Genomic DNA, 49,520 nt, shown 5'->3' with positions numbered 1-49,520 from the left:
GGCGAGATTGGGCTTGGGCTCCTCGACCCTGTAGGCAAGCCCGTTGCGCTCGGCGTAGGCGATCGCCTCCTCCTTGGTCGCAAATTTAAGCCTGACCTGCTGGCGCATGTCGCCGGAGCTCGTCCAGCCCATCAGCGGCTCGATGCTGCGCGGCAGCTCCGGCTCGAAATCCAGCCGCCACAGGTCTGACCCGGGACCGGATTGGGTGGCGCTCGGCGCCGGAAGATAGATGCGTGCGGTCATATGGCCTCATCATTGACGCTGCGCTCGAAGCGCTCGGCGAGAAAACGACGCTCGGCGGGCTGTGCGCTGGTCGGGGCAGCAGGATTCGAACCTGCGACCTGAAGTACCCAAAACTTCCGCGCTACCAGGCTGCGCCATACCCCGCCGGACGCACAGCGCCAATCCGGCGCCAGCTCGCTGGAATTTCGCTATCACGCAAGCCGGCTCCTCACAAGGGAATGCGCCTATCGCCTAAATATGCGGTGCCGCACCTGATCTCCGGGCGCCAGCGAGATGCGCCGGGCGGCGCCGGCGTTCAGTTCGAGAACCGCGGCGGCCGCCTCGGGCGAAGCAATGATCCGCTCCGAGAAAGGCTCCGTATCCGCGGCGACGCCCACGACCCGACCGTCGCGCGCGATGAAGACCATGTCGAGCGGGATATACGTGTTCTTCATCCACATCGAGACCGGGCCCTCGGCCTTGAATTCAAACAGCATGCCGTGATCGTCCGGCATCGATTTTCGATACATCAAGCCGCGGGCGCGCGCCTTGGGCGTGTTGACGACTTCGACTCTGAAGTCGTGCTCTCCCGTCGCGGTCAGGATGCGGACGGTTTCCACAGCGGGCTCGGCTCGCGCGGCGGCCGGCGCGAGCGCCAGCAGCACAGACAGTACCAGTAAGCGGAAGGAATGCGCAGCTCTCATCAGGAAGCGCTCCAAAGAGCCTCGCGCAGCACGGATGGGTCAGTGCGACGGCGCGCTCTTGGCCTCGAGCGGCCGCACCTCGGTCGCCATGAGGCCCTTGGGGCCGCCCCCGTAGCGCACAAGGACGCTTTCGCCGGGCTTGAGTTCGGTCATGCCGTAGCGGCGCACCGTCTCCATGTGCAGAAAAATGTCTTCGGTGCCTTCGCCGCGCGTGAGGAATCCGAATCCCTTCACGCGATTGAACCATTTGACGATCGCGATCTCATAGCCGCTCGTCGGAACGACCTGGACATGCGTGCGTCCGGCGGCCGACTGCGACGGGTGGACCGCCGTCGACTCGTCCATGGCGATGACGCGAAACACCTGCATGCCTTTCGAGCGCTTCTGCGCCTCGCAGACGACGCGCGCGCCCTCAAACGCGGTCTGCAGGCCGCTGCGGCGGAGAATGGTCACATGCAGGAGTATGTCGGCTGAGCCGTCGTCCGGCACCACAAAGCCATAGCCCTTGGCGACATCGAACCATTTAATCTGTCCCGCGACTTCGACCAACTCAAGACCGGACTCATCGGACTCTGTCGCGTTCGCTGTCAAATCATCCTGAAAAGTCACTTTGGCGCTCACCGACCAACTCCCCATGCTGATCCAGAGCATTCGACTGGCGCGCGCTGGCGATTTCTCCGAAGGCGCGAATCACCCCGCGTCGCTCATGAATCACTTCAAACAGGATAACATCCGCCGCGCGTCATCCAACCGCCAATTTTTATCGCTGGGCGGAATGTCTGTGGATACGCGCCGCGCGCCCGGTAAAATTCGCGAAGCCATTGTCGTTCATGCTGAAACCTGCATGCGTGCATTTCCTTGTGCGCACGATATTGCGCGACAAATGGCTCCCTCGACGCGAATGACATCGCCGAACGCGCAAAAATCTCGGGATCTGTGGCTCATGCGCCACATCGGCGGCGATTTGACAAACGCGCCCCGTGCGCGCAATCGGAAACCGGCGAGCGTCGCGCGCCCTGTCGCCTGGCCCGCCATTCCTCGGTTGGAGCGCCGCCAATGACCGACTCGACCATCGCGCCAACGAGCGCACCCGCCGCGTTCGCTCCGGAAAGCGCCTCCGCGCGGATCGATCCGCGCTACGACCTCGCCAAGCTCGTGACGGCCCGCGAGAATGAGCGCTTCTCGCTGCATTCGAAGCGCCTCAACGAAATGTGGGTGCGCGTACTTAAGACGATCGGCTACGACGTCGCGTTCGTGCGCGGTCTCGGCCCCTATCTGTGGGACCGCCAGGGCGACCGCTATCTCGACCTTCTCAGCGGCTGGGGCGTGTTCGCGCTCGGGCGCAACCATCCTGCCGTGCGCGACGCGCTCGTGAGCGTGCTCGACGGCGAACTCGCCAACCTTGTGCAACTGGACGTTTCGGTCCTCGCCGGCGTTCTCGCGGAAAAATTGCTCGCCTACGCGCCCTGGCTGGACAAGGCGTTTTTCGCCAACTCGGGCGCCGAGTCGGTTGAGGCTGCGATCAAATTCGCGCGCGCCGCGACGGGTCGCCCCGGCATCCTGCACTGCGCGCATTCGTTTCACGGCCTGACCTATGGTTCGTTGTCCATGAATGGCGACGAAATCTTCAAGAGGGGTTTTGGACCGCTGTTGCCAAACGCGAGCGAAGTCCCGTTCGACGATCTCGAAGCTCTCGAACGCGCTTTGGCGACGCGCGACGTAGCGGCCTTCTTCGTTGAGCCGATCCAGGGCAAAGGCGTCAACATTCCGCAAGAGGGCTACCTGCTCGGCGCTCAGACGCTCTGCCGCAAATACGGGACGCTGTTCGTCGCGGACGAAATTCAAACGGGTCTGGGACGGACGGGACGGTTTTTCGCGATCGATCACTACCCTGGCGTCGAACCCGACATGGTCGTCGTCGCAAAGGCGCTGTCCGGCGGACAGGTGCCGGTCGGCGCGGTGCTGGCGCGCAAGTGGATTTTCGACAAGGTCTTCGACCGCATGGATCGCGCCGTGGTGCATGGCTCGACCTTCAGCAAGAACGATCTCGCCATGGCCGCGGGAATCGCGACGCTGGACGCACTCAAGAATGAGCGGGTGATCGAGAACGCCGCCGAGAAAGGCGACCGCCTTCTCGCGTCATTCCAGAAAATGGCGGAAGGCTACGAGCTTGTCGCCGACGTGCGCGGCAAGGGCCTGATGATCGGAATCGAATTCGGGCCTCCGAAGTCCCTCAAGCTGAAGGCCGCCTGGAATCTTCTGGAGACGGTCAATTCGGGCCTGTTCTGCCAGCTCATCTCGATCCCGCTGTTTCGCGATCACAAGGTGCTGACGCAAGTGGCCGGGCACGGAAATCACACGATCAAGCTGCTGCCGCCGCTGACCATTTCCAACGAGGATTGCGACTGGATCGAGCAATCCTTCGACGCGGTGATCGCAGATGCGCACAAAGCGCCTTCCGCCGTCTGGTCGCTCGGCAAGACTTTGGCGGAACATGCGATCAAGGCGCGGATGAGCGGCTGATCGCCGATCGGGTTCGACGCCGCGTCGTCTCGGCGCGCAGCGTCGCCCTCAGACCGCCGGCGACGGCTGCTTCTCGACCTCGCGCGAATAGTCTTCGATCAACGCCCGCGACAGCTCGCCGGGCGTGAAGCGATAGTCGCCGACTTCAGAGACCGGCGTCACTTCGGCGCCGGTGCCGCAAATGAAGCATTCCGAAAACGACGCCATTTCCTCGGGCATGATTCGGCGCTCGACGACGTCAACGCCGCGTCTTTTCGCCAGGTCGATCACGGTGCGTCTGGTGATGCCGTCGAGGAAACAGTCCGCGATCGGCGTATGCAGCGCGCCATCCTGAACAAAAAAGACATTGGCGCCGGTGCATTCGGCGACCCGTCCCAGCCAGTCGTACATCAGCGCGTCGGCAAAGCCGCGCCGCTCGGCGCGATGCTTCGAAATGGTGCAGATCATGTAGAGGCCGGCGGCCTTCGCCATCGACGGAGCGGTCATCGGATCCGGCCGCCGATATTCGGCGATGTCGAGCTTGACGCCCTTCATCTTTGTCTCGACGTCAAACATGCTCGGCCAGTCCCAGACGGCGATCGCGACGTTGATCGTCGAATTCTGCGCCGCCACGGCCATCATTTCGCTGCCGCGCCAGGCGACCGGGCGCACGTAGCAATTCGACAGGCCGTTCGCCTTGACGGTTTCATGTTTTGCGGCGTCGAGCTCTTCGACGCTGTAGGGAATCTCGAAGTCGAGAATCCGCGCCGAGTTCTGGAATCGCTCGGAATGTTCGCGAGACTTGAAAATCGCCCCCCCGTAGGCGCGCTCCCCTTCGAAGACGCAAGACGCATAGTGCAGCCCGTGCGACAGCACGTGCAGCTTCGCCTCGCGCCATGGAACGAGCGCGCCGTTATACCAAATGAATCCGTCGCGCTGATCGAAGGGCGGAAGCGACATAGCGAACTCCGGGAAGACGCGATCGAGAGGCCAAACAAGGCGCTGCGACGCTTGGTCAGCACTAGCCATCGGTCAGATTTATGTCAATATAGTTGACGTAAATAGCTCGCGCCAAACGTCAGGCAAGAACCAGCGTGAATGAGCTCTTACCGGGAAAAATAACCGCGCCGGGGTCCGCAGTCGCGTGGCCGGACGCCACGACGCCCGCGGCGCCGACCAAGAGCGACGAAGACGCTCTCGAACTCGTGGAGCTGTTCTTCTTCGCCTACCGCGATTTCGTGGGCGACGCCGATCGACTGCTCGAAAACTACGGTTTCGGACGGGCGCACCACCGCGTTCTCCATTTCGTCAGCCGGCGTCCCGGCCTCACCATCGCGGCGCTTCTGGATATATTGAAGATCACCAAGCAGAGCCTCAACCGCGTGTTGAAGCAGCTTCTCGAGGCGGGCTTCGTCGAGGCGCGCGCCGGCGTCGTCGACCGGCGCCAGCGTCTTCTCTATCCGACGCCGAAAGGCGCCCAGCTGGCGCGCGATCTTGCTGCGCTGCAATCGGCGCGTCTTTTAAAGGTCATGGACCAACTGCCGCCTGCGGCGCGCGGCGCGGCCTCGAAATTCCTGTTCGCGATGATCGATTGCGACGAGCGCGAGCGCGTTCGCGCGCATCTTGCCGCCGCGAAATCGGCTGGCGGCGCGACATGACCGTCTCTTCGCAACGCGCCGCCGCGCCGAAGGCGAAAGCGGCCCATATTCTCGTCGTCGACGACGATCACCGTATCCGCACGCTGCTGTCCCGCTATTTGATGAACGAAGGCTATCTGGTCAGCGCCGCGGCCGACGCGAAGGAGGCGAACGCCAGACTCCGCGACTTCACATTCGATCTCATCGTTCTGGATGTGATGATGCCGGGGGAAAACGGCACCGCCTTCGCGGCGCGGCTGCGCAACAGTCCCGAACCCCTGCGGTCCGCGCCCATCCTGATGCTGACCGCGCTGACCGAGACGGCGAACCGCGTCGAAGGACTGGAAGCCGGCGTGGACGATTATCTCGCGAAACCTTTCGACCCGCGCGAATTGTCGCTGCGCATCGCCAGCATCTTGCGCCGGGCGCGACGCCCGGAGATTCCGGGACCGAAACGCTTCGGCGATTTCGTCTTCGATCCGTCGCGCGGCGAATTGCTGCGCGCCGGCGCGCCCATTCGGTTGACGACGCGCGAGCGCGATCTCTTGCGGGCGCTTGCCGAAAGCGACGGGGCCATCGTGTCGCGCCAGACTCTGGCGCAACGCGACGCCGAACGAAACGCGAGCGAGCGCAGCGTCGACGTCGAGATCGCCAGATTGAGACGTAAGATCGAAGCCGATCCGAATACGCCGCGCTATCTTCAAACCGTTCGCGGCCACGGCTATCGCCTGCTCGTCCAGCCGCTGCACGCCAACCGCCAAAGTGATATAGAGTGGTCACGATGACAGTTGTCCTGCCGGAAGTTCTCGCCGCGCCCCGTAATCTGTGGCGCCGCTTCGCCAATTGGCTGCATGATCGCATGCCCAAGGGGCTGTACGCCCGCGCGCTGCTGATCGTGATTCTGCCGGTCGTGCTGCTCCAGTCCGCCGTCGCCTATGTCTTCATGGAGCGGCACTGGGAAGTCGTGACCTATAGTCTGTCGGCGGGAATGGCCCGGCAGGTCGCGACGCTCGTCGATATCTACCAGACCTTCCCGGAAGACCCGGAGCACGCGCAACTTCGACGCATCGCCGCCTTCGATCTCAACATGGAGATCTCGGTTCTGCCTAAGGCGGATCTGCCCGCGCCTGCGCCAAAGTCGTCTCTGTTCTCGCTGCTCGACAAGGCGCTGACCAAAGCGCTCTCGCGCCGGTTGAAGGAGCCGTTCTGGATCAACACCGCCCTTCCCGGCAGTCTGATCGAAATTCGCGTCGCGCTCGACGACGCGACGCTTAGAATGTTCGCCACGCGCACACACGCCTACGCCACCAATTCTTATATTTTCTTCATGTGGATGGCGATCGCTTCGGTGATCATCCTCGCCATCGCGACGTCCTTCTTGCGAAACCAGATCCGGCCGATTTTGCGTCTCGCCCGCGCCGCCGAGGAGTTTGGCAAGGGCCGCAACGTCGAGTTCAGCCCGCGCGGCGCCCGGGAAGTGCGTCAGGCCGGCGCCGCCTTCCTCGGCATGAAGCGTCGCTTCGAACGCGCGATCGAACAGCGCACGACGATGCTCAATGGCGTTTCGCACGATTTGCGGACAATCATCACGCGTTTCAAACTTTCGCTCGCGCTCATGGGCGACTCCAACGAAGCCGTCGAGATGCGCAAGGATGTCGACGAGATGGAGCGAATGGTCGAGGCCTATCTCGCCTTTGCGCGCGGCGACGGCGACGGCACGTCGTCGCCGACGGACATTTCCGACATCCTCGCCGAACTCAAGGCGGACACCGAAAAGCGCGGCCTGGCGGCGGCCGTCAAGATCGAGGGCGATCCCAAGATCGTCGCCCGCCCGGCGGCGATCAAACGGCTGCTCGCCAATCTCGTCGGCAACGCGCAGCGCTACGGCAAACGTATCGAACTCTCGGCGATCAACGACGGCGTGACGATGACGCTGAACGTCGACGACGACGGTCCGGGCATTCCGGTGGAGCGCCGCGAGGACGCCTTCCGGCCATTTTACCGGCTGGAGGAATCGCGCAGCCAGAACGAGGGCAACTCGGGTCTCGGACTCGCGGTGGCGCGCGACATCGCGCGCGCCCACGGCGGCGACATCACCTTGGATCGCAGTCCGCTTGGCGGCTTGCGCGCGAAGGTCAGCCTGCCGCTCTGACCGCAGGATCGCGGCGCGTCACGCGCCGGCGTGCGGATAGCCGGCGTCGTCGTCGTAACCGCGCCCGCGCTTGGTCCGCCAGCCGAACAGGCTCTGCGCAAAGGAATAGAACGGCCGCGTCAGCCGGGCGAAATCCTCCGCGCGGTCGACATAGCGCTCGCCGCGCGTCAGTTCGCGATCGAGCGTCGACAATGCGTCATGGATGTCGCCGACGAACCACTCATCGAGCACGCGGCTCCACGCCAGCGCCAGTCCCTGCAGCTTGAGCGAGCCGACGGGGCCTTCGCTGTCGATATCCGCCGCCTCGAGCATGAAGCGCATCGAATTCACCGTTTCCCGATTGAGCGCCGCGGCGGTGAGCGGATCGCGCGCCGCCCAGCGACTCACGCTCGCCAGCGCTTCGCGATAGGGCCCGAGCGCATCGAGCCGACGCCGCAAGACGTCATAGAGCCGCTCGCGCGCCGGTTCGTGCGAGGCTTCCTTCGGCGCGGCGTCGAGCACTTCACGGTCGATGCGCCGGGAAAACGCTCCCATAACGGCGCCCTTCGAGGGGAAGAGCTCGCGCAGATCGGCGAGCGAGATGCCGGCCTCATGGGCGATATCGGTGAGAGTCACGTCATTGAACTCTCGCCGCGCCGCGAGCCGAAGCGTTGCGTCAATCACTCGGTCGCGGGGGCCGCCGCTGGTCATGTCTGTCTCCAGGTCAAAGAATTCCGCTAGCGTCTATTTACTGTCGCAGCGCCGTGCGACAAGGCGCGCCGTCTCAGCCGGAGAGTTCGCCCGCCCGGCGTTTCGCCGCCGCGACGGCGCGGCGCATCAGCCCGGCAAGACCGTCCGGCGCCTCCAGAACCTCAAGCGCCGCCGCCGTCGTGCCGCCGGGAGAGGTGACGCGCCGCCGCAATTCGTCTGGACTCGTCTCCGCCTGCCGGCGCATGAGTTCGCCGGCGCCCTCGATCGTGGCGCGCGCCAGACGCGCCGCGAGCGCTGCGGGAAGCCCCGCCTCCGCCCCGGCGGCGGCAAGGCACTCGGCGAAATAGAAGACATAGGCTGGACCCGATCCGGACACAGCCGTCACGGCGTCGATCAGCGCCTCGTCGTCAACCCATTCGACGGCGCCGACCGCGCCCAGCAATGCATCGGCGAGGGCCCGCTGGTCGGCGCTGACGCCTGCGCTTGGAAAGGCGCCGGTGACGCCGCGCCCGATCGCCGCCGGCGTATTCGGCATCGCGCGCACGATGGCTGGCGCCGGCAGAAGCGCGGCGATGTCGGCAATACGCTTGCCGGCCAGGATCGACGCCACAACGGTCTCGCGCCCCACGTAAGGCGCCGCGGCCGCAGCGCCCGCCTGAAGCGCTTGCGGCTTCACCGCGAGGACGACGGCGTCGCGCGGCGCAGCTGCGCCGTTCAGGGCGTAGCCATGCGCAGCGCATAACTCCTGAAGCCGCTGCGACGGTTGCGGCTCGACGATGGAAACGGCTCCGATCTCATTCTGCGCCGCCCAGCCTTCGAGCAGCGCCACGCCCATATTGCCGGCCCCGATCAGCGCGACCGACCGCCCGCGCAGCCCGGACCCTTCGGTCACGCCTCGCCTTTCGTTTCGAAGTTCGCGGTGGCGAGCGCCTCACGAGCGCTTTTTCCGGCCCACAACACGAACTGGAAGGCCTGGTAATGCCGCTCGCAGGACTGCAGCGCATTATCCAGCAGGGCCGCGCATTGCGTCGCCGAGGGTTGCGCGCCGCCGGTCAAGATGAGGCCATGACGGTGCATCGCCACGCCTTCCTGCGGCCAGAAGTCGAAATGTCCGATCCACATCTGCTCGTTGATCGCATTGACGAGCGACATCAGTTCGCCGCGCCTGCGCTCCGGCGCCTTAAGATCGAAGGCGCAACTGATGTGCAGCGTTTCAAGATGCGGAAGCCAAGTAAAGGCGACGTGATATTCCGTCCATGCGCCGGCGACGGAAATTGAAATCTCGTCTTCATCGTCTCGGTCGAAGGACCAATCGTTGGTGGCCGCCAGTTGCTCCACGACATCCACAGGATGTTCAGCGCGTTCCGTTTCGTTTTCTGTTGCGATCAGCATGTGCCAACCTTTTTTTCAATGTCAGCATAACGCGGCGACTAAAAGACAGGCGACGATGCGTCGTGGAGCATTCCGTTAGCGGCGCCTCCTTTTCAAGCACTTGATTCGAAGTCGAATCATCTCTTCCGATCACTATACTCCACACGTGAACTGTGACGCGAAAAAAGCGACCATCGGATTTTGTTCTGAGCGGACACTGCGGGATTCGCGCCCTGGCGTCCATGGCGCGGCGAGCCTCTTCCACAGGGAGTCGCGCCGGTCGAGATGCGCTGTGGAGAAGCGGCCCCGGCGACAAAAAGGCCTCGCCCGCGCGCTACCGTGGGCGAGGCCTTCGATTGAGGGCGCCGCGGGCGTTAGCGCGTCATCATGACCGGCGACCCGACGCTCACGCGTTCGTAAAGGTCGGAAACGTCCTCATTCAACATCCGGATGCAGCCGTAGGAGGCGGCCGTGCCGACGGACGCCCGCATCTTGCGCGTCGTGCCGTGGATCGCCACTTCGCCGCGCCCAAGCGTCAGCGCGCGCACGCCCATCGGATTGCGCGGCGAGCCGCCCGGAATGAAATTCGGCAGTTCGGGATGATCGGCCTTCACGACCGCCGGCGGAACCCAGTCCGGATTGACATATTTGCCTTCGACGGAGGTTTCACCCGCCCATTCCTTGCCGCGCTTGGGAACGGCCACCGGATAGCTTATGGCGACTCCGGTGTCGACGACGTAGAACAGCCGCCGCTTGCTGGCGCTGATGACGATGGTGCCGGGAGCGACGTCCGGAGAGATGGAAACGATGTTGCGCGCATTGGCGTCCTGTGGAAGCGTGGCAAGGCTGGCTCCCGCGACCGTCGCCAGAAGAAACGTCTGGAGCATCCCCATCCGCCTGGCGTTGCGGGATCGACGCAAGAGAACAAACAGATTACGCATGACGCTCACACCCTGTTTATTGAAGCCCCGACAGCGACTTCTCGAATGCGCGCAGTCTAACTTTCGCCTTGATCTTGTCGAAGAGTTTCACGTCTTCAGGTTATGGCTTAACCTTAAGATGTTCCAGGATGTTGTGATCATCGTCGCGCTTCGCTTCAGACCATCGCGTCGTAATTGCGCCATTCCTCCGTCGAAATTCATGCGCATTGCGCACTTGCCAAGCTATCTGGCGCAGGCGCGGTCGTAAGGCATGAGCGAGACAGGCGGACCGCCGAAAATTTTCGATCGCGCGCTGCTGCGCAGGCGCCTGCGCCGCGCCTGGTCGAAAGACGCGCCGGATTTCCTGATGGCGCGCGCCGCCGACGATCTGCTCGATCGTCTGCTGACGGTGAAGCGCGCGTTTCCGCGCGCGCTCGATCTCGGGTCGCCCAGCGCGCATTTCGCGCAGGCCGTCGTGGCGAGCGGCCGAGCGCCGCCTGTGCGCGCGAGCGGCTTCGCCGGCGACGTCATCATCGACGAAGAAGCCGCGCCCTTTGCGCCCGGCGCCTTCGATCTGATCGTCTCAGGCATGGCGTTGCAGTGGGTCAACGACCTGCCGGGCGCGCTAGTGCAGGCGCGACGCATGCTTTTCCCGGACGGACTGTTTGTCGCCTGCCTCGCCGGCGGCGCCAGCCTTGTCGAGCTTCGCGCCGCATTCGCGCAGGCGGAAGAGGAAATCGCCGGCGGCGCAAGTCCGCGCGTGTCGCCTTTCGTCGACGTGCGGGACATCGGCGCGCTGCTGCAGCGGACCGGTTTCGCCCTGCCCGTCGCCGACGTCGACAGTTTCACGCTGCGCTACGATTCGATGTTCGCCCTGATGGACGATCTGCGCGCCATGGGGGCCGCCAACATCCTCGCCAAGCGCGCGCGAAAGCCGTTGCGACGCGATGTCTTGGCGCGCGCCGCAGAAATTTACGCCGAGCGCTTCTCGGACGCCGACGGACGCGTGCGCGCGAGCTTCGAGATCGTCTGGGCCTCAGGCTGGGCGCCGCATGAGAGCCAGCAGAAGCCGGCGAAGCCGGGCTCGGCCACCATGCGGCTTGAAGATGCGATGAAAACCACGCGCGAGAGCGACGCTTAAGGCGCAACCTCCACCGCGACGCTGCGGGTTTTAACGGGCGCCGGCTCCCAGGGACGCTGATAGGCGAAGACGATTTCAGCGTGTCCGGGCTTGAGCGCGCGGATTTTCCAGTGGCGCACGCTGGGACTGCCGACCATGCGCCGACGACCGACGCTTCGCCCGCCATCCGAGATCGACAGAATGCCGAGATTGCGGCTGGCGTTCCGATCGATGCGCCAGGAATAGCCGGTCGTCGCATTCTCCTGCAGCGAGAAGTTCGCGCCGCGTCCCGGCGCGAGCCTGATGACGTCGCCGGCTTGCGCGGGAAAGGCGATGAACAGGCTGAACAGCAGCAGAACTGACCGCAGGCGCTTCATGATCTGGTTCCTTCGCGGCGCAACCTGGCGATGACGGGCCGGCTCGTCTGTATCCGAATCCGGCGATTCAATACACGCCGGGAATGAGCCTGGCGGTGCGCGCCCGATAGTCGTCATAGGCCGCGCCGAAAGTGGAGTTCAGCAAGCGCTCCTCGGCGTTCATCCGCGCGACGAGCGGCGGAAGATTCGCCAAGGCCAACAGAACGCCGACCACGGTGTTGAACGCCAGCCCCCAGCCGATCGCGGAGATCAACAGGCCGAGATAGCTCGGATGCCTGACGTGGCTATAAGGTCCCGTAGTCGCCAGTTCATGGCCGGGCTGGATGGCGACGAGGCCGCTGAAACGCGGCCCGAGAACGGCGACAGGCCACAGGCGCAACGCGCCGCCCGCCGCAAGCAACGCAACGCCGAGCCAGCGCACCGCGTTCCCGTCCAATGGCCAGATTCCTTCTCGGTCGGCCCAGGCGGGCAGATAAGCCGCGAGCAGACTGATGATCAGAAAGGCCGCGATGACCCATCGGTTGCCGCGGTCCTCCCGCAGACCGGGACTCAAATTGCCCCCGACGAAGAGCGACGCCGCCCCCAGCGCGAAGGTGACGACGACAAGCGCCGTCCGCGCCGAGTTGGAAAAGAAGGCGTCAACCCCGCCGCCGCCGATGATCGCGAGCGCGAGATACAATCCGATCGACAGCGCAACGGCCAGGGCGCGGATCAGCAGCGAATAGATCACGATCATGCGCCACCTCTGATCAGACGACGTTACAGGAACCGCGAAGACGAGCGCGCCACTGAGGCCTTCGCAGCCGCCTTTTTTTGCGCCGCGGAAATCTAGCTTACTTTTGCCGCTTCGAAACCGCCTGGCTGCGCGAAGCAAACCAGACCGCCGCTTTGGCTTGTCCCGGACATTTTCCGCAGGTTACGCGACCCTTCGTGTTGACGTAAGCGCACAGCCCGCGCGAGAGGCAATCATCTGTCGTCACCGGCCGCGCAATTGCCGCCGAGGAGAAAATAGCGACGCCGACGCAAAAGGCGACCCCAGGGGACCGAAGATTTCGCATAACAAACTCCTTTAAAAAATGAGAGAACGATCTGAGCCTCGCGCCGCTGCGCGTTCTGAACGTCAACCACAGTCCTTGTCAGCCGTGATCCCCTATTCATGCCTTGCGGCACGAGATCTTTGTCGATCGGCTGATCGAGCGATCAGCGCACATCTTCAACGGAATGCGCCACCGAGACACAAGGAATTCCTTCTGGCGCCCACTCCGCGTGGCGACCTTGTCATCCCCGAGCGAGGGCGACGCCGTCGGCGCAGGGCCTCCGAAATAGGCTAACGATTATCGTCCTGACGCCCTGTTCTATTCAAACGCGATTGCGCGCAACTGCGGAAAGGCGGTCGAGCCTAAATCCTCCGAGGTGAAATGACCGAGTTCTCGAAATCGGTGCACTCTGATCGGAGGTAACGCCGCGATGATCTGCTCAACGGATTTTTGAATGGAAGCATGGTCATCGTTCGAAACCAGAAGATCGATGGACTTTGCGCGACTGGCCAATGCGGAATCAATCTTGAAGTCGAAGAAGGCGTCGGTGCGCGCCCTTTCCGGATCCAGCCAGGGGGCGACAAGAATAAGCCTCGCGATGGGAACGACGCGTTCGCTCAGCCAGCGAAGCAAGAAGCCGGCGCCGCAGCTGTAGCCGATCAGCAGCGTCCTGGGACCGATATCAAAGCGCTCCAACTCTCGCTTCCACGAACCGTAATCCGGATCATAGGGGCTGGGCATTTCCGGCGTTTGCGTGGCGACTCCTCTGATCAGCAGCTGTTTTTGCATCCACGGCAGCCAATGACTATTCGACTGCGCCGGATGTTCGGAACTGAAATATTCAGCGCGTTCGCAAGCGCCGTGCAGGATAATGGCGTTATCCAGCGCCGACATCACCAGCTCATGCCGTGAAGGGTTTGAAACAGTTCGCGAACGGCCGGCCGAAGGTGCGCCGGCCCCAGTGCGAGCATCAAATCGTGCCAGCGATCTGCGCCGATCACCAGTTGATCGCTCAGCCAGCCGCCCGGCAGATCGCGTGCAAAGCTGCATAGGTCGCGCGAATTGAACACGCCCATCAGCGCAAACGCCATCGCCAGGATAAGGATGCACGCTTGGACATTTGCGCGCGTTTCCGAAATCCTGACTTTTGCCGGTGAGCGCAGGAACTGAATGCGCGGCAGCCCCAGCGGCAACCAGCGATATCCAGTGAGTCTGTCGTCCATGCGTTTCTTCCCTTGGTTCCGGCCTAAAACTGGAAATAGACGAACGGCGCGATGCCCTCGGGGCCGATAAACTTGATCAGCAGAAGTCCTCCGCCGAATAAAACGCCGAGCGCCATTGCCGGAGCGGCGCGGAGTTTTTCCGCTGTCTTCTCCAACATATTTCCTGGCAAGAACTGCATGCCGACTGCTCCAGCAGTCAGCAACAGCAGAAAGGGGGTGAACAATTGCACGCCGCCCGACAAGGAGAACATTTGTTCGAAGTAACTGAATGCGACATGGATGTCGGGCGAACGAAAAAAGACGCCAGCCAAAGTGAATACATGGAATGTGACGAACCAGCCCATAACCGCGAAACTCAACAGAAGAACCGGATTTGAACCGCCGGCGACGGATGACGCGGATTGCGCTCGCCATTGCGCATAGCGACTTTTGACGACGCGTTCGATAACGAGCGCAAAACCTAAAATGGAGCCCCAGACGACGAAGGTCCAATTGGCGCCGTGCCAAAGTCCGCCGAGCAGCATGGTCATGAGCGTGCTGCGATGCATATGCCATTCGGTCTTGTGCTTATCTCCGCGGAGCGCCCGGTAGAGATAATCGCGCAGCCAGGTCGACAGTGAAATGTGCCACCGCTGCCATAACTGCTGCAACGACGTGGCCGCGAGCGGGCGATCGAAATTCTTCTTGAAGCGCAGCCCCAGCAAAGCGGCCACGCCGATGGCGATATCGCTGTAGCCGGAGAAATCGCAATATACCTGCACCGCGTACGCATAATGCGCAGCGGCAAGATCGACGCTGCTCGCCGATGAGGGATTGTCGAACGCAGGGTCGACGAGATCGACGGCAAGATAATGCGCCACCACCGTCTTTTTCAGCATGCCGGCCATAATCAGGAGAAAGCCGTAGACTGCGGCGATTCGCGTGAGTTGTGGCGGTTTCGACAATTGGGGCAGAAAGTCCGATCCGCGCACGATCGGACCGGCCACGAGCTGAGGAAAAAACGAAATGTAGAGAAACAGATCGAGCGGCGACGACACGGGCTTCATGCGGTTGCGGTAGATGTCGACCACATAGGAAATGCCCTGAAACGTGAAGAAGGAAATGCCGATCGGCAGTATGATTTCCAGAAACGGCATGTCTCGTTGCAAGCCCAATCTCAATAAGAGATCGGTCAAGCTGTTGAGAAAGAAATCATAATATTTAAAGAAGCCCAATGCGGCGAGATTGACGCCGACCGCGCCGGCGACGATCCAGAAACGCGCGTTTTCGTCCTTGGTCTTTCCGAGCAGCGCCCCGCCCAGATAGTTGAACGCTGAACTTCCGGCGAGCAGAGCGGTAAAGCGCCAATCCCACCAGCCATAGAAAAAGTAGCTCGCGCCGAGCAGCAACGCCTTGCGCGATGTGGCGCGCGAGGCGAAGGCCCACGCAAGCGCGAAGACCAGCATGAAGAATATGGCGAATGCGAGCGTGGGAAAAAGCATGACGGCTCCCGACGGATCCCTGTTGCCGTTCTCCTAGGTCGACAGCCGCGCACATCAACAAAGATTCCTGCGACGGCAGTCAGCGGACGAGCGTCTGTTTTTCGCTCCTTACATTTCTCGCTTCGGCGTTACGGCCGGATTCCCTGCGCGCCGGACCGTCAGCGGGCGATCCTGACCTGGTTCACGTTCAGACCAATCGCCTGGGCGACGACATGCGCTAGCAGGAGTTCGCCGTCGAGCGTGAAATGCATCCCGTCCTCCTTGCGCAGACGACGTTTCACGCCATTGAGGCTACGACCGAAGGACGAATAATCGCCGCCCTCGTCGACAAAATCCTTCCAGGTGCTGACGTAGGCGAATTTGTGCTTTTCGGCCTGCTTGCGAAAAACTTGATTCAGCTCGCGATAGTCCTGGGTCATTTTTGCCGACCGGACCGCCGGCAAACCGATCCAATAGACCTTGGCGTTGGCGGTCGTCAGCGCATCCATGAACCGCGCCACGCGGCGTTCGTATTCGGCCCGCCACGCCGGCGAGCCGCGAGACAGGCGATGCCCGTCCACGAAGATCGATTGCCGGTCATTGCCGCCGATCATGACGACGATCAGATCGAGTTTGGTTTTTGCAAGGAATTGCTTCAACGCCGCTTGCCAATCGTAGACATCGTCCCGCATGAGACCTGTCGCGGGCTTGGCGAAGGTGACGACTGTGTGGTCGTCCGCCTCGCGGAGAAGCCGTTGCATGCCGTGGCCAAGCTCCTTCGCGAGCGAATCGCCGACAACCGCAATTTTCTGCGGCTGAGATGATTGTCGCTGGGCGACCTTGTCTATGAGAGCGTCTTGTTCGCGCGCTTGCGCCGGATCAATCTGATTGAGGCCCAGCACAACGCTCAAGATGCAGATCGCTTTGAACTGAACGGAAATGCCCTTACGGCAGTTGCGCGAAATCCAGCTCCTAAGAAGCATGTCGGATGTACTCCTAAGCTTGGAGAGGCTATTCGACGGCGCCCAGGTCACGAACCATGTCGGACAGTTTCGCGGGCCGCAGTTCATCGGCGCATTGGGCGGCGCAGCGCCCAGATTTTGCCGCAGAGTGGCTGGTAAATATGGCGAAAATCGCGCGTGCTGCGTTTCATTCACAGCAATGCGCAAGAATGTCCTTCAGATTCAGATAGCGCTACGCCGTCGCATCGTCAGCGATCGTGGCTGACGGCGTCATTCACTCCCACTCGATTGTGCCCGGCGGCTTGCTCGTCACATCATATACGACGCGGTTGACGCCATTCACTTCGTTGATGATCCGCGTCGCGGCGCGGCCGAGAAAACTCATGTCGAAGGGATAGAAATCCGCCGTCATGCCGTCGCTCGACGTCACCGCCCGCAGCGCGACGACATAGTCGTACGTGCGTCCATCGCCCATCACGCCGACCGAACGCACCGGCAAGAGCGCAGCGAACGCCTGCCAGATGTCGTCGTACAATCCCGCCTTGCGGATCTCGTCGAGATAGACCGCGTCGGCCTTGCGCAAAATCGCGAGCTTCTCGCGCGTAATGACGCCGGGGCAGCGGATCGCGAGTCCCGGCCCCGGAAAGGGATGGCGTCCGACGAACGCTTCCGGCAGTCCGAGCTCGCGGCCCAAAGCGCGCACTTCGTCCTTGAACAGTTCGCGCAACGGCTCGACGAGCCGCATGTTCATGCGCTCGGGCAGGCCGCCGACGTTATGATGCGATTTGATCGTCACCGACGGGCCGCCGGTGAATGAGACGCTCTCGATCACATCGGGATAGAGCGTGCCTTGCGCGAGAAACTGCGGCGCGCCGCGCCCGTCCAGCGCGATCTTCTTCGCCTCGGCTTCGAAGGTCTCGATGAAGAGCCGGCCGATCGTCTTGCGCTTCGTCTCCGGATCGTCGACGCCTTCGAGCGCGCCGAGAAACAGCTCCGCCGCTTCGACGTGATGCAGCGGAATATTGTAATGGTCGCGGAACAGCCGCACGACTTCTTCCGCCTCGCCCTGCCGCAGCAGGCCGTGATCGACGAAGACGCAGGTCAGCCGTTCGTCGATCGCTTCATGAATGAGCACCGCGGCGACGGCGCTGTCGACGCCGCCGGAGAGGCCGCAGAGCACGCGCCCCTCGCCGACCTGGCGACGGATCGCCGCGATCGCTTCGCCGCGGAACGCCGCCATCGTCCAGTCGGACTTCAGCCCCGCGACCTTATGCACGAAATTCGATAAGAGCCGCGCGCCGTCGGGCGTATGCGCCACCTCGAGGTGAAACTGCACGCCGTAATAGCCGCGCCGCTCATCCGCGATCGCCGCGAAAGGCGCGTTCTCGGAGGCGGCGACGACGCGAAAGCCGTCCGGCAGTTTCGTCACGCGGTCGCCATGGCTCATCCAGACCGGGAAACTGCCGCCCTTCTCCCATACGCCGTCGAACAGCGCGCTTGTCTCCAGCGCGGTGACGTCGGCGCGGCCGAATTCGCGGTGATGGCCGCCTTCGACCTTGCCGCCGAGCTGCATCGCCATCGTCTGCTCGCCATAGCAGATGCCGAGCACCGGCACGCCGGAGTCGAAGATGCTCTGCGGCGCGCGGGGCGAGCCTTCATCCGTCACCGAGCATGGCCCGCCCGACAGGATGACGGCCTTGGGGCTGATGTCGGCGAAGGCGCGTTCGGCGTTCTGGAACGGCGCGATCTCGCAATAGACTCCCGCCTCGCGCACGCGCCGCGCGATGAGCTGCGTCACCTGCGAGCCGAAGTCGACGATCAACACCTTGTCGTGGCGATCGGCGATGTCGTGATGGAAGGCGTCAGCGGCGGCGGTCATGAACAAACCTGCATGAACAAACCTGATGGAGTTCGCCGTCATCGCCGGGCGTGTGACGGCCCTCCACGCCAGGGGCTGCGAATGTCGGCGCGGACGCCCGCGACACGCGCGGGCATGACGCGAATTGGAGCGCTCGGACTGGTCTTAAGAGAGGGGCGCCGGGCGCGCAACTCAGCGCCGCGCCATGACGCACACATAAAACCCGTCGGCGCCGCTCGTCGCCGGCGACAGGCGGATGCCGGCGCCATGCGGCGACGCGAAGCGCGCGAGGTCGGGCAGGCCCGCCTGCCGCGCCATTTCCACGGCCGGGCGCGCCGTGAAATCAGGATGCGCCGCGAGAAACGCCGCAACCTGGTCTTCGTTCTCTTCGCGCAACACCGAACAGGTGACGTAAACGAGCCGTCCGCCGGGCTTCACGAAACGCGCGGCCTTCGCCAGCAGGTCGCTCTGCTCCTTCAGCCTCAGCTCGAGCGCGCCGGGCGCCAGCCGCCATTTGGCGTCGGGATGGCGCCGCCAGGCGCCGGTTCCCGTGCAGGGCGCGTCGATCAGCGCCAGATCGCAGCGCGCATCGAGATCGGCGAGCACGTCGGTCTTGCCGCGCGGCGCGCGCACCTGGACATTGCGCGCCCCGGCCCGCGCCAGCCGCTCATGGATCGGCGCGAGCCGGCGCGCATCCGAGTCATAAGCGTAAATCTGTCCGCGGTTATGCATCTGCGCCGCGAGCGCCAGCGTCTTGCCGCCGCCGCCGGCGCAGAGGTCGAGAACCTGCTCGCCGGGCACCGCGGCGCAGAGCAGCGCCGCCAGCTGAGAGGCTTCGTCCTGCAGTTCGACGAGGCCCTTCAGATAGGCGGTCTCGCTCGTCAGCGCCGGCCCCCTGCCGTGCCCCACGTCGATGCGCAGGCCGATCGGCGACAAGGGGGTCGGCGCCGGCGCGAGATGCGCGAGCTTGTCGAGCGCCTGTTCGCGCGAGCATTTCAGAATATTGACCCGTATATCCACCGGCGCGCGGGCGGCGAGCGCCCTGCCCGCATCGGCCGCGCCCGCGCCGAAGGCCGCCTCGAACCGCGCCGCCAGCCATTCAGGATAGTCGCCGCGCACATGGTCGGGCGCCGCGTCGAGCGAGGCTGTCGCGAGGCGCGCGCGCTCGTCGTCGGACAGCGGCGGCGGCGCATGGCCCGCGCCGGAGCAGAGCGCCGCGATCGCCGCGACGTCGAGCCCGCGCGCCTCGCGCAACGCGCCCAGCATGATCGCGCGGGGCGCGTCCGAGCCCATGACACAGGCCGCGGAAGCGCGCTTGCGCAGCGCGTCGAAGACAAGGCTCGCGATCGAGGCGCGATCCTTCGAGCCGGCGAAGCGGTGCCCGATGCCCCAGTCCTTCAGCGCGTCGGCGGCCGGACGTCGGCGCTGCGTCAGATCTTCGAGAACTTCGATGGCGGCGGCGACATGGGCAGCGGGAGTCATCGGCGCGCCATTCCGGCCGGCCGCGACGGACATAATTTGGTCGCCAAGCTCGCGCTTCTAAATTGAAGGCGCGTCGATGCGCGCCGTTCTGACAAACCCGGACGAAACTGATGCGGCGCCTTCATCTGATCTTTGCTTCATTCATCGCTTTGTCGCTCGCGGCCTGCGCCACGCAACCTCCGCCGCCGCCGGACTATCCTCCGCCGCCGCGGCGCAAACTTGACGCCAAGACTCAGCTCGAGACCGGCCGGACCTACTAGTCGGACGTCAATCGAACTTCCCTTCGGCGCGATGTATCGCGTGGATGCGGCGGATCGTGCCCGTCGCTGAGCGATAGACGATCGTCTCCGTGTCGATCGTCGTCCTGCCCAGCGCCACGCCGTCGACGAGGGGGCCGACGGTGACTCCGGTCACGCAGACGACGACGTCGCCGGCCGCCATGTCGCCGACGGCGTATTTGCGACGCCGCTCGAGCAGGCCCAGACGTTCGGCCTGCGCGATCTGGTCGCGCGTCTCGAGCGCCAGCCGCCCCTGCATCTGGCCGCCGGCGCAACGCAGCACGCAGGCGGCGAGCACGCCTTCCGAAGCGCCGCCGCGGCCCAGATACATGTCGACGCCCGTTTCCGAAGGATGGGTGGTGAGAATGATCGCCGCGACGTCGCCGTCGGTGATGAGGCGCACGGAGGCGCCCGCCTTGCGGCACGCCCGAATGATGTCGGCGTGGCGCGGTCGATCAAGAATGCTCACGGTGATTTCGTTTGGCCGAACCCCCTTGGCGATCGCCAGCGCTCTGACATTGTCGCCCGGATCGTGATCGAGATCGACCGTGCCTTCGGGATATCCCGGCCCGATCGCGATCTTGTCCATGTAAACGTCGGGCGCATGCAGGAGCGATCCGGCCGGAGCCATCGCGACGACGGCGATCGAGCCCGGCATGTCTTTCGCGCAAAGGGTTGAGCCCTCGAGCGCGGCGACCCCGAGGTCGACGCGCGGCCCGACGCCGGCGCCGATCTCTTCGCCGACATAGAGCAGCGGCGACGCGTCCCGGTCGCCCTCGCCGATCACGATGCGGCCACGCACCGGAAGCCGCGACAGTTCCTCGCGCATCGCTTGCGCCGCGGCGAGGTCGGCGGCCATTTCGTCGCCGCGCCCGCGCAGTCTCGCGGCCGCGACCGCGGCGCATTCGGACGCGCGCGCCAGCTCCAACGTCAGGTAGCGGTCAATCTGCGACGCGTCGGTTTCGAGCTGTTGCGTCATGTCGCGCTACTCACGTTCGATGCGGATGACCTGCGCGCGCGCGACGATGACGCCGTCCTGATAGATCAGATCCAGCGCCTCGCGCACGAGATGTTCGCTCGTCGCATGGGTGATGAGGATCACGTCTACGCAAGCGCCCGGCGCGCCGCGCGCGCCGCGCTGCACGATGCTTTCCAGCGAAATGCGGCGCTCGGCCATCCGCGTCGCGATCTTGGCGAAAGCGCCGGCCACGTCGCGCACCGACATGCGAATGTAATAGCCGCCCTCGTGGCGCTGCATCGGCGTGCGCTTGAGCGTCGCGAGCTTCGCGTTCGGCAGGCCGAACGGCGCCGAACGGACTCCCTTGGCGACGTCGGCGATGTCGGCGACGACGGCCGAGGCCGTGGCGTCGCCGCCCGCCCCCGGCCCGACAAGCGTCAGCTCATGCACGGCGTCGGCGTCGATGGTGACGGCGTTCAGCACGCCCATCACCTGAGCGACCGCGGATTTCTTGCTCACCATTGTCGGATGCACGCGCTGTTCGACGCCATCGGCGGTGCGCTGCGCGACGCCGAGCAGCTTGATGCGATAGCCAAGCTCAGCGGCCGCGTCGATGTCGGCGAGAGTCACGCGCTCGATGCCTTCGATGTCGATGGCGTCGGCGGCGATGCGCGTGCCGAACGCAAGCGACGTGAGAATCGCAAGCTTGTGGGCGGTGTCGAAACCGCCGATGTCGAAGGTCGGATCGGCCTCGGCGTAGCCGAGCCGCTGCGCCTCTTCCAAACATTGCTCGAACGACAGCTGCTCCTGCTCCATGCGCGACAGGATGTAATTGCAGGTGCCGTTCAGAATGCCGTAGACGCGCTCGATCGAATTGCCGGCGAGTCCTTCGCGCAGCGTCTTCACGATCGGAATGCCGCCGGCGACGGAAGCTTCGAACGCCAGCGCCGCGTGCTGCTCCTCGGCAAGCGCCGCGAGATGCAGGCCATGCGCGGCAAGCAGGGCCTTGTTCGCGGTGACGACCGGTTTGCCATGCGCGAGCGCCGTTTCGACGCTGGCGCGCGCCGGCCCTTCCGAGCCGCCGATCAATTCGACGAAAAGATCGATCGACGGCGAGGACGCGAGCTTCACCGGATCGTGGAAGAACTCCGCGCCGGAGAGGTCGGCGTCCCGCTCCTTCGCCGGGTCGCGCGCCGAAACGCCGGCCACGACGATTCGCCGGCCTGTCCGGGCCGTCAGCGCGTCGGCCTGCCGGCTGAGCAAGCGCGCCACCGCTGCGCCGACGGTGCCGAGCCCCGCGATGCCGACGCGCATGATCTCCGACATTACAACCTTTCCGGGAATAAATGATGGGCGTTCGAGCCCCGAGTCGTAGGGCCTTGTGCCTGATTTGGCGCCTTCAATCAAGAAATCGCGCACAGGCGCCGGATTGAGAAGCTTCCGCCGACGCCCTAACTCTTGGGGAAGCCGAAGCCAAGCCTCTGGCATCGATGGAGACGACTAATGACTCGCCGAATGAGCGTATTTGCAGTTCTGTCCGCCGCGATGCTGGCTCTATTCGCCTCTTATGCGATGGCCGGCATTGGCGTCCATGTTCAGGCGGCGATCGAGCACACGCAGGAGGCGATCGACGATGCGAAGAGCGATTCCAAAGAGGTCGTTACACATGTGATGAGCGCGCTCGGACATGCGCGCGAGGCGCTCCACGAGAAGGCCCGCGAAAGGGACCACGCCGCCAACAAGCTGCTGCATCGCGCAATCAGGCAACTGCGCCTCGCCGAAATGCGCGCGCGCTTTGGCGACACGGGGCGCGCGGCCAAGCATGCGACCCGCGCGCTCGCCGACCTCAAGAAGATAAAATAGGGTTCTCGCGCGAACGCCGCGGATTAGTGGGGCACGTTCGACCAGATCTTGCGCTTGGTGTAATAGAGCAGCCCGACGAAGACGAGCAGGAAGGCGACCACGCCGAGCCCGACCCGTTTGCGTGACTCAAGATGCGGCTCGGCGACCCACATCATGAACGCCGCGACGTCCTTGGCGTATTGGTCGATCGTCTGCGGCGCGCCATCGTCATATGTCACCACGCCGTCCGAGAGCGGCGGCGGCATGCCGATACGCCGACCCGGCATATAGGGATCATAGAACTGACCATCCGGCATCTTCACGTCGGGCGGCGTGTCCTCATACCCTTCCATCAGAGACACGATGTAGTCGACCCCATGCTCCTGGTAGGAAAAGCCCGGCAAGGCGTCCACCAGGAAGAGCGGGAAGCCGCGCGAATAACCGCGCGCCTTGGCGAGCACCGACATGTCCGGCGGATAATTGCCGGCAAGCGCGGCGCGCGCCGCCTGCTCATTGGCGAAAGGCGGCGGGAAGCGATCGCTCGGGCGCCCCGGCCGGTCGAAATAGTCGCCGGACTCGTTCGGCCCGTCCTTGACCTTGTAGCTCGCGGCGAGCGCTTCGACCTCTTTCTCGGAAAATTCCGGCCCGCCGGGCTGCGAAAGATTGCGGAACGCGAGCATTTTGATCGAATGGCAGGAGGAGCACACCTCCTTGTAAACTTTGAATCCTCTGCGCAACTGCGCCTTGTCGTAGCGGCCGAAAGCGCCGGCGAAACTCCAGTCGAAGCGCTTGGGCTTCTCCTCATGCCGCGCGCTCTCGTGATGCGCTTCCTTTTCCTTCTCGGCAGGCGCGGCGGCCTGTTCGGCAGCGTGAGGCGCTGCTCCCTGATCGGCCGCAGGAGGCGGCGCAGCCTGTTCGGCAGTCGGAGGCGCTGTTGTCTGGTCCGTCGCGGAAGGCGGCGCAGCCGGTTCGGCAGCGGGAGGCGCTGCTGTCTGATCGCTCGCAGGAGGCGCGGCGCCTTGCTCGTCGGCAGGCGGCGGCGCCTGATCGGAAGCGGGAGGCGTCGTTCCCTGATCGGGGGCCGACGTCGCGGCGCCATGATCGGGCGCGGAAGGCTCGGTGACCTGGTCGGCGGCGGGCGGCGGCGTCTCCTCCTGCGACCAGGCGGCGCCGGCCGCCAGCGCCATCGTCGCGGCGACCGCGACGGAAACCAACATTCGGCGCTTCATCGAAGACCGCCGCTGCGTGGATTTTGCGCGCGCCTCAGACATGGGAGGTATCCCCGCGCACGATCGAAGCGGCGATCGATTCAGGAACGGGCTCCGGTTTCTCGATCTTGCCGATGAGCGGCAAAATGACCAGGAAGTGCAGGAAATAATAGGCCGAGAACACCCGCGCGAACCAGAGATAGACGCCTTCGGCGGGCTGCGCGCCAAGATAGCCAAGGCCGACGCACACGACGAGAAAAACCCAGAACTCCTTGCGAAACAGCGGCCGATAAACAGCCGATTTGACCTTCGACGTGTCGAGCCACGGCAGCGCCGCGGTAATCAGAATCGACGTAAAGAGCGCGATGACGCCGAGCAGCTTGTTCGGGATGGCGCGCAGGATCGCGTAGAAGGGCAGGAAATACCACTCCGGCACGATGTGCGGCGGGGTCACGAGCGGATTGGCTTCGATGTAATTGTCGGGGTGCCCGAGATAGTTGGGCACGAAAAACGTCAGCCAGGCGTAGACCACGAGGAAGGCCACAATGCCGACCCCATCCTTCAGGGTCGCATTTGGCGTGAAGGGGACGGTGTCCCGCTTGATGTCCTTCACCTCGACGCCGGACGGGTTGTTCTGACCCGTCACATGCAGCGCCCAAACGTGGAGGATGACGAAGGCCACGATGATGAACGGCACCAGATAGTGCAGAGCGTAGAATCGGTTGAGCGTCGGATTGTCGACGGAATAGCCGCCGAGCAGCCAGGTGGTGATCGACGTGCCGACGACGGGAATGGCGGAGAACAGATTGGTGATGACCGTCGCCGCCCAGAAGGACATCTGCCCCCAGGGCAGGACATAGCCCAGAAAGCCCGTGGCCATCATCAGCATGAAAATGATCACGCCGAGAATCCATAGGACCTCGCGCGGCTCCTTATAGGAGCCGTAATACATGCCGCGAAAGATGTGGATGTAGACGGCGAGGAAGAACATCGACGCGCCATTGGCGTGCGCGTAGCGCAACACCGTTCCCCAATTCACGTCGCGCATGATCTTCTCGACGGAATCGAAGGCGAGCGTCGTCTCCGGGGTGTAATGCATCGCCAGAACGACGCCGGTCACAATCTGCGCGACGAGCATGAAGCTCAAAATCGCGCCGAACACCCACATGTAATTCAGGTTCTTCGGCGTCGGATATGCGACGAAGGAATCATGCACGAAGCTCAAAATCGGCAGACGGCGCTCCAACCAGCGCGCGAAGCCGCTCTTGGGCGTGTATTGGGAATGTCCTTCCATGGGCTCTATGCTCTCGGAATATCGCGCGGAAAAATGAACGGCGCCTCTGGCTAGCCGATCTTGATTTTGTTCTCGGCGATGAAGGCGTAAGGCGGCACCTCCAGATTGGTCGGCGCCGGGCCGCTGCGAATCCGTCCCGACAGGTCGTAGACCGAGCCGTGGCAGGGACAGAACCAGCCGTTGTATTCGCCTTCCTTGCCGGTCGGAATGCAGCCGAGATGCGTGCAGACGCCCACGACGACGAGCCACTCCGGCTTTTGAACGCGTTTGGAATCCGGCTCCGGGTCGGGCAGCGCCGACAAGGCGACGTCCTCGGCCGCCTTGATCTCGGCCGGCGTCCGATGACGCACGAAAACCGGCTTGCCACGCCATTTCACCGTGACAATCTGGCCTGCGGGAACTCCAGAAAGGTCGACTTCCGTTGAGGCCAGCGCGAGGGTGGAGGCGTCCGGATTCATCTGGGCGATCAGCGGCCAGACCATGGCGGCTGCGGCGCCCGCAGCGGCGACTCCCGTCGCGACATAGAGGATATCGCGCCGGCTCGGCTCCGACGGGTTCGCGGCGGCATCTTTGCTTGTCACGCTCGAACCTCTCCCAACGCTCTCAAGTCTTCGCGGCCGAGGCGGCGGCTGCGCCCAAGTCGATCCGTTTTACGCGAATCTCCGCCGCTGTCCACAAGCCGCGACAGGGAAATTTGGCTATTGCCCCTGCGACACAACACCGTGGCGCTATTCGCGGCGATATGCCGCAAATCCGCCATTTCTCCGAATGGAACGCGCGAATGGCTCCTCTCACGCTTGCCCTGTATCAGCCCGACATCCCGCAGAACGCGGGCACCATGCTGCGGACCTGCGCATGTCTCGGCGTCGGCGCGGCGATCATCGGGCCTTCCGGCTTTCCCGTCGGCGACCGCGATTTTCGTCGCGCCGGCATGGACTATCTCGACCACGTGACGATTGACCGACATGCGTCCTTCGCCGCCTTTCAAGACTGGCGCGCCGCGCGCCGCCGGGCGGGCGAGACGCGCCGGCTGCTGCTTCTGTCGACCCACGCCGCCGTCTCCTATCTCGACTGCGACTATCGCGACGGCGACATTCTGCTGGTCGGCCGCGAATCCGCCGGCGCGCCGGAAGAGGTCCACTCCGCCGCCGATCTGACGCTCTGCATCCCCATGCGCCAAGGCTTGCGCTCGCTGAACGTCGCCGTCGCCGCGGCGATGGCCATGGGCGAGGCGCTGCGGCAGCTGCGCGCCGCCTGATCAGGTGCGCCCTCGCACAGCGCAGCGCCAAAAATCCCTTTTAATTTGCGGCCATCGCTGCATTTTAACGCGATATTAATGAATTTCGGGAGGGCGATATGACCCATCAAACAATTCGCATCTCGCTCGTGATCTGGGAGCGGCTGCTCAAATCTCTCAACGCGGCTCTGTTTACAGCTCTTCTTTGCCTCGGCCTTTATGCGCTCCTGACCAATTTCTCGGAGGCGCGCGGCGCGCTCGGCAAGCTCTTCGTCAAACTCACCCAGATCGAGAGTTTCGAAGGATTCAACGTGAAAGCGGCGTTCAAGGTGGATCAGATCGCCCAGTCGACGCCGATCTATCAGGATCTTCCGGCGGAAATGAAGGACATGCTGCCCGAAGACATTCGCTCGCTCCGCGCGGCCTGGGTCGAGCGGCTTCTCTACGTCGGCGATCAGGGCAAGCTGTGCGTCTTCGAATTCGCCGATCAGAAAATGAGCGAGGGCTATCACGCCGACCAGCATCTGGCGGCCGACGGACTGATCTCGATGAAGGACTCGCGCGAAGTGAAGGCGCAGGTGCTCGAGGACATGCGGCAGGCGAAAGCGAAAAACGAAGCGTGGCCGAACGGCGAGCCCCGCTCCTGCTACGTCACCGAACTCACCAAGCGCGGCCGCAACGTCAAGACGGCGCTTGTGCAGTTCCTGCGCGCCGGCTTCGCGGCGGCGACCGCGACGCCGGCCGCGCAGCGCGACAACGCAAGGATGAAAGTCGCCGATATGGCGCGCTAGCGGTCAGGGCGAATTGACACCGAGCGGCGCGGGCGGGATGAAGCGGCGACAAGGAGACGCCCATGAACGCCGCGCCCGATGCGCTCGAAACCCGCAAGGACGCCGCGCGCGCCTGGTTCGAATCGTTACAATTGCGCGTCATCGCCGCCTTCGAGGCGCTGGAGGACGCTGCGCCCGGCCCCTTCGCGCCGGAGGCCGAGGAGCCGGGCCGGTTCGTTCTCACCGCCTGGAGCCGAACGGACCGTGGCGGCGCAACTTTGGGAGCCGACGCTGGAAACATCGGCGGCGCGCCGGGCGGCGGCGGGCGGATGGGGATGATCAGAGGCCGCGTATTCGAAAAGGCCGGCGTGCATTGCTCGACGGTGTTCGGAACCTTCGCGCCGGAATTCGCCAAACAGATTCCCGGCGCGGCGGAGGATCCGCGGTTTTTCGCGACCGGAATCTCGCTGATCGCGCATCCCTGGAATCCGAACGTTCCCGCCGTGCATATGAACACGCGCTTCGTCGTGACCACCAAGGCGTGGTTCGGCGGCGGCGCCGATCTGACGCCTGTTCTCGACGCGCGGCGCACGCAGGACGATCCCGACACGATCGCCTTCCACGCCGCGATGCGCGGCGCCTGCGAGCGCCATCCGGTCGCCGACTATGCGCGCTTCAAACAATGGTGCGACGAATATTTCTTCCTTGCCCACCGCAACGAGCCGCGGGGCATTGGCGGCATTTTCTACGACTATTTCAACAGCGCCGGAGACGCCGCAAATTCCGCCTGGGACGAGGATTTCGCCTTCACCCGCGACGTCGGCGAGAGTTTTCTCGAGATGTATCCGGAACTCGTGCGGCGCAACTTCGCCAAGCCCTGGAGCGAGGCGGAGCGCGACGAGCAGCTCGTGCGGCGCGGCCGCTATGTCGAATATAATCTGCTCTACGACCGCGGCACGATCTTCGGATTGAAGACCGGCGGCAATGTCGACTCGATCCTCTCCTCGATGCCGCCGCTGGTGAAGTGGCCGTAAAGACGGGCGACACGCCCGTCATGGTCGGGCTTGTCCCGGCTATTCGCGTGTGGCGCGCGCGGCTCGTCAATGAACGCGATGTCTTGGCGTGGATGCCCGCGACACGCGCGGGCATGACACCCTGAAGCCTTCATCGCCTCACCCGAACATCCACCGCCTTCGACCAATGCAATGAGAACGGCGTCATGTGCGAGCGTCGCGACGACGCCGACCGAAGCATAACGCGCAAGCCGACGCGTCGCGGACATGTTCAACGCGGCATAGCGGCGTAGTGTCGCGCGATCTCCCGCATCTCGGCCTCGGAGAGCTGACGGCTCATATAGCGCATCTCCTTATGGGTTCTCGCGCCGGAGCGGAAGGCTTTGATCTGGTTGAAGAGATATAGCTCCTGCTGCCCCGCGAGATGCGGGACGTCGGCGCTTTTCGCGATCCCATCGACTCCGTGACAGGCCGCGCATTGCGCCAGAACCTCGGAGAGATCGCCCGCATGCGCGCGTTCCGCGGCCGGGAAAAGCAAAAGGGACAGCACCAGGCAGGTGACGATGCGCATGGAGTCATTTCTGGGTTTTTGACGGATCGAAATGCGAGCCTAATGCGTCCCGGAAATGGCGTCGACCTGCGCCGCCGGATCCGCTCCGCGCGCCTCTTCACATAACCTTCAATCTCGTCTAGACAATCGACGACTTTCGAGCCGGGCGCGACCCGCTCGCCGCCCGCCTCGCCGGCGTCGCCGACAGATCGATGGGCAAGTTCGGGACGCGTTCCGGTCCAGAGGCCGGAATCGCGGCCTTTTTTTATGCGCGCTAGCCCGAGCGCAGGGAGCGCGAAGCGTAACATGAAAGGTTTCCTCATGCTTCGGACGCGCCTCACGGCGTTCGTCCGCATGGGGGCGAGAGAGCGCTGACGCGCGGATGAAAAGCTGAGCCTGCATGCCGAAAAGAACCGACATTTCCACGATCATGATCATCGGCGCCGGCCCCATCGTCATCGGCCAGGCCTGCGAATTCGATTATTCCGGCACCCAGGCCTGCAAGGCGCTGAAGGCCGAGGGCTACCGGATCGTCCTCGTCAACTCCAATCCGGCGACGATCATGACCGATCCGGATATGGCGGACCGCACCTATATCGAGCCAATTACGCCGGAGATCGTCGCCAAGATCATCGAAGCGGAGCGCTATGCGGCGCCCGGCGGCTTCGCGCTGTTGCCGACGATGGGCGGACAGACGGCGCTCAATTGCGCGCTCAGCCTCGAAAAAATGGGCGTGCTGAAAACGTTCGACGTCGAGATGATCGGCGCGACCGCCCATGCGATCGACAAGGCCGAGGATCGCGAATTGTTTCGCGAGGCGATGACGAAGATCGGCCTCGACACGCCGCGCTCGCACCACGTCAAGACGCTCGCGGCGGCGCTCGATGCGCTCGACGACATCGGCCTCCCCGCGATCATCCGTCCGTCCTTCACGCTCGGCGGCACCGGCGGCGGCATCGCCTACAACAAGGCGGAGTTCATCGAGATCGTCGAACGCGGCATCGACGCTTCGCCGACGAATGAAGTGCTGGTCGAAGAAAGCGTTCTCGGCTGGAAGGAATATGAGATGGAAGTCGTCCGCGACAAAGCGGACAACTGCATCATCGTCTGCTCCATCGAAAACGTCGATCCGATGGGCGTGCACACCGGCGACAGCATCACCGTTGCGCCGGCGCTGACGCTCACCGACAAAGAATATCAGATCATGCGCGACGCCTCGATCGCGGTGTTGCGCGAGATCGGCGTCGAGACCGGCGGATCGAACGTGCAATTCGCGATCGATCCGAAAAACGGCCGGATGATCGTCATCGAGATGAATCCGCGCGTGTCGCGCTCGTCGGCGCTGGCGTCGAAGGCGACGGGCTTTCCGATCGCCAAGGTCGCGGCGCGGCTCGCCGTCGGCTACACGCTCGACGAGATCGCCAATGACATTACCGGCGGCGCCACGCCGGCGTCCTTCGAACCGACGATCGACTATGTCGTCACCAAAATCCCGCGCTTCGCCTTCGAGAAATTTCCCGGCTCCGAACCGGTTTTGACCACGGCCATGAAATCGGTCGGCGAAGCCATGGCGATCGGCCGCAATTTCGCCGAGTCGCTGCAGAAGGCGTTGCGCTCGCTGGAAACCGGTCTATGCGGCCTCGACGACATCGAAGTCGACGGCCTCGGCAAGGGCGACGACATGAATGTGCTGCGCGGCGCGCTCGGCACGCCGACGCCCGACCGGCTGCTCGTCGTCGGCCAGGCGCTGCGGCTCGGCATGACGACCGAAGCGATTCACGAGGCGAGCAAGATCGACGTCTGGTTCATCGAGCGCATCGCGGAGATCGTCGCGCTCGAAAAAAAGGTCCGGACATACGGCCTGCCCCAGGACGCCGAAAACTTTCGCAAGCTGAAATTCGCCGGCTTCTCGGACTCGCGCCTCGCGACGCTTGCCGGCCTCGAAGAAGACGCCGTGCGCGACATGCGCCATCGTCTCGGCGTGCGGCCCGTCTACAAGCGCATCGACACCTGCGCGGCCGAATTCGCGTCGCCCACAGCCTATATGTATTCGACCTATGAGACTCCGTTCCTCAACGTCCCTGCGAATGAGGCGCATCCATCGGACAGGAGCAAGATCGTCATTCTCGGCGGCGGCCCGAACCGCATCGGGCAAGGCATCGAATTCGACTATTGCTGCTGCCACGCCTGCTTCGCGCTCGCTGAATCGGGCTTCGAGACGATCATGATCAACTGCAATCCGGAGACGGTGTCGACGGATTACGATACGTCCGACCGGCTCTATTTCGAACCGCTGACGAATGAAGACGTCGCCGAAATTCTCGACGTCGAGAAGTCCAATGGCGCGCTCGTCGGCGTCATCGTGCAATATGGCGGGCAAACGCCGCTGAAGCTGGCGCATGGTTTGGAGCAAGCGGGCGCCCCGATCCTCGGCACGCCGGTCGATTCGATCGATCTGGCGGAGGATCGCGACCGCTTCAAGCGGCTTCTCGACAAGCTGGGACTGAAACAGCCCAAGAACGGCATCGCCTATTCGGTGGAGCAGTCGCGCATCGTCGCGCAGGAGCTCGGACTGCCGCTCGTGGTGCGACCGAGCTATGTGCTCGGCGGCCGCGCCATGGCGATCATCCGCGACCAGAGTGATCTCGACGATTACCTTCTCGGCACGCTGCCGAGCCTCGTGCCGTCCGAAGTCAAGGCGCGCTATCCGAACGACAAAACCGGGCAGATCAATACGGTGCTCGGCAAGAATCCGCTGCTGTTCGACCGCTATCTCACCGACGCGATCGAGGTAGACGTCGACTGTCTCGCCGACGGCGACGAGGCCGTGATCGCCGGCGTCATGGAGCATATCGAGGAGGCGGGCATTCATTCGGGCGATTCCGCCTGTTCGCTCCCGCCCCGATCGCTCGCGCCCGAGACGATCGCCGCGCTGGAGGCGCAGACAAAAAGCCTCGCCATGGCGCTCGGCGTGGTCGGGCTGATGAATGTGCAGTTCGCGCTCAAGGATGGCGAAATCTACGTGCTGGAGGTGAATCCCCGCGCGTCGCGAACGGTGCCCTTCGTCGCCAAGGTCATCGGCAGGCCGATCGCCAAGATCGCGGCGCAGGTGATGGCCGGCTCCAAGCTCGTCGACTTCGATCCGCTCGAGATCAGGCCGGCGCATGTCGGGGTCAAAGAGGCGGTCTTCCCCTTTGCGCGCTTCCCCGGCGTCGACACCGTCCTTGGGCCCGAAATGCGCTCGACCGGCGAAGTCATGGGGCTCGACAGCTCCTTCGACGCAGCCTTCGTCAAGAGCCAGCTCGGGGGCGGCACCAAGGCGCCGCGCGAGGGCGTCGTGTTCGTCTCGGTCAGGGACGCGGACAAGGGCCGGATCATTCCGGCGGTTCGGCTGCTGAAGGAAGTCGGGTTCTCGATCGTCGCCACGGGCGGCACGGCGCGCTATCTCGTCGAGCGGGGAATCGCCGCCCAAAAATTAAACAAGGTCTCAGAGGGACGGCCGCATATCGTCGACGCCATCAAGAACGGCTCCATCGCGTTGGTTTTCAACACGACAGAGGGGGCCCAGGCGTTGGCGGATTCGCGCTCCTTGCGCCGCGCCGCCCTTCTGCATAAGGTTCCGTATTACACGACCCTAGCGGGAGCGGTCGCGGCGGCCCAGGGGATACGCGCCTACGTGTCGGGGGACCTCAAGGTCCGAGCGCTGCAGGACTATTTTCTGCCGACTGCGACCAACTGAAATTTCGGGAGTTTGCCGCGACGCAGTCGGCGCTGCGCCAATATTGACCGTGGTTGATCGACCCAAGCCTGACCAATGGCCTGGACTTGGCGGCGCCCCATCGGCCCCGCCAATCGCCAATAATTGGCGAAACTCAAAGAGAGGCGAGAAGCGAGAGCAATGGACAAGGTGCCGATGACCGCCGGCGGCTACGCCGCGCTCACTGAAGAATTGCGCCGCAGACAGCAGGAAGACCGTCCCCGCATCATTCAGCAGATTGCTGAAGCGCGCGCGCATGGCGACCTTTCTGAAAACGCCGAATATCACGCGGCGAAGGAAGCGCAGTCGCTGAACGAGGGCCGTATCGCCGAACTCGAGGACAAGCTGTCGCGCGCCGAAGTCATCGACGTGTCGAAGCTGAACGGCGCCACGATCAAATTCGGCGCGACGGTCACGGTCGTCGACGAGGACACCGAGGAGGAGAAGGCCTATCAAATCGTCGGCGACGTCGAAGCCGACGTGAAGAGCGGCCGGGTCTCGATCTCGAGCCCCATCGCCCGCGCGCTCATCGGCAAGACGGTCGGCGACACAGTCGAGGTCACGACGCCGGGCGGCGGCAAGAGCTATGAGATCCTGAAGGTCGCCTTTGGGTGAGGCGCGCGGGCGCCGTGCGGCGTCGCTTCCTCTGTAAGGCAGGAGGGAGAACGCCGATGGACGGCGCGCGCAAATGGCGATGAAGGCGCGAGACCGCCTCGCCTCCCAGGAGGCGGCAGCGGGCGGGAGAGCAGGCGCTTCGAGCCGCTCCGCCCTTCTGCCGGGGGCGACGATCCGCATCATTTCGGACGGCCGCGCCGGCCATGAGGCGCAGACTCTCGGGATCACGGAAGCGCTGGGCGCGACGCCCGACATTCATCGCGTCACGCCGCGGGGGTTCTATGCCGCGCTTGCGCCCTTCGCGCCGCCCGATCCGCGCGACGCTCCCGCCTACGCGCCGCCCTACCCTGATATCGCCATCGCCGCCGGACGCCGGACGCTCCCCGTCCTGGAACGGTTGAAGCGCCAGTCTGGCGGACGGACCTTCACCATCTACGTGAACAAGCCCGCGAACGGGCTCGGCGCGGCCGATCTCATCATCGCGCCGCGCCACGACGGACTTTGCGGGGACAACGTCCTGTCGCCGCTGACGCCGGCGAATCGGTTGACGCCGGAGCGGCTCGCCGCGGCGCGCGCCGCGCCCGATCCGCGCGTCGCCGCCCTGCCCGGCCCGCGCGTGGCGATTCTGATCGGCGGCGATCGCCGCGGCGGCGCGTATGGCGCGAAAGACGTCGCCGCGCTCGTGGAGACCGTCGCCGCGCTTCGGGCGGCGGGGCGCTCGGTCATGGCGACGGCCTCCCGACGCACGCCCGCCGCGCTGCGCGACGCGCTGCGGACGGCGCTCGCGGCGCCTGGCGGTTTCCTGTGGGACGGCGCCGGAGACAATCCCTATCTCTCGCTGCTGGCGAACGCCGACGCGCTCGTCGTGACCGGCGACAGCGTCAATATGGTGGGAGAAGCGCTCGCGACCGCGGCGCCCGTCTATGTCGTGGAGCCGCCGGGCCGGCGCGGCAAGATCGACGCCTATCTCGCGGCGCTGGCGGGCGCCGGCGCCATCCGCATCTGGCGCGGCGCGCTCGAAGACTGGCGCAGAGCGCCGCTCAATGCGACCCCCGACGTCGCGCGCGCCGTCGCGCGCGCCTACAGCGCGTTTGCGTCGCGCCGCTGATTTGGAATCGAGCCGGCGCCAGGCTGCTTGATAAAGCCGCCGCGCGCCGATATGAGTGACGCGCCGCACGCCCGAAGGCGTCGCGCATGCGCCGCAATAGCTCAGCTGGTAGAGCACATCATTCGTAATGATGGGGTCGGGGGTTCGAATCCCTCTTGCGGCACCATAACTTCAATAAGTTAAGAAAAAATCCGAAAATTCTCAAATAATAGCGGACCCGGAGCGGATCCAAAAAATCCCGCCTCGCTCCCGACCCCCTGCCAGTCTTATCGCACTCCGGCGTCCGCGCCGCTATCCGCTCTTTTATGTGCTCAACCTCTTCGACGATGGCCTACATGCAAGTGTCGGCGTCCGCGCCGCGCGCATGGTGCTTGAACCGCGCCTGCCAGCACTAGGTCGTGTGGACTCTAAGGATTCCATTTTGGGCGCAAATCAGATTCAAGGCTGCCTTTGGGGAGGCGGCCTTGGGTGTGATGGATCGACTGGTTTTGACCGATGCGGCTTGGGAGCGGATGGCGCCGTTGATCATAGGCCGGCCCGACCAGAAGGTCTCGACCGGCCGCGACAACCGGATGTTTGTAGAGGGCGTATTGTGGATCGTGCGCACGGGCTCTCCCTGGCGTGATCTTCCAGAAGCGTTTGGGGATTGGAACAGCGTGTTCCGGCGTTTCAGTCGATGGAGCCTCAAGGGGGTCTGGTGGCGAATTTTCGAGGCGATGTCCGATGATCCGGACTTCGAATATCTCATCGTCGACTCCACCATCGTCCGGGCGCATCAGCATGCCGCCGGGGCGAAAAAGGGGGGCCTGAAGATCAGGCGATTGGTCGCTCGCGCGGCGGCTTGAGCACCAAGATACATATGGCCGTTCGCGGCTTGGGATGCCCTGTGCGGTTCACGCTGACCGCAGGTCAGAAGGGCGATGCGCCGCAAGCCGCCGCTTTAATCGAGGGATTGCCTGCGGAGGTCGTCATGGCCGATGCCGCCTATGACGCCGATCACTTGCGTCACGTCATCGCCGCCAAGGGCGCGCGCGCCGTCATCCCCAACAACCCGTCGCGTGCGATCAAATATCCGCTCGACAAGAATCTCTACGCCCAGCGACATCTCGTCGAATGTTGCTTCTCAAAGCTCAAGCAGTTCCGCCGCGTCGCAACCCGTTTCGAGAAGACCGCCCAAAATTATCGGGCAGTCATAACAATCGCCGCAATCGTCCTGTGGATGCGATAACTGTCCACACGACCTAAGGGGTCGTGCCCTTAGAAGCGATCGGCACGACGCCGGGATTCACGTTCATCGATCTTCCGAAAACGCGACGCTTCGTCTGCCGGGAGATCGGCGCGCGCGACCACGTCATACCGGACGGTAACACGCCGGTCGTCTAGGCACGCCGCCCTTTCACGGCGAAAACAGGGGTTCGATTCCCGTTGGGCGCGCCACCTTTAAAATCAGTAACTTACGCCGAAGTGCGACTGACCAATTTCTGCGTTTTGTCCAATATTTGGCCAATAAGCCGGGATGGATTGAAGCGTAGAAATGCACAGTTGCGTGGACAAGATTTCTGACACCACTCGCACGGCTTTCTCGCCTCGCGATATGCTCTCCGCGCGAGCCGACCGGTCAGCGGATCGGACCCACCCGACTGCGAACCGAGGAGACAGCCCATGCGCGTCATGGTTCTCGTGAAAGCGACGCTGGAAAGCGAGTCCGGTCTCCTGCCGTCGACCGAGCTCCTGGAGGCGATGACCAAGTTCAACGAGGAATTGGTGAGCGCCGGCGTCATGCTCGCCGGCGAGGGTCTCCAGCCCTCCTCAAGCGGTAAGCGCGTAGCGTTCAACGGGGCCGACCGAACCGTCTATGACGGCCCATTCGAAGAGACGACCGAGTTGGTTGCCGGCTATTGGCTATGGGAGGTCAAGGATATGGCGGAGGCGGTCGAATGGGTGAAGCGATGCCCCAACCCGATGCCAGGCCCTAGCGAGATCGAAATCCGTCCGCTCTATGAAGCGGCCGACTTCGGCGAGGCCATGACGCCCGAGATCACTGAAGCGGAGGACCGGATCCGCAAAAGGCTGTCAGACATCTAGCGCCGCGCCCGCCCCTCGCTCCCCACAAATGATCCACATAGGAGCGGGAAAAAGGCAACTGGCGCCGTGGTCGGACCTCGCCCAGCAATTTGCAACAGAAAACGACGCCTTCCGGACCGAGTGGGACCAGAAGGCGCCTGAGCTCGACAATTTTAGGGGGAGTCTAATTCGGGCCGCTGGTTCGTGGGAAAACCTGCGTTCCGACCGGACTCGATCAGGTTCCAGTCAGAAGTTCGACGCCTTCCTTGCCGATCACACGGTGAATGTTCAGCAACAGCTGTATGACGACGCCAAACACGCCGAGCGCCATCCAGCCGAAGAAAACGAAACCCCAGTGCAGCGGCGCAACGAACAGCTCTTCCATGAACCAGAAGGTATGGCCCCATTCATTCAGGCCAACGTTCGGAATGATCATGAAAGGTCCGATCGAGACGATCAGATAGGCAAGCGAATAGCCCTTAGAAAAGTATGGGATTCTCGTCTTTGCATGGAAGAAGCAGCCGATCGCGAGAATCGAATAGATCGGGTAGCTCATGTAGAACTCGATGATGTGCGACGGCGTGAAATCTGTGTCGCGTATCACCGTCATGTGCCAGGTGCCGTCCTGCTCCGTGAAGAAGGACGCGCCCCAGTAGATGCCGGCAGCATAGACCACGAGCCAAGCCGCATTGTCGGCGATGGCCTTCATCTCCTGACGCGGCGTCACGCTCGACATGTCGCGAACACGCGTTTTCCAAAGATAGCCGGCAAGTCCAAGGCCAGAGATCAGCTCAAGCGGGATCTCGGTCCAAAGGATCGACATCCAATACGTCTGGAACTCCGGCGCAAACGAGTCCAGGCCAGCGCGCCAGCCATAGATCTGCTCGTAGATGCGAACGACCAGATAGAAGCCGTTCAGCACCGCAAGCCCGATCCACATTCCCTTCAATTCGACGATCGGCTCAGCGCGATCTATTGCGCCTGCCGTCGACTGCGTCGTTACGCTCATTTTCTCTCCTCCGGTTCAACCGAAAAATGACGATGATTTCTCGGCTGCATTTAGAGTCGCGCTTCGGGACGCCCTTTACAGCTTGGCGAGTTCGCCATTACCCTTGCATAGTCTGACAGCTGGTTTGCCAATGTTGAGGCAAAATTCGCCAACAAGGATTGGGCGGAAATGGACATCGCAATTCTTGGCTTTGAGAGCTGTCTAGGTCTGGGGTTCATCGGCGCTGCGGACATGTTGACCCTGAGCCGGCGGATGCTGGCAAAGAATGGCGCGCCAGGGCCCTACAACGTGATGACCGTCAGCTATGACGGTCAAGCTGTGCGTGACGGAGCCGGAAGGCGCTTCGAGGTCGATGCGGGTTTCGACTCGGTCGACGGCTGCGCGGCAGTCATCGTCCCAGGCTATGTGTGCGACGGTAGCCATGCGCTACCGCCAACGCCCGCCATCGGCGCAGCAGCTGCATGGCTGCGCCGCCAGCATGCGCTCGGAGCGATCATCGCAGGCTCCTGCAATGGAGTGTTTCTACTTGGCGAAGCAGGGCTCTTGAACGGTCGCCGCTGCACCACAACCTGGTGGAGGCACAACGAGTTAAAAGCCCGGTATCCGCACGCAGACGCAGCCTGGGGCGCCTCGCTTATCGAGGACGGCAGAGTTGTTACAGCTGGCGGCCCGTTGTCTTGGATCGACCTTTCGCTCCATATCATCCGGGCACTGCTCGGAGCGGAAGCAGCAAAAAAAGCGGCGGACTTCACTGTCGTTGACACGGTTCCGTCGACACAGGCGATCTATGTTCCGCCGGGCCATCTATCTGCCTCCAATCCGTTCCTGTTGGAGGCAGAGCACTTCGTGCGCCAAGCTGGCGACGCACCATTCACGACTATCGACCTAGCGCGCGCGCTGAAGGTTTCGGACCGAACGTTACACCGGCGTCTCAAAGAGGCTTCTGGAGAAACGCCGAAAAACTTTCTTGACCGCGTTCGCTTTGAAACTGCGCGCACGCTGCTCGAAACGACGCGAAGTTCAGTAAAGCAGCTCGCCGCCGCCTCGGGATACTCCGACGAGACAAGCTTTCGTCGGGCCTTTCGGCGATATTCCGGAATGACGCCTGGAGCCTATCGCACATGGTCTCAGGCACGACGCGGAGCAAAGTAAAACCCTGCCGATCCTAGCGAGCGAAAGTACATGCTATGCTCCCCGCCATGTGCGGACGCTTCACACAGCATCTGTCTTGGGAGGAGCTTCGCCGGCTCGCCGATCTGATCGGACAGCCGCGCAACCTGGCGCCTCGCTACAACATCGCGCCGACGACACAGATCGAAGTCATCCGGCCTGCGGCGGCCGGCAATGAGCTTGTTCCGATGCGTTGGGGCCTTCTGCCATCTTGGTGGAAGAAGCCGCTCAGCGAGCTTCCCTCAACGTTCAACGCGCGCGCCGAGACTGTCGCCGAGAAGCCGATGTTCCGATCGGCCTTCAAGGCCCGCCGATGCATTATTCCGGCTTCCGGCTTCTATGAATGGACGGGCAAGGCGGGCTCCAAGACGCCCCACTATTTTAGCGCGCCAGGTGGCGAACCGCTGGCCCTAGCCGGTCTATGGGAGACGTGGCGTGACCCTGAAAGCGACGCGCAGGTCGACTCCGCCACGATCATCGTCGGCGCCGCGAACAATTGGATGGCGCGCTACCACGATCGGATGCCGGTCATTCTCGACTGGCGCGACGTGGGCGCGTGGATGGCGGGTGGCGATCCTGGCGCGCTTTTGGGCGCGCCCCCTGAGGATGTGTTGCAGGAATGGACCGTCTCGCCTCGGGTGAACCGCTCGGGCGTCGCTGACGCCGATCCGACGCTGATAGAGCCTCAACGACTGGACGCAGCGGTGACCGCTTAGCGCCAATTCCGGTCCTAATAAGCAGCGAGCGTCCTCGCAAAGTCGATGCCAAGGTCGCGAAAGATCACCTGGGCCGCATTTCGACCTGGGAGCATTGAGATGCCAGCACCCGGATGGCTTCCGGCCCCGCACAAGTAGACATTTGAGACTGGGGCCCTGTAACCGCTGAGTTCTGGGATCGGCCGCATTGCTCCCATCTGATAAGCAACCATGGATCCGTGCATAACGGTGCCTTGGTAACAGCTCGGCAGTAGGCGTTCGAAATCAACGGGCGTTTGGATAGCTTCGGCGACGATCCGCTGCCGAAGATCGGGAACAAAGTCGCGCTCGAGCCGTGCGATAAGGCGATTGACGAATGGTTCCTTCGCTTCATCCCAAGTTGTGGCCGAAATCGTGCCTACCGCATCTCCTTTGATCTTATAGGGGACAGGCGCAATGAAAAGTTTCAGCAGCCCTTTACCGGGAGGGATACGGCTCGGATCGATACTCCCTTCGTTCCAGAGAGCGCAAAAGGGCTCCGAAGGAAGCAGGCCACTGCGAACCTCAAGGAACACCTGACCAAGATATTCGAAGTTTGCCGGTGTACAGTGCACCGCAGGCGAACGCGCTGGCATTTCGCCCGCCGTGTAGTGACACGGGCGGTCAAGCGCGAGGAAAACAGACATCGCGGCAAGACCGTATTCGTACCTCCGGATGTTGGCGGCAACGTCTCCTCCAATCACGTCCTCACCTAGAAGATCCAATGCTAGGTGACGCGGATCCGCGCTCGAAGCGACGAGCGTACCCACCTCGATCTCTTCACCGTCACGAAGGCGAACCGCCACCGCCTTGCTATTTACGACGCAGATCTTTTCGACCTTTGTTCCCGTGCGCACTTTACCACCATGCGCCTGAATGACTGCGACCAGGGCGCGCGGCAGGTTGTGCATGCCTCCCTTGACGAGATTGTTGCCGCCGTCCTGGATCACCGTATTGAAGAGGGAAGCCAGGCTGGCACCACCACCATCATCAGGGGCGACACCCACGTGAGCTGCCCATGTGCCAACCAGCAGCTTGGTTTGAGGAGCCTCGAAGACTTCGTCCGCCCAAGCTCTAACCGATTGGAGCTGAAATCGGAAAAGGTCAAAGCCGCCCCGCGGAGACGAAAGACCCGCCGTTTGGTCGCTAAAGGAGATTGGAGGGTAGTTGACGGACGCCGTGATCGCTTCCTTCTGCGCTAGGTAGCCCTCAAAGAGGGTGCGCCAGGTTTGTGCATCCCTATTCGAGAACTTCCCGATGCTCTCACAGGTTTCGTCAATAGTTGCGAAGAGGCCGTTGCTGGTACCGTCCGGGAAAACGTGCACGATGTTCGGGTTGGAACGGATCAACTCAAAGCCATGCTCGGCAAGCTTCAGCTCGTCCGGCGTGGGGGATAGGTTAGCGAACTGGTAGCCGATAGCGTGGACGTCCGACTGGTAGCCTGGGAGGGTCAGCTCCTCCGATGTGCACTGCCCGCCAACCCGATCATACGCATCAAGCACCAGCACAGATAGGCCGGCCTTTGCGAGATAGGCCGCGCAGGTCAACCCATTGTGACCCGCTCCAATTACCACCGCATCGCAGGTACCATGCATGGCTCATCCCCAAATCGCCTCGTGCAAACTTCTACTCGATCGCGACAGCTTGCTCCCACCGCGTGAGCTTATAAAGCATACTCGCTTCATAAGCCTGCATGGGAACTGCCTTTCTTCGAAGGGTTTTCCTGCTTCGGTCGGGGGTATCGGCGACCTCGCCTGATCATTTCCTTTAAAGCTGAAATCTTGGGGATAGCTCCGGAAGACTCGTTATGCCGCGGCGGGAACGCGCTTTAGGCCGACTCTGTTCCAAGTAATCCCGTACTTCGTCTCGATGAATTCGAGAACATCGGAAGAGTACAGCGCGTATCTCATGCTGCACCTCCACGCACTGATGTGGCTCGCATCCACTGACTAGGATATCCGCTTCGGGTCATAACCGGACGCCTTCCTGCGGCAACTCAGCATATTTCATCTTTCGCGCTTTCGGCCCGATGACCCACCAGTCGCACTCTTGCGCCGAAGCTATCAGTCGCCCCCCGCAATTCCGCCAGCCGGCGCTCGGCAAGGGCGAGCACGTTCCGGGCCGCCTGCTCCTCACGCGGTCGCTTCGCCATGCGGGCGGCTATGGCGAGGGCCAAGAGCCGTTCGGCGATCGCCTGAAGCTGCTCTGGCGTCGCCACGCTGATGGCGCGCTCAGTGGCGGCGAGCGCTGCGGCGCGACGGCGTTCCTTCGCCGATGAGGCTTTTCCTTGTGGTTTGGCCGCGATCACTTCGGCGCCGCTCCTTTAGGTTGCTTGGATTCGATCGCCATGACGCCGAACTTCGCTGCATCAGCTGCGCCCGCGTTCGGACCCTCGGGCGTGCAGCGTGTCTCCGGCGGGCTCCCGCACTTGCGCCCGATATCGGCCCAACCGACGCAGCGCCCGTCAGGCGCGCGGTAGCCGGGTCCCCCGCGGCATCCGCACCCGCTGCAAGCCTCTGCCCGCGCCATGGCGAAGGCGACGAGAATGACAGCGAGGAAAAGCGCTCTGCGCATCCCATAACCCCCGGGATGGAGATTGGCACCCGACGCCGCACCGGCTCAAGTGAAGCTTATCCGCCCCTCCAAAGCGCGTAAGTGAATGCGGCCAGAAAGATCACGAACAGCGCGATGCTCGGCCAGTCATATCGCTCGCGCAGCGGCAGCTCTTGCCACTCGCGTTCCTCGTCGCGATCCCGGTTATGCTGCCCGCGCCAGCCCATGAGCGTTCTTAGGCCAAATCACAGAGGCCCGGAAGAGATGGCGCCGCCGCCCTACGCCCTGCCCCTGCGCATCCGCAAGGCCGCCGAGTCCTTCGTTGTCGAAGACGCGAACGACGTCGCGCTCGCGTGCGTCTACTTCGAGGAAGACCCGAGCCGGCGCGGGCTCATAAATCGGCTCTCCGGCGCCGACGCCAAGGCCGTCGCGCAGATGATCGCTAGGGCGCAGAGTCAGGACCGAGCGAGTCGATGCCCTTGCGTTCTATCATGTGCGTCGTCTGCCCTTCTGCAACGCATTCAGCCTGCCGTCGTTTCATCGTCGACAAAGTGCAGCAGCATTTCGATGCAAAGCGTGCCAGCGTCAGCGGCCGTTTCGGCCCGCTGCATAAGGTAGTAGTCGAACGCCATCATTGGCGTAATCATCTCGCCCCGCGCGGCAATCATTTCGGCGGCCTGCACGATCCGTAGCAACTCCGAAAGATCCAGCAGATGAGCGAAACCGCCCGTCGCGCCCATGAAATCCCGCATGAAATCGATCCCGTAGGCGGCGGGGTCTTCGACAAGTTTCAAATCAGGGATGACAACGATAGCGTGGGCGGGCTTCTCCCGTTCGACCGACAACGTATCTCCCTTCGGACTTGTCACTAGAAGGCCGGACTTAAGCGCCCTGATGGCACCGCGCAGTTGGGCGAACGCCTTGCCGATATGAGTCGAAACATCGCGCTTTAGCTTCGCCCTGTCTGGTAGCTTTTCGCGAGCGAATATCGAAAGCGTCTTGGATTCAATCAGGACTGAGCCGAACGCGTGGCTTAGCAGTATATCGGTCAGTTCGCGCGTTCCGGAGGCCTTAGATATTTTTGGGCTATGATACACACCCGAAGGCTGAAGATTGTCGGTAAGCCAAACGCCTAATTGCTCTTGCTGGTTGCCTTCGTCCGCGTCGAACAGGTCAATGAGACTGGACCAGGCACCCGCTGTAATAAAGTAGTTTTGGACGGCTTTCCAATCGGACCTGCTGCCGATTTCCAATACCAACCAATCGTGGTCGTCAGCGTGACGATGAAGACGGTCGAGTAATGGTTCTATCGTGACTTTTATTGCCGAGTGGTCAACTCGACCTAGTGCGACGCTATCTGCCCACATTGACAGGCGGTTTAGCGCGTGGGGCGTTGGCAAGTCATTCCAAGCGACATTTACGGCAAGTTCGTTGAATAGAAATCCCACAAGCGGTTCACCGGTCGCCAAGCCGCGAATGCCGTTCAATTCTTCTTCGCGCTCGACAACGGACCAAAGAATGCCGCCGTTGTCGCCGTCGTCGCATACCTTCAACGCGCAGAGTAGGCGACCCTCACACTTGGCAAAGCCAAGCTGCATGGGCGCGCCCAACACTACATATTTCAATAGAAGGGTGCTGCTCTTGATAAGCAGGGTCGGCTCAAATCCGTCGCGGCCCTCAACGTAGTCGAACCGGATTAGCTGCGGGCAAGCCAAGAACTCGGAGCGATTATGTGATGATAGCAAGTGCATCGAATACCTCGCAGGAGGACGCTGCGTATTTAACGGCCCGCTAAACGAGTTTCAAACTGCGGTCGCTGGATGTTTGCATTTGGTGCTATCGGACATTGGTTATTCGGGAGGACCATCCGTCTCGGGTCAAAACCGGACGGATTCAAGATGACTTTGTGTTTCGGCGTGCAAATTTGACCCCCTAAGCCGGGGGATCGGCGTCCAAAATTGACCCCCTTGAGAACCGCTTGCAGGTCTGCCCGCTTTGGCATCGAGCGGGCGGTGGGGGATGCTGGTTGTGGAGACGATTGGCCGGATTCGGCGGGAGCATTTTCAGAAGGGCAAGTCGATTAAGGAGATTGCCCGCGATCTGAAGATATCGCGCAATACGGTTCGCAAGGTTCTGCGATCAGGCGAGACGTCGTTTTCCTATGAACGGGAGGTCCAGCCGCGTCCCAAACTCGGCGCCTGGAAGGCTGAGATCGATCGAATGCTCGTGGCGAACGCAACCAAGCCGGCGCGCGAGCGGTTGACGCTGATCCGAGTGTTCGAAGAACTGCGGGCGCTTGGCTATAACGGCGGCTACGATGCGGTGCGGCGATACGCCCGGAGTTGGGCGCGCGAGCATGCGAGCGAGATGGCGAGCGCCTTTGTGCCGCTCAGTTTTGCGCCTGGCGAGGCTTATCAGTTCGACTGGAGCCACGAGATCGTTCTGATGAACGGCGTGACGATGACCGTGAAGGTCGCGCATCTACGTCTCTGTCACAGCCGGATGTTTATCGCCCGAGCCTATCTGCGCGAGACGCAGGAGATGGTTTTCGATGCGCATGAGCGCGCCTTCGCCTTCTTCAAGGGCGCCTGCGCACGTGGCGTCTACGATAATATGAAGACGGCGGTGGAAACGATCTTCATCGGCAAGGATCGGCAGTATAATCGCCGCTTCCTGCAAATGTGTTCGCATCATCTGATCGAGCCTGTGGCCTGCACGCCGGCGTCCGGCTGGGAGAAGGGTCAGGTCGAGAACCAGGTTGGTCTTGTTCGCGAACGCTTCTTCACGCCGCGCCTGCGGTTCAAAACTTTCGACGAGTTGAATGCGTGGTTGATGGATAAATGCATCGCCTACGCCAAGGCGCATGCGCATCCGGAATGCGCCGACAAAACGGTCTGGGAGGTCTTCGAGGAAGAGCGGCCCAGGCTCATTCCTTATCGCGGGCGCTTTGATGGCTTCCACGCGCTGCCGGCTTCCGTGTCGAAGACCTGCCTGGTTCGGTTCGACAACAACAAATACTCGGTGAACGCCGGCGCTGTCGGACGCCCCGTCGAGATCCACGCCTATGCCGATCGCATCGTCATCCGCCAGGATGGGCGCGTCGTCGCCGAACATGCGCGCTGCTTCGGACGCGGAGAGACGATCTACGACCCATGGCACTGTGCCGGTTCTGGCCAGAAAGCCGGGCGCGCTGAGGAACGGGGCGCCGTTCAAGGACTGGGTGTTGCCCGGAGCGCTGGAGCGCGTGCGCCGCAAGCTCGTCGGCTCCGACGACGGCGACCGCCAGATGGTCGCCATCCTCGCCGCCGTGCTCACCGACGGATTGCCGGCGGTCGACGCCGCCTGCGCCGAAGCGCTCGAAAACGGCGTCCATTCCGCCGACGTCATCCTCAACATCCTCGCGCGTCGCCGTGATCCCGAACCATCGGCAATCATAGCGACTCCGCAGGCGCTTCGACTGCGGCATGCGCCGATCGCCGACTGCGCCAGATACGATCAGCTCAGGAGCCCGTGACCATGGAAAGAACCGAAGTCCTCGACATGATGGGCAAACTCAAGCTCTATGGCATGCGCGGCGCCTACGACGAGACGCTCACTACGGCGCTCAAGCGTAAACACGAGCCCCAGCGCTTCGTCGGCGATCTGCTTAAGGCCGAGATATCGGAAAAGCAGGCGCGCTCGATCAAATACCAGCTCACGATCGCAAAACTGCCGCTCGCCAAGGACGTTGACGACTTCGCCTTCAAGGACACGCCGATCAATGAAGGATTGGTGCGCGATCTCGCCGGCGGCGCCTTCATCGCCCAGCAACGCAACGTCGTCCTTGTCGGCAGAACTGGGACGGGCAAAACGCATCTCGCGATCGCCGTCGCCCGCAGTTGCATTCGCGCCGGCTCGCGCGGGCGCTTCTTCACCACCGTCGATCTCGTCAATCGCCTCGAAGCCGAAGCGCGCGCCGGACGCCAGGGACGGCTCGCTGACTATCTGACTCGTCTTGACTTCGTCATTCTCGACGAACTCGGCTATCTGCCCTTCGCCCAGGCCGGCGGCCAGCTCCTGTTCCATCTCATCAGCCGGTTTTATGAGCGAACATCGATCATCGTCACGACCAATCTCGCCTTCGGCGAATGGCCGAGTGTCTTTGGTGATCCGAAGATGACGACAGCGCTGCTCGACCGTCTTACCCATCACTGCGACATCGTCGAAACTGGCAACGAAAGCTGGCGCTTCAAGAACCGCGCCTGATCACCCTGCCGCGCGCATCATAACTCCAGTCGGGCTACGCCCTCCTTCCGTCACGACGCGCGCAACAAAGGGGGCAATGTTGGACGCCGATACGGGGTCAAACTTCAACGCCGATTGACAGTGAGAGCATCGCTTCATTCTTCGCCGAGCGATACGCCGTGTCCGCATAGACCTCGCTCGCCGTGTTGGCGCGCTGAACTAGTGAGGCGTCTTGGAGCCGGCTTTGCCTGTCCATTCGTAGAAGCCGGATGCTGGAATGACGCAGCGGCGCGATTTGAACGCCCCTCGGAACATCGGCTTCTCGGCGACCGTCTCGGCGCGGGCGTTGAACGTCGAGGGAAGCTTGCGTCAACCGGGGGGAGGCGGTGGAGGAATAAGAAATGACAAGAAAACATGGAGCCAAGATAACAAAAATATAATCGCAGCAATGCGCCGCAATGCCTTACCAAACTTGCTTGCGTTGTGACGACCGAAAACAAGCTCATTTGTTTTGGACTCTATGCTCTTGTTTGCTAGATAAATTATCGCAATAAACTGTATAATAGTTAGCAATAGTACCGTTCGCAGATCAAATCTGCTAGGTTCGTCTCTATGATCACTAGCCATTCCAAGACGCTTGTTGAGAGCTTCTCTTTCGCGATTTTTCATTTCATATTGATAATGACGAAGGTTCCATGCCGTGGAGTTCTTGTAATCAAGCGCCAGCGTTTTATTATAGTCGGCAATCGCTTGGTCACGGTCACCCTTGCCAGCATATGCCTCGCCACGAGTTAGATAAGCCAATGCATTATTTTGATCTAATTCTATAGCTCTATCGCAATCTGCAATCGCAAGATCGTAAGCACCCTTAATAACATAGTTATAAGCTCTGTATATATATGCTAAAACGATATGCTTTTTATCTAATTCTATCGTCTTATTGTAATCAGCGATCGCTCTGTCGTTATCACGCCTTACGGTATAAGCGTAGCCACGGTATAAATATGCTGCCGCGTTATTTTTTGGATTAAGTTGAAGCGCCTTGCTGTAGTCGGCGATCGCCCGGTCGTAATCCCCTTTCGCGGCATGGGATAGCCCTCGGAAAATATACATCAATCCGTCTTGCGGGTTGATCTTAATTACTGTGTCATAATCTGCAATTGCGCGGGGGAAATTGCCCTTTTTTTTATAGGCGTTAGCGCGGGAACGATACGCCCAGGCGAGCGCAAATCGCGACTTGCTTCGTAACTCAATGAGAGCGGTGCACCCCTCGATTTGTTGGTCAAGCGTCCACCAACGTTCTGAATTTCGACAGGCAGACTCATCATCCGGTCTTGCGATTATTGGAGATGCGGCGAACACCCTAGTGGCGAACAGAGCAAGTAGGGCGAAACCAAGCCCTCTGCGCCAGACCGGTGCGCCAGCGACGCCCTCAGTGCGAAGGTCTGCGATTGTCGGCGGGGCAGGGCGACGCATAGGCGGGAAGGATATCAGTGAGCGTTTCGCCGGGCGAGGCTTTCAGGCTTCGAAAAAGGGAGTGCGTCTGTCGCACAAGCGCCCACCTCAGCGCCCAGTCGCGTGCGGATGCATTCCATTCCAGCCATGGTGCAAGCTCCGAACTCCGTCAGGAGCAATGTCCATGGCGCTGCAAATTGAAGAGTTGGTCACAACGGAAGAGGCCGCAAGAATCTTGAAGCTGTAGCCCAATACGCTCGCCAAATGGCGCGTTTCGGGCTACGGGCCGATCTTCGTGACTATGGGCCGTGCCGTGCGTTATCGCCTGTCCGATCTCAGGAACTTTGTCGAGCGCAACGCGCGTCGGTCGACGTCGCAGGCTTAGGTTGGTGCCTTCGCCGCCAGGTTTTCGCTCGCTAAGTTCAATCCGCCGCCTTCCATGATCTGAGAAGGTCATCGAATGTTGGGTGCAAGTTCATCGAGATGTCGCCCCCGACATCAGCCCCCGCAATCCAGCCCGCATGGCAGCCATCTACACCAACGACGATCATTTTTTTAAACGACCCCTCGAATGTTAATTTGAGGAGCAAGTAATGGCCCGACTCCTTCAAAAAACGGGCACGCTATGCAGTGACACTCGCTTGATGTGTTGCGTGGCGCGTGACAGAATTTAAAAGGCTTCAACCTAAAGCTCGTCGTTCTCGAAGCCTTCACGCTTCTCTGCCGGAGAGAGGACGAGGCGGGCGAAATAGGCGCGATAGCATTCGCGAGTTGAAGAGCCTTCTTCGAGCGGCGGGCGTCCGGTTCGGACAGACCAAGCTCTCGCGCGGCTTTACGGAAGATAGTGGCGCTCGCCGCCTCTGGGGCCCCTGATGAGGCTGAGCGTGCCGTGCGTGACAAGCCCGCCGCCGACCTGCTCTTTATTGCAAAGGAACTGGGAATCTCGCTCCCGAAGAGCAAGCCATCGCCCAACGCCGCACGTGAAGCGATTCTCGGCAAAGTACGGGAAAGCTTGCTGCTCTCACGGCACAACCCCCGAACCTCTTAGCTGTGTTCTGAAAGCTGCTTTGGGGACAAGGATGGGGCTAAAACTTAGCTGTTACACAAAAGTCTCCCCGAAAGGTAAAAAATGGATTTTACGCGCGCCGAACGCATTTCATTGAAATTTCATCCAGAGCTTAATGAGAAATGGGTGCAAGACTTGATTGCCGGAGACCCCGGCATTCTTGGTCTCGGTGAGCTGGTGCTACGCGATAAAGAGCGCGTTCAGCCGAGAGCAGGAAGGCTCGACCTTCTCCTTCAGGACCCGGAAACAAAGCGCCGTTACGAGGTCGAAATCCAGCTTGGCTCGACCGACGAGGCGCATATCATCCGCACGATCGAATACTGGGACATCGAACGGAAGCGTTACCCGCAGTATGAGCACTGCGCCGTGCTTATCGCCGAGGACATAACCAGCCGTTTCCTCAATGTCGTCTCGTTGTTCAACGGAACCATCCCGCTGGTTGCTATCCAAATGCAGGCGTTCAAGGTCGGCAATCACACGACCCTGGTTTTCACGAAAGTCATGGACGAATTAGCCCGTGGCTTGGTTGATGAAGACGAGGACGCCGAAGCAGCTCCGACCGATCGGGCCTATTGGGAAAAGCGCGGAACGAAGGCGACCGTCAAGTTTGCGGACGATTTGTTAGCTATTGCGCGGGAAATCGAACCTTCATTAGAGCTTAAATACAACAAGTTCTATATCGGACTATCAAAAGACGGCCAGCCCTTCAATTTCGTTGCGTTCCGCCCCAGAAAGAGCTGGATCAATGTTGAAGTTAAACTTCCCAGAAACGAAGAAACAGACGCAAAAATCGAAAAGGCCGGGATCGAAGCTCTCGAATATGCCGCGAGGTGGGGAGCTTATCGTCTGTCGATACATGAAGACGACATTGTCAAAAACCGCGAACTGCTCAAAGAAC

46 protein-coding genes, 2 tRNA genes and 3 pseudogenes are annotated in these 49,520 nt (G+C 62.4%); 22 read left to right on the top strand and 29 right to left on the bottom strand.

Annotated elements, in window-relative coordinates:
- The 4 genes from AB7F41_RS10010 to AB7F41_RS09995 all read right to left on the bottom strand — a co-directional run.
- Positions 1 to 243 (bottom strand): ETC complex I subunit (locus tag AB7F41_RS10010; protein WP_428406541.1); only part of this gene is annotated, 243 nt, incomplete at its 3' end.
- A gap of 67 nt (positions 244 to 310) precedes the next feature.
- A tRNA-Pro gene (locus tag AB7F41_RS10005) sits at positions 311 to 387 on the bottom strand.
- An 80-nt stretch (positions 388 to 467) separates the two neighbouring features.
- Entirely contained in the window at positions 468 to 926 is a 459-nt protein-coding gene (locus AB7F41_RS10000) for a DUF192 domain-containing protein (RefSeq protein WP_428380871.1), read from the bottom strand.
- A gap of 39 nt (positions 927 to 965) precedes the next feature.
- A complete protein-coding gene (locus AB7F41_RS09995) occupies positions 966 to 1,577 on the bottom strand; it encodes a cold-shock protein (protein ID WP_428380869.1) in 612 nt (203 codons plus the stop codon).
- Between AB7F41_RS09995 and AB7F41_RS09990 the strand changes: the two genes are divergently transcribed.
- The gene (locus AB7F41_RS09990) at positions 1,537 to 1,986 is read left to right on the top strand and encodes a hypothetical protein (RefSeq protein WP_428381114.1); all 450 of its coding nucleotides are present in this window, start codon (positions 1,537 to 1,539) and stop codon (positions 1,984 to 1,986) included. The two genes, AB7F41_RS09995 and AB7F41_RS09990, sit on opposite strands and share 41 nt — an antisense overlap.
- Positions 1,983 to 3,449, top strand: a complete 1,467-nt coding sequence (locus AB7F41_RS09985; protein ID WP_428380867.1) for an aspartate aminotransferase family protein — start codon at positions 1,983 to 1,985, stop codon at positions 3,447 to 3,449. The genes AB7F41_RS09990 and AB7F41_RS09985 overlap by 4 nt, the downstream gene beginning before the upstream one ends.
- Positions 3,450 to 3,497: 48 nt before the next feature.
- Here AB7F41_RS09985 and AB7F41_RS09980 read toward each other — a convergent pair whose 3' ends face one another.
- Entirely contained in the window at positions 3,498 to 4,388 is an 891-nt protein-coding gene (locus tag AB7F41_RS09980; RefSeq protein ID WP_428380865.1) for a branched-chain amino acid aminotransferase, read from the bottom strand.
- A gap of 134 nt (positions 4,389 to 4,522) precedes the next feature.
- Between AB7F41_RS09980 and AB7F41_RS09975 the strand changes: the two genes are divergently transcribed.
- The 3 genes from AB7F41_RS09975 to AB7F41_RS09965 are packed head-to-tail and all read left to right on the top strand — an operon-like array spanning position 4,523 to position 7,217.
- Entirely contained in the window at positions 4,523 to 5,086 is a 564-nt protein-coding gene (locus tag AB7F41_RS09975) for a MarR family winged helix-turn-helix transcriptional regulator (protein WP_428380863.1), read from the top strand.
- Entirely contained in the window at positions 5,083 to 5,850 is a 768-nt protein-coding gene (locus AB7F41_RS09970; protein WP_428380861.1) for a response regulator, read from the top strand. Before AB7F41_RS09975 ends, AB7F41_RS09970 begins: the two co-directional genes overlap by 4 nt.
- Positions 5,847 to 7,217 carry an ATP-binding protein gene (locus tag AB7F41_RS09965; RefSeq protein WP_428380859.1) on the top strand — a complete coding sequence of 457 codons (1,371 nt, stop codon included), beginning with the start codon at positions 5,847 to 5,849 and terminating at the stop codon, positions 7,215 to 7,217. The genes AB7F41_RS09970 and AB7F41_RS09965 overlap by 4 nt, the downstream gene beginning before the upstream one ends.
- An 18-nt stretch (positions 7,218 to 7,235) precedes the next feature.
- On the opposite strand, the gene AB7F41_RS09960 is transcribed toward AB7F41_RS09965, so the two are convergent.
- The 4 genes from AB7F41_RS09960 to AB7F41_RS09945 form a co-directional block, all read right to left on the bottom strand.
- On the bottom strand, positions 7,236 to 7,907 hold the full coding sequence (locus tag AB7F41_RS09960) for a TetR/AcrR family transcriptional regulator (RefSeq protein ID WP_428380857.1): 672 nt from the start codon (positions 7,905 to 7,907) through the stop codon (positions 7,236 to 7,238).
- A 73-nt stretch (positions 7,908 to 7,980) separates the two neighbouring features.
- Positions 7,981 to 8,799, bottom strand: coding sequence for a pyrroline-5-carboxylate reductase (gene proC, locus AB7F41_RS09955; protein WP_428380855.1), 819 nt, complete (start codon positions 8,797 to 8,799; stop codon positions 7,981 to 7,983).
- Entirely contained in the window at positions 8,796 to 9,299 is a 504-nt protein-coding gene (locus tag AB7F41_RS09950; RefSeq protein WP_428380853.1) for a YbjN domain-containing protein, read from the bottom strand. Before AB7F41_RS09950 ends, proC begins: the two co-directional genes overlap by 4 nt.
- A gap of 353 nt (positions 9,300 to 9,652) precedes the next feature.
- Positions 9,653 to 10,165, bottom strand: a complete 513-nt coding sequence (locus tag AB7F41_RS09945; protein ID WP_428406540.1) for a L,D-transpeptidase — start codon at positions 10,163 to 10,165, stop codon at positions 9,653 to 9,655.
- A gap of 304 nt (positions 10,166 to 10,469) precedes the next feature.
- On the opposite strand from AB7F41_RS09945, the gene AB7F41_RS09940 reads away from it, so the two are divergent.
- A complete protein-coding gene (locus tag AB7F41_RS09940; RefSeq protein WP_428380849.1) occupies positions 10,470 to 11,339 on the top strand; it encodes a methyltransferase domain-containing protein in 870 nt (289 codons plus the stop codon).
- Here AB7F41_RS09940 and AB7F41_RS09935 read toward each other — a convergent pair.
- The 10 genes from AB7F41_RS09935 to AB7F41_RS09890 form a co-directional block, all read right to left on the bottom strand.
- Positions 11,336 to 11,695 carry a protease inhibitor I42 family protein gene (locus AB7F41_RS09935; RefSeq protein WP_428380847.1) on the bottom strand — a complete coding sequence of 120 codons (360 nt, stop codon included), beginning with the start codon at positions 11,693 to 11,695 and terminating at the stop codon, positions 11,336 to 11,338. The two genes, AB7F41_RS09940 and AB7F41_RS09935, sit on opposite strands and share 4 nt — an antisense overlap.
- A 67-nt stretch (positions 11,696 to 11,762) precedes the next feature.
- A complete protein-coding gene (locus AB7F41_RS09930; protein WP_428380845.1) occupies positions 11,763 to 12,431 on the bottom strand; it encodes a methyltransferase family protein in 669 nt (222 codons plus the stop codon).
- 619 nt (positions 12,432 to 13,050) lie between these two features.
- Positions 13,051 to 13,626 (bottom strand): alpha/beta hydrolase, encoded by a 576-nt coding sequence (locus tag AB7F41_RS09925; protein ID WP_428381102.1) that lies wholly within the window; start codon positions 13,624 to 13,626, stop codon positions 13,051 to 13,053.
- On the bottom strand, positions 13,626 to 13,955 hold the full coding sequence (locus AB7F41_RS09920; RefSeq protein WP_428380843.1) for a hypothetical protein: 330 nt from the start codon (positions 13,953 to 13,955) through the stop codon (positions 13,626 to 13,628). Before AB7F41_RS09920 ends, AB7F41_RS09925 begins: the two co-directional genes overlap by 1 nt.
- A gap of 23 nt (positions 13,956 to 13,978) precedes the next feature.
- The gene (locus tag AB7F41_RS09915; RefSeq protein WP_428380841.1) at positions 13,979 to 15,436 is read right to left on the bottom strand and encodes an MBOAT family O-acyltransferase; all 1,458 of its coding nucleotides are present in this window, start codon (positions 15,434 to 15,436) and stop codon (positions 13,979 to 13,981) included.
- 158 nt (positions 15,437 to 15,594) lie between these two features.
- Positions 15,595 to 16,398 (bottom strand): SGNH/GDSL hydrolase family protein, encoded by an 804-nt coding sequence (locus tag AB7F41_RS09910; RefSeq protein ID WP_428380839.1) that lies wholly within the window; start codon positions 16,396 to 16,398, stop codon positions 15,595 to 15,597.
- A gap of 253 nt (positions 16,399 to 16,651) precedes the next feature.
- Positions 16,652 to 18,256: a glutamine-hydrolyzing GMP synthase gene (gene guaA / locus AB7F41_RS09905; RefSeq protein ID WP_428380837.1), complete on the bottom strand. Its 1,605-nt coding sequence runs from the start codon at positions 18,254 to 18,256 to the stop codon at positions 16,652 to 16,654.
- 171 nt (positions 18,257 to 18,427) lie between these two features.
- Positions 18,428 to 19,717, bottom strand: a complete 1,290-nt coding sequence (locus tag AB7F41_RS09900) for an RsmB/NOP family class I SAM-dependent RNA methyltransferase (RefSeq protein ID WP_428380835.1) — start codon at positions 19,715 to 19,717, stop codon at positions 18,428 to 18,430.
- A gap of 267 nt (positions 19,718 to 19,984) precedes the next feature.
- Positions 19,985 to 20,974 (bottom strand): class II fructose-bisphosphatase, encoded by a 990-nt coding sequence (glpX, locus tag AB7F41_RS09895; RefSeq protein ID WP_428380833.1) that lies wholly within the window; start codon positions 20,972 to 20,974, stop codon positions 19,985 to 19,987.
- Between the two features lie 6 nt (positions 20,975 to 20,980).
- Positions 20,981 to 22,279, bottom strand: a complete 1,299-nt coding sequence (locus AB7F41_RS09890; RefSeq protein WP_428380831.1) for a homoserine dehydrogenase — start codon at positions 22,277 to 22,279, stop codon at positions 20,981 to 20,983.
- A gap of 189 nt (positions 22,280 to 22,468) precedes the next feature.
- Between AB7F41_RS09890 and smbP the strand changes: the two genes are divergently transcribed.
- On the top strand, positions 22,469 to 22,816 hold the full coding sequence (gene smbP, locus AB7F41_RS09885) for a small metal-binding protein SmbP (protein ID WP_428380829.1): 348 nt from the start codon (positions 22,469 to 22,471) through the stop codon (positions 22,814 to 22,816).
- Between the two features lie 23 nt (positions 22,817 to 22,839).
- Here the strand turns inward: smbP and AB7F41_RS09880 are convergent.
- The 3 genes and pseudogenes from AB7F41_RS09880 to petA form a co-directional block, all read right to left on the bottom strand.
- A pseudogene (locus tag AB7F41_RS09880) lies at positions 22,840 to 23,682 on the bottom strand (cytochrome c1); the annotation flags it as partial.
- A gap of 376 nt (positions 23,683 to 24,058) precedes the next feature.
- Positions 24,059 to 25,297 carry a cytochrome b gene (locus tag AB7F41_RS09875; protein ID WP_428380827.1) on the bottom strand — a complete coding sequence of 413 codons (1,239 nt, stop codon included), beginning with the start codon at positions 25,295 to 25,297 and terminating at the stop codon, positions 24,059 to 24,061.
- A gap of 50 nt (positions 25,298 to 25,347) precedes the next feature.
- The gene (gene petA, locus AB7F41_RS09870) at positions 25,348 to 25,878 is read right to left on the bottom strand and encodes a ubiquinol-cytochrome c reductase iron-sulfur subunit (protein ID WP_428380826.1); all 531 of its coding nucleotides are present in this window, start codon (positions 25,876 to 25,878) and stop codon (positions 25,348 to 25,350) included.
- A gap of 200 nt (positions 25,879 to 26,078) precedes the next feature.
- Here petA and AB7F41_RS09865 point away from each other — a divergent pair, with 200 nt between their 5' ends.
- From AB7F41_RS09865 to hemF, 3 genes are all read left to right on the top strand, one after another.
- On the top strand, positions 26,079 to 26,555 hold the full coding sequence (locus tag AB7F41_RS09865) for a tRNA (cytidine(34)-2'-O)-methyltransferase (RefSeq protein ID WP_428380824.1): 477 nt from the start codon (positions 26,079 to 26,081) through the stop codon (positions 26,553 to 26,555).
- A gap of 98 nt (positions 26,556 to 26,653) precedes the next feature.
- A complete protein-coding gene (locus AB7F41_RS09860) occupies positions 26,654 to 27,325 on the top strand; it encodes an rRNA methylase (protein ID WP_428380822.1) in 672 nt (223 codons plus the stop codon).
- Positions 27,326 to 27,387: 62 nt separating this feature from the next.
- Entirely contained in the window at positions 27,388 to 28,338 is a 951-nt protein-coding gene (gene hemF, locus AB7F41_RS09855; RefSeq protein ID WP_428380820.1) for an oxygen-dependent coproporphyrinogen oxidase, read from the top strand.
- Between the two features lie 250 nt (positions 28,339 to 28,588).
- On the opposite strand, the gene AB7F41_RS09850 is transcribed toward hemF, so the two are convergent.
- Positions 28,589 to 28,888 carry a c-type cytochrome gene (locus AB7F41_RS09850; protein WP_428380818.1) on the bottom strand — a complete coding sequence of 100 codons (300 nt, stop codon included), beginning with the start codon at positions 28,886 to 28,888 and terminating at the stop codon, positions 28,589 to 28,591.
- A gap of 379 nt (positions 28,889 to 29,267) precedes the next feature.
- Here AB7F41_RS09850 and carB point away from each other — a divergent pair, with 379 nt between their 5' ends.
- The 7 genes from carB to AB7F41_RS09815 all read left to right on the top strand — a co-directional run bounded on the left by carB (position 29,268) and on the right by AB7F41_RS09815 (position 36,432).
- Positions 29,268 to 32,606, top strand: coding sequence for a carbamoyl-phosphate synthase large subunit (carB, locus tag AB7F41_RS09845; RefSeq protein WP_428380816.1), 3,339 nt, complete (start codon positions 29,268 to 29,270; stop codon positions 32,604 to 32,606).
- A gap of 159 nt (positions 32,607 to 32,765) precedes the next feature.
- Positions 32,766 to 33,239 (top strand): transcription elongation factor GreA, encoded by a 474-nt coding sequence (greA, locus tag AB7F41_RS09840; RefSeq protein ID WP_428380814.1) that lies wholly within the window; start codon positions 32,766 to 32,768, stop codon positions 33,237 to 33,239.
- A 73-nt stretch (positions 33,240 to 33,312) separates the two neighbouring features.
- Positions 33,313 to 34,347 (top strand): mitochondrial fission ELM1 family protein, encoded by a 1,035-nt coding sequence (locus tag AB7F41_RS09835; RefSeq protein ID WP_428380812.1) that lies wholly within the window; start codon positions 33,313 to 33,315, stop codon positions 34,345 to 34,347.
- A 90-nt stretch (positions 34,348 to 34,437) separates the two neighbouring features.
- A tRNA-Thr gene (locus AB7F41_RS09830) sits at positions 34,438 to 34,513 on the top strand.
- Positions 34,514 to 34,811: 298 nt separating this feature from the next.
- A protein-coding gene (locus AB7F41_RS09825) for an IS5 family transposase (protein ID WP_428406539.1) occupies positions 34,812 to 35,575 on the top strand; the annotation gives its coding sequence in 2 pieces (ribosomal slippage) (positions 34,812 to 35,153 and positions 35,156 to 35,575; 762 coding nt in all).
- A gap of 23 nt (positions 35,576 to 35,598) precedes the next feature.
- Positions 35,599 to 35,730 (top strand): hypothetical protein, encoded by a 132-nt coding sequence (locus AB7F41_RS09820; protein ID WP_428406538.1) that lies wholly within the window; start codon positions 35,599 to 35,601, stop codon positions 35,728 to 35,730.
- Positions 35,731 to 36,009: 279 nt separating this feature from the next.
- A complete protein-coding gene (locus AB7F41_RS09815; RefSeq protein WP_428406537.1) occupies positions 36,010 to 36,432 on the top strand; it encodes a YciI family protein in 423 nt (140 codons plus the stop codon).
- Between the two features lie 214 nt (positions 36,433 to 36,646).
- On the opposite strand, the gene amoC is transcribed toward AB7F41_RS09815, so the two are convergent.
- Positions 36,647 to 37,420 carry a bacterial ammonia monooxygenase, subunit AmoC gene (amoC, locus tag AB7F41_RS09810; RefSeq protein WP_428406536.1) on the bottom strand — a complete coding sequence of 258 codons (774 nt, stop codon included), beginning with the start codon at positions 37,418 to 37,420 and terminating at the stop codon, positions 36,647 to 36,649.
- Between the two features lie 168 nt (positions 37,421 to 37,588).
- Between amoC and AB7F41_RS09805 the strand changes: the two genes are divergently transcribed.
- Together AB7F41_RS09805 and AB7F41_RS09800 are read left to right on the top strand one after the other, a co-directional pair.
- Entirely contained in the window at positions 37,589 to 38,572 is a 984-nt protein-coding gene (locus tag AB7F41_RS09805; RefSeq protein ID WP_428406535.1) for a GlxA family transcriptional regulator, read from the top strand.
- A 35-nt stretch (positions 38,573 to 38,607) separates the two neighbouring features.
- Positions 38,608 to 39,306 carry an SOS response-associated peptidase gene (locus tag AB7F41_RS09800; protein WP_428406534.1) on the top strand — a complete coding sequence of 233 codons (699 nt, stop codon included), beginning with the start codon at positions 38,608 to 38,610 and terminating at the stop codon, positions 39,304 to 39,306.
- A 14-nt stretch (positions 39,307 to 39,320) separates the two neighbouring features.
- On the opposite strand, the gene AB7F41_RS09795 is transcribed toward AB7F41_RS09800, so the two are convergent.
- The 3 genes from AB7F41_RS09795 to AB7F41_RS09785 form a co-directional block, all read right to left on the bottom strand.
- Positions 39,321 to 40,919, bottom strand: a complete 1,599-nt coding sequence (locus tag AB7F41_RS09795) for a phytoene desaturase family protein (RefSeq protein WP_428406533.1) — start codon at positions 40,917 to 40,919, stop codon at positions 39,321 to 39,323.
- A 401-nt stretch (positions 40,920 to 41,320) separates the two neighbouring features.
- Positions 41,321 to 41,632 (bottom strand): hypothetical protein, encoded by a 312-nt coding sequence (locus tag AB7F41_RS09790; protein ID WP_428406532.1) that lies wholly within the window; start codon positions 41,630 to 41,632, stop codon positions 41,321 to 41,323.
- Between the two features lie 766 nt (positions 41,633 to 42,398).
- Entirely contained in the window at positions 42,399 to 43,628 is a 1,230-nt protein-coding gene (locus tag AB7F41_RS09785; RefSeq protein WP_428406531.1) for a hypothetical protein, read from the bottom strand.
- A gap of 268 nt (positions 43,629 to 43,896) precedes the next feature.
- Between AB7F41_RS09785 and istA the strand changes: the two are divergent.
- Positions 43,897 to 45,491: pseudogene (gene istA, locus AB7F41_RS09780) on the top strand (IS21 family transposase).
- Complete coding sequence (gene istB, locus AB7F41_RS09775) at positions 45,394 to 46,122, top strand: IS21-like element helper ATPase IstB (protein WP_428406530.1); 729 nt, start codon at positions 45,394 to 45,396, stop codon at positions 46,120 to 46,122. Before istA ends, istB begins: the two are co-directional and overlap by 98 nt.
- A 198-nt stretch (positions 46,123 to 46,320) precedes the next feature.
- Here istB and AB7F41_RS09770 read toward each other — a convergent pair.
- Together AB7F41_RS09770 and AB7F41_RS09765 are read right to left on the bottom strand one after the other, a co-directional pair.
- Positions 46,321 to 46,449 (bottom strand): annotated as a pseudogene (locus AB7F41_RS09770) (SOS response-associated peptidase family protein); the annotation flags it as partial.
- A gap of 21 nt (positions 46,450 to 46,470) precedes the next feature.
- Positions 46,471 to 47,577, bottom strand: a complete 1,107-nt coding sequence (locus AB7F41_RS09765; RefSeq protein ID WP_428406529.1) for a tetratricopeptide repeat protein — start codon at positions 47,575 to 47,577, stop codon at positions 46,471 to 46,473.
- Between the two features lie 1,108 nt (positions 47,578 to 48,685).
- Here AB7F41_RS09765 and AB7F41_RS09760 point away from each other — a divergent pair.
- On the top strand, positions 48,686 to 49,520 hold an 835-nt coding region (locus AB7F41_RS09760), incomplete at its 3' end, for a hypothetical protein (protein ID WP_428406528.1).

The sequence above is a fragment of the Methylocystis sp. genome (genome assembly GCF_050251305.1).
Lineage (GTDB): Bacteria > Pseudomonadota > Alphaproteobacteria > Rhizobiales > Beijerinckiaceae > Methylocystis.
This window is presented reverse-complemented; position numbering and strand designations above follow the sequence as displayed.

Coding starts and splice junctions, on each gene's coding strand:
- AB7F41_RS10000 (WP_428380871.1), bottom strand. CDS start 926: ATGAGAGCTGCGCATTCCTTCCGCTTACTGGTACTGTCTGTGCTGCTG.
- AB7F41_RS09995 (WP_428380869.1), bottom strand. CDS start 1,577: ATGCTCTGGATCAGCATGGGGAGTTGGTCGGTGAGCGCCAAAGTGACT.
- AB7F41_RS09985 (WP_428380867.1), top strand. CDS start 1,983: ATGACCGACTCGACCATCGCGCCAACGAGCGCACCCGCCGCGTTCGCT.
- AB7F41_RS09980 (WP_428380865.1), bottom strand. CDS start 4,388: ATGTCGCTTCCGCCCTTCGATCAGCGCGACGGATTCATTTGGTATAAC.
- AB7F41_RS09970 (WP_428380861.1), top strand. CDS start 5,083: ATGACCGTCTCTTCGCAACGCGCCGCCGCGCCGAAGGCGAAAGCGGCC.
- AB7F41_RS09965 (WP_428380859.1), top strand. CDS start 5,847: ATGACAGTTGTCCTGCCGGAAGTTCTCGCCGCGCCCCGTAATCTGTGG.
- AB7F41_RS09960 (WP_428380857.1), bottom strand. CDS start 7,907: ATGACCAGCGGCGGCCCCCGCGACCGAGTGATTGACGCAACGCTTCGG.
- AB7F41_RS09950 (WP_428380853.1), bottom strand. CDS start 9,299: ATGCTGATCGCAACAGAAAACGAAACGGAACGCGCTGAACATCCTGTG.
- AB7F41_RS09945 (WP_428406540.1), bottom strand. CDS start 10,165: ATGCTCCAGACGTTTCTTCTGGCGACGGTCGCGGGAGCCAGCCTTGCC.
- AB7F41_RS09940 (WP_428380849.1), top strand. CDS start 10,470: ATGAGCGAGACAGGCGGACCGCCGAAAATTTTCGATCGCGCGCTGCTG.
- AB7F41_RS09935 (WP_428380847.1), bottom strand. CDS start 11,695: ATGAAGCGCCTGCGGTCAGTTCTGCTGCTGTTCAGCCTGTTCATCGCC.
- AB7F41_RS09930 (WP_428380845.1), bottom strand. CDS start 12,431: ATGATCGTGATCTATTCGCTGCTGATCCGCGCCCTGGCCGTTGCGCTG.
- AB7F41_RS09925 (WP_428381102.1), bottom strand. CDS start 13,626: ATGTCGGCGCTGGATAACGCCATTATCCTGCACGGCGCTTGCGAACGC.
- AB7F41_RS09920 (WP_428380843.1), bottom strand. CDS start 13,955: ATGGACGACAGACTCACTGGATATCGCTGGTTGCCGCTGGGGCTGCCG.
- AB7F41_RS09915 (WP_428380841.1), bottom strand. CDS start 15,436: ATGCTTTTTCCCACGCTCGCATTCGCCATATTCTTCATGCTGGTCTTC.
- AB7F41_RS09910 (WP_428380839.1), bottom strand. CDS start 16,398: ATGCTTCTTAGGAGCTGGATTTCGCGCAACTGCCGTAAGGGCATTTCC.
- guaA (WP_428380837.1), bottom strand. CDS start 18,256: ATGACCGCCGCCGCTGACGCCTTCCATCACGACATCGCCGATCGCCAC.
- AB7F41_RS09900 (WP_428380835.1), bottom strand. CDS start 19,717: ATGACTCCCGCTGCCCATGTCGCCGCCGCCATCGAAGTTCTCGAAGAT.
- glpX (WP_428380833.1), bottom strand. CDS start 20,974: ATGACGCAACAGCTCGAAACCGACGCGTCGCAGATTGACCGCTACCTG.
- AB7F41_RS09890 (WP_428380831.1), bottom strand. CDS start 22,279: ATGTCGGAGATCATGCGCGTCGGCATCGCGGGGCTCGGCACCGTCGGC.
- smbP (WP_428380829.1), top strand. CDS start 22,469: ATGAGCGTATTTGCAGTTCTGTCCGCCGCGATGCTGGCTCTATTCGCC.
- AB7F41_RS09875 (WP_428380827.1), bottom strand. CDS start 25,297: ATGGAAGGACATTCCCAATACACGCCCAAGAGCGGCTTCGCGCGCTGG.
- AB7F41_RS09865 (WP_428380824.1), top strand. CDS start 26,079: ATGGCTCCTCTCACGCTTGCCCTGTATCAGCCCGACATCCCGCAGAAC.
- AB7F41_RS09860 (WP_428380822.1), top strand. CDS start 26,654: ATGACCCATCAAACAATTCGCATCTCGCTCGTGATCTGGGAGCGGCTG.
- hemF (WP_428380820.1), top strand. CDS start 27,388: ATGAACGCCGCGCCCGATGCGCTCGAAACCCGCAAGGACGCCGCGCGC.
- AB7F41_RS09850 (WP_428380818.1), bottom strand. CDS start 28,888: ATGCGCATCGTCACCTGCCTGGTGCTGTCCCTTTTGCTTTTCCCGGCC.
- carB (WP_428380816.1), top strand. CDS start 29,268: ATGCCGAAAAGAACCGACATTTCCACGATCATGATCATCGGCGCCGGC.
- greA (WP_428380814.1), top strand. CDS start 32,766: ATGGACAAGGTGCCGATGACCGCCGGCGGCTACGCCGCGCTCACTGAA.
- AB7F41_RS09835 (WP_428380812.1), top strand. CDS start 33,313: ATGGCGATGAAGGCGCGAGACCGCCTCGCCTCCCAGGAGGCGGCAGCG.
- AB7F41_RS09815 (WP_428406537.1), top strand. CDS start 36,010: ATGCGCGTCATGGTTCTCGTGAAAGCGACGCTGGAAAGCGAGTCCGGT.
- amoC (WP_428406536.1), bottom strand. CDS start 37,420: ATGAGCGTAACGACGCAGTCGACGGCAGGCGCAATAGATCGCGCTGAG.
- AB7F41_RS09805 (WP_428406535.1), top strand. CDS start 37,589: ATGGACATCGCAATTCTTGGCTTTGAGAGCTGTCTAGGTCTGGGGTTC.
- AB7F41_RS09800 (WP_428406534.1), top strand. CDS start 38,608: ATGCTCCCCGCCATGTGCGGACGCTTCACACAGCATCTGTCTTGGGAG.
- AB7F41_RS09795 (WP_428406533.1), bottom strand. CDS start 40,919: ATGCATGGTACCTGCGATGCGGTGGTAATTGGAGCGGGTCACAATGGG.
- AB7F41_RS09785 (WP_428406531.1), bottom strand. CDS start 43,628: ATGCACTTGCTATCATCACATAATCGCTCCGAGTTCTTGGCTTGCCCG.
- istB (WP_428406530.1), top strand. CDS start 45,394: ATGGAAAGAACCGAAGTCCTCGACATGATGGGCAAACTCAAGCTCTAT.
- AB7F41_RS09765 (WP_428406529.1), bottom strand. CDS start 47,577: ATGCGTCGCCCTGCCCCGCCGACAATCGCAGACCTTCGCACTGAGGGC.